Raw genomic sequence first — 48,056 nt, forward strand, 5'->3', positions numbered from 1 at the left:
GCCGAGGGCAGGCTTGAAGCTGGTCTCGCCGAAGCTCTCGGCATTCGTCGCATGCCTTGCGAAGATCGGCAGGGCGCCGATCACCAGCGGCAATTCCCGGTTGGAGCCGTCGCCTAGCTCGAATTCGACCCGGCGCTGCGAGGGGGCGGAGGCCTTCGTGATCCGCGCCAGGCTGGAACGGTGGAACGGCTTGCCCTTCGTCTTCAGCATCTCGACGGTGAAGAGCACGTCGTCGGCTGTCACCGGGGTGCCGTCGGAGAACGTCGCGCGCGGATCGAGATCGAAGGCGAGTTTCCTGCGGTCTGCGTCGAGCTCCACGCGCAAGGCGAGCAGGCCATAAGCGGTGAAAGGCTCGTCCGCCGAACGGAAGAGCAGGCTCTGCTGAACGTATTTCGGCACGGCGTCGGGCGCGACGCCGAGCACGACCAGCGGATTGAGGCTGTCGAACGTGCCCTGGATGCCGAAGACGATACGCCCGCCACGCGGAGCCTTGGGGTCGGCATAGGGCAGGTGAGCGAAGCCGGGAGGGAGCGCCGGCTGGCCGTGCATCGCGATGGCGTGCTGCACCGGCACCGAATCGGCCAATGCCGATCTGCCGCGCGCCAGCAGGGCGAACGGGCTCAAGGCAAGCATCAAGTTGACCCTGCGGCGGCTCGCCACCGAGGGCAATCGCATAAAATCCATCGTCCGACCTGATTCCCTACGTCAGAATAGCATGGGCTGCAGGTCGTCACGCAGCTATTCGGGCTGGAATCTGGCGCGCGAACTCGCTAAAGGCGGGACAGGGTGTCATTCAAACGCCTCAATCGCCCTTGATGTGCACGGCTTGAAAAGGCTGGCGCCGCCATGCGATTGAGCCGTCGGCGGTGACACGCGCGGCTTGCGAAGTCGTGATCCCCGAATTCGCCTGATAAGGAAAGCCAAGGAATGTCCGCTTCGTTTCGCCTGTCATCGTCTGCCCTAGGGCTCGCCCTCAGCGCGGCGGTCGCCTTCTCGCCCGTCGCCGCTTTCGCGCAGGCCCCGCGGCCGGCGACCCCGGCGCGGCCGGCAGCCCCGGCTCAGCAGCCCGCCGCCCCGGCCCAGCAGCCGGGCGCCGCGGCGACCGGCCCGACCGTCGTCCAGGTCAAGCCGGAGCCTTCGCAGACCAGCTGGACCAAGGTCTGCGGCAAGGACCAGGGCGCCAACAAGGAAATCTGCTACACGACCCGCGACTTCGTTTCGGATCAGGGCCAGCCGGTGCTCGCGGCCGCGATCTATGACGTCAAGGGCGACCCGAACAAGATCGTCCGCTTCCTGATGCCGCTCGGCCTGCTGCTGCAGCCCGGCATCCGCTTCGGCGTCGACAACGCCCAGCCGGTCGGCGGCCGCTACGCGATCTGCTTCCCGAACGGCTGCTTCGCCGAGGCGCAGGTCAAGGACGACTTCATCAATGCGATGAAGAAGGGCACCACGCTGAACATCAGCGTCCAGAACCAGGGCGCCCGTGAGGTGACCTTCGCGATTCCGCTGGCCGATTTCGCCAAGGGCTTCGACGGCGCGCCGATCGATCCCAAGGTCCTCGAGGACCAGCAGAAGCAGCTTCAGGACGAGCTGGCGAAGCGCCAGGAAGAGCTGCGCCAGCGTCTCGGCGCCGGCGGCGCCAACGCGGCCCCGGGTGCCGCTCCCACGCCGGGCGCTCTTCCGGTTCCGGGCGCTGCCCCGGCGATCCCGCCCAAGCCCTGATCGGCCGGCTGAAGCCAAGAATAGAAAAGGCCGGCTCCAAGAGCCGGCCTTTTTGTTTTCCGTATACCGAAATGCTCAACTTGCTTGGCTGAAGACGCTTTCTTCAGTTCAGTTCGGTCCGGTCGATCCGATACCGGCCCTTGCGGTCTCGCCGGAAGAATTCCTTGGCGCGCGGATGGCGGACCGGTTCTCCGGAATCGTCGCTGACGAGATTCTGCTCCGAGACATAGGCGACGTATTCCGTCTCCTCGTTCTCCGCGAAGAGGTGGTAAAAGGGCTGGTCCTTCGACGGGCGCATGTTCTCCGGAATCGCCATCCACCATTCCTCGGTGTTGGAGAAAACCGGGTCGACGTCGAAGATCACGCCACGGAACGGGTAGACGCGGTGCTTGACCACCTGCCCGATCCGGAATTTGGCCGAACGCGCTTCCATAGTTGATCCATACTGAACCGGCCGATCCGCCGCCGGCTTACGTCCTCGCCGCCCTTGCGAGAGCAATGCGTCCTAAATGCGTCGAGATCAATGGATTAGGCCGTTTGTCCCATCACATTCCGTAGCGTTCCGCGAGATCGGGGTCGCGTGCCGCGACCTGGCGAGCAAGGTCGACGATCACCTTCGCCTGCTTCCAGGTGGCGTCGTCCTGCATCTTGCCGTCGATCATCACGGCGCCGGAGCCGTCCGGCATCGCCTCGATGATGCGCTTGGCGAAGGCGACCTCGGCCGGGTCGGGGCTGAAGACCCGCTTGGCGATCGCGATCTGCGAGGGATGCAGCGTCCAGGCGCCGGCGCAGCCGAGCAGGAAGGCGTTGCGGAACTGCGCCTCGCAGGCGTCCGTATCGGCGAAATCGCCGAAGGGGCCGTAGAACGGCTTGATCCCGGCGGCCGCACAGGCATCGACCATCTTGGCCAGCGTATAGTGCCAGAGATCCTGCTGGGCGATGGCGCGTGGCCCGCCATCGGGGGAGGGGTCCGCGATCACCTTGTACTCGGGATGGCCGCCGCCGACGCGCGTGGTCTTCATCGCACGCGAGGCGGCGAGGTCGGCGGGCCCGAGGCTCATGCCGTGCATGCGCGGGGAAGCCGTGGCGATCGCATCGACGTTCTTCACACCCTCGGCCGTCTCGAGGATGGCGTGGATCAGGATCGGCTTCGGCAGGGCATGGCGCGCCTCGAACTGCGCGAGCAGCTGGTCGACGTAATGGATGTCCCAGGGACCTTCGACCTTGGGGACCATCACCACGTCGAGCTTGCCGCCGATCTCCGCGGTGATCGCGGTTATATCGTCGAGGAACCAGGGCGAGTTCAGCGCATTGACGCGGGTCCACAGCCCGGTCTTGCCGAAATCCACGGCCTTGCCCATGGCGATGAAGCCGTCGCGAGCGGCCTGCTTGGCTTCGACCGGGATCGCGTCCTCGAGGTTGCCGAGCACGATGTCGACCTGGGGCGCTAGCTCTCCGACCTTTGCGCGCACCTTCTCCAGATGGGGCGGCACGAAATGGATCATGCGCTCGAGCCGCAGCGGCAGCTCGCGGTAAGGCTCCGGCGCGCCGATCGTGAGCGGACGAAAGAACTGGCGCGGCGTCTTGGTCGTCATCGGGCGCTCCGTGCTGCAACGCAGCGAATGTGGATGAGCCGATGGCACGCGTCCATCGGCCTTTCGATAAAGCAGTAGGTCTATATGCCTGGGTTTATTTTCCTTCCATGCCGCGTGGGTATTTAAGCCTAGGTTTAAAGTCCATCCGTTGCGTTGATGGCAGGGCGCCACGGTCCGAATGGCCTTGCCGGGCCTGCGTCATGCGCTAGATGCAGATGGCCGCGATGGGGTTCGGGCTCGGAGCGGGCGCCTTGACCGCAGGACTGACGCACCGATGGCCGACCTTCTCAGCATCTTCAATCTGGTGGCGCCGTTCTTCGGGCTGATCCTGCTCGGCTTCGCCATCGGCCGTTACAAGCAGCTGCCGGAGGCCGGGCTCGCCTGGCTGCAGTTCTTCCTGATCTACGTGGCGCTGCCGCCTCTGTTCTACAGGCTGATCGCCGACAAGCCGCTGAGCGAGCTCGCAAACTGGAAGTTCATCGCCGGCACGACCACGGCGACGTTCTGCGCCTTCTGCCTGTCTTTCGCGATCGGGCTGAGACACGCCAAGGGCGACATGCCGCAGGCGGTGATGCAGGGCGTCGCCGGGGCCTATTCCAACATCGGCTATATGGGGCCGCCGTTGATCCTGGCCGCGCTGGGGCCGGAGGCCAGTGCGCCGGTCGTGCTCATCTTCGTCTTCGACAGCGTCCTGCTGTTCTCGCTCGTTCCCCTGCTCATGGCCGTGGCGGGCGTCGAGAAGAAAGGCGTGCTCGCCACGGCGCGCGAGGTGGTCTGGCGGGTTCTGACGCATCCGTTCAACGTCGCGACGCTTGCCGGCGTGCTGGCGAGCTATCTGAAGTTCGAACTGCCGGTGGCGCTCGACCGGATGGTGCTCTGGCTGTCGCAGGCCGCCGCGCCCTGCGCGCTCTTCCTGCTCGGCGTCACCGTTGCGCTCAGGCCGATGAAGACGATGCCCGGCGAGGTTCCGGCGCTGGTCGTGATCAAGCTCCTGCTGCATCCGCTGCTGGTCTGGGTTCTGCTCTCGGCGCTCGGCGGTATCCCGACCCACTGGATCTATGCCGCGATCATCATGGCGGCCCTGCCGCCGGCCCTGAACATCTTCGTGATCTCGACCCAGTATCGTGTCGGCGTCGAGCGCGCCTCCGCCTGCATCCTCGTCGGCACGATCGTGTCGATGGTCACGCTGCCGGGCTTCCTGTGGCTGGTGAAGACGGGCAGGATAACGGCCGATCTCTTTCACTAGAGCATTTCCGAGCGAAGTGGACGCCGGTTCGCGTGAAGAAAATGCGATGAAGCAAAGAATCTAAGGACGCCGATGCTGCCGCTGGACGACCTGCTGGTCCTCGATTTCTCGACGCTCCTGCCCGGGCCGCTGGCGAGCCTCTTCCTGAGCGAGGCCGGCGCGCGCGTCGTCAAGATCGAGCGGCCGGGTGGCGAGGACATGCGCGGCTTTCCGCCCCGTTTCGGCGAGACGTCAGCGCCTTTCGCCGTGCTCAACCGCGGCAAGGAGAGCGTCGAGGTCGACCTCAAGGCGCCGGATGCGCTGGCGCGGCTCAGCCCCCTGATCGCGAAGGCCGATATCCTGATCGAGCAGTTCCGGCCGGGCGTGATGGGGCGGCTCGGCTTCGGCTACGAGGCGCTGAAGGCGCTCAATCCACGGCTGATCTACTGCTCGATCAGCGGCTACGGCCAGCATGGGCCGCGCGCGCAGGAGGCCGGACACGACATCAACTATCAGGCGCGGGGCGGGCTGCTCGGGCAGTCGCTCAAGCGCGGCGACGCGCCGCCCCTGCCACCGCCGCTCGTCGCAGACATCGCCGGCGGCACGATGCCGGCCGTCCTCAACATCCTGCTGGCGCTGCGCCAGCGCGACCGCAGCGGGCAGGGTTGCCATCTCGATATCGCCATGGCCGATGCGATGCCGACCTTCGCCTGGTACGGGCTGGCGCAGGGCCAGGTGACGGGCTCCTTTCCCGATGGCGGCGAAGGCATGCTGACCGGGGCGAGCCCGCGCTATGGCCTCTATGCCACCGCCGATGGCTGGTTCCTCGCGGTCGGAGCGCTAGAGCCCAAGTTCTGGCAGAGCTTCTGCGAGGGGATCAGCCTCGATGAGAGGCTGCGCGACGACCGCCGCGATCCCGAGGCGACCCGCATCGAGATCGCGCGCATCATTGCAGGCGAAAGCGCCAGCCACTGGCGCGCCGTGGTCGAGCCGCTGGATTGCTGCTGCACTGTGGTGCGGACGCTGGAAGAGGCGGTCTCCGATCCGCAGATGACCGCGCGCGGCCTGCTCGATACGCAGGTCGAGGAACCCGGCGGCCGGCGGCTTGTCTCGACGCCGCTGCCATTGGCACCCGTATTCCGAGAGCAGGCGGAGGGGCTCCGGCGCGTCGCGGCGAGCGGCGCCGATACGCGGAAGACATTGGGCGAAGCCTGACCTGACTCCGCCGTCGTTCTCGGGCGGAGCCTTCTCGGCTCAAGGATAAACTCCGCGCAGACCCGAGAACTCTTGCCGGAAGAAACACATGAGCCCGCTTCGGCATGAGATGCTCGGGTCAGGCCCGAGCATGACGACCGTCCGTCAGGAAGCCGCCCCGCCCGCGAGCCCCTGCCGCATCACGAAGCGGCGCAGCGGGCCGATCCGCGACAGGGCGAGCAGGCCCGCGCCTCGCAGGAGATCGGCCGGCAGCAGGTCGGTCAGCAGCGTGCGGTTGAGCGCATCGACCGCGCCGGTACGCAGCCTGACATCTGTCCGGCGCGCGGCGTCGTATTCCGCAATCACGGTCTCGCTGCCTGTGTCCGAAGCGCCTGCGAGCGCATCGCATAGCGCCGCGACATCGCGCAGGCCGAGATTGAGCCCCTGCGCGCCGATCGGCGGGAAGACATGCGCGGCCTCGCCGATCAGCGCCATACGGCCGGCGCCAAAGCGCTCGACCGAAAGCCCGCTCATCGGCACCCTCCCGCGCGGGCCTACCACAGTCATTGCGCCGACCAGCGACTGCACCTGCCTCTCGGCGCGAAGTGCGAAGGCGGCATCGTCGAGCGCCGCGACGGCTGCCGCTTCCTGCGGATCGAGCAGCCAGACCAGCGAGGAGCGTCGTCCGGGCAAAGGCACGAGCGTGCAGGGTCCCTGTCGCGTATGGAACTCGGTCGAGACCTCGCGATGATCGCGGCGGTGCTCGAAGATCGCGGTCAGCGCCACCTGCGGATAACGCCAGTCCCGGCTCTCGATTCCCGCGGCGCTGCGAACCTGCGAGTTGCGGCCGTCGGCACCGACCACCAGCCGGGCGCTCATCGGCGCGAAGCCCTCGCCGGACAGCCGGATGCTATCGGCTTGCGGCTCGATGGCACGGACCAGGCCCGGTATCATCCGCAGGCCGGGTACTGCACCGGCCTTCTCCGCCAGGATCGCCGTCAGATCGGCATTCTCGATGTTCCAGCCGAAGGCCTCGAGCCCGATCTCGGATGCGCGGAACTCGACGGGCGGCTGGCGAAACAGGCTGCCGCTGTCGTCGACGAGGCGCATGACGGTGAGCGGCGCGGCCTTGTCGAGCAGGGCGCCCTGCACGCCGAGATCGGCCAGAAGTCGCCAGGAGCCGTCGAGCAGCGCGACGGTGCGTCCGTCGCGCGGTGTCGCGACCGGGCCGAGCAGGGCGACACTGCGGCCTTCGCGGCTGAGCGCCAGCGCGGCCGCGAGGCCGACGGCGCCGGCACCCACGATGGCGATATCGACCGGATCGGCGGTGTGCGTGTTCATGACACTTGGCTATCCGATGAGCCGCGTTTTGGCCACGGGCCGCAAAGTCGCAAGGTGCGTTCTGCGTTCTGCAAGCTGCTGCTTTCGCGCATGATCCACTAAGGTCGAGCATCAAACCCAAGGGAGACGCCTTTCATGGTCAAAGCCATCCGCGCGCATAAAACCGGTGGGCCAGAAGTCCTCCAGCTCGAAGACATCACGTTGCCGCAGCCTGGCCCCGGCGAGGTTCTGATGCGGAACCGGGCGATCGGCCTCAACTTCATCGATACCTATTTCCGCTCGGGCCTCTATCCCGCGCCGCAGCTGCCCTTCGTCCTCGGCAACGAGAGCGCCGGCGATGTCCTCGCCGTCGGGCCGAACGTCACGGAATTCAAGGTCGGCGATCGCGTCTCGGTGGTTTCGACCCTCGGCGCCTATGCCGAGGAGCGCATCGTGCCCGCAGCCTCCGTCGTCCCGCTGCCGGACGGCATTTCCTATGAGGCGGCCGCCAGCATGATGCTGAAGGGGCTGACGGCCGAATACCTGCTGCACCGGACCTACAAGGTGAAGCCGGGCGACACCATCCTCGTCCATGCGGCGGCCGGGGCCACCGGCCTCATCCTCTGCCAATGGGGCAAGGCACTGGGCGCGACCGTGATCGGCACCGTCGGCTCGAAGGAGAAGGCCGAGCTTGCCAAGGCGCATGGCGCCGACCACGTCATTAACTACCGCGAGGAGGATTTCGCCGCGCGCGTGAAGGAGATCACCGGTGGGAAGCTCTGCGATGTGGTCTATGACGGCGTCGGCAAGGACACCTTCATGAAGTCGCTCGACACGCTCAGGCCCTTCGGCCTGATGGCGTCCTTCGGCAACGCGTCTGGCGCCGTCGAGGCTTTCAACCTCGGCATCCTCTCCGCGAAAGGCTCGCTCTATGTCACGCGCCCGACGCTGAACACCCACACCGCCAAGCGCGAGACCATGATCGCGATGGCGAAGAACCTGTTCGAGGCGGTGACGAGCGGCAAGGTCAAGGTGCCGGTCAACGCGACCTTCCCGCTGAAGGATGCGGCCGACGCCCACCGCCTGCTGGAGTCGCGGGGCACCACGGGCTCGACGGTCCTGATCCCCTGATCCTATGTGACCAACGCCGTCATGCTCGGGCTTGACCCGGGCATCTCATGACGAGAGGGCACTAGTTTTCAAGATGCTCGGGTCAAGCCCGAGCATGACGGAAGACGACAGCAACATTATGCGCCCGCCAGCCGGGCGCATTTTTTGTTTTGGCATCCATGAACCCGAAGGGCCGGCGCCGCGACAAATCGGCATCAGCGGGACACGCTGACAGCCATTCGGGAACAGGACGATGCCCAGCAAGCTTCAGATCACCGGCTTCCTTTTCGCGACCTTGACCCTTTCCGGCGTGGTGATGGCCCAGCAGGGCGGCGGCGGAGGAGCGGGTGGCGGCGCTGGTGGTGATGCCGGCGGCGGCGATACCTCGGTCATTGCGGTCCGGCTGAAGGATCAGGAGCGCTTGCGGGTCCCCCGCCCGGTCCGTACGAGCACCGAGGTTGCCGGTGCGAACTGCATCACCCATGCCTGCAACGAGCCGCCGAAGCGGGGCGAGCCGGTCGTCCATCTCGTCGACAATTGCGGCGGCGATCTCAGGATCGCGCGGGACCGCAGCGGACGCACTGTCCGCCGGGTCTGCGAGTTCAACAACTGATCTTGGTTGCGCTCAAACGGCGACGCCGTGCAGATCGTAGGCGTCGGCACGCTCGATCTTGACGGTGACGATGTCGCCGGGACGCAAGGGACGCCGGCTCGCCACATAGACATTGCCGTCGATCTCCGGCGCGTCCCATTTCGAGCGGCCCTTGGCGACGGTCGGGCCGGCTTCGTCGATGATCACCGGGATGCGCTTGCCGACTCGGGCCTTGACGATGCGGGTGGAGATCTCGGCCTGCGCCTTCATGAAGCGATGCCAGCGCGCCTCCTTCTCCTCCTCGGGAACGAGGGTAAGTCCGAGGTCGTTGGCGGGGGCGCCCTTAACCGGCTCGTATTTGAAGCAGCCGACGCGCTCCAGTTTCGCTTCCTTCAGCCAATCGAGCAGGAACTGCACGTCCTCCTCCGTCTCGCCGGGGAAGCCGACGATGAAGGTCGAGCGGATGGCGAGGTCTGGGCAGATGTCGCGCCATTTCCGGATGCGGTCGAGCGTGCGGTCCTGATGGGCCGGGCGCTTCATCGCCTTCAGGACGGAGGGCGAGGCGTGCTGGAAGGGGATGTCGAGATAGGGCAGCACCAGCCCTTCCTGCATCAGCGGGATGACCTCGTCGACATGCGGGTAGGGGTAGACGTAGTGCAGGCGCACCCACATCCCCATCTGCCCGAGTTCGCGGGCAAGCTCGAAGAAACGCGTGCGAACCTCGCGGTCCTTCCACATCGACGGCGCGTATTTGATGTCGAGGCCGTAGGCGCTGGTATCCTGCGAGATCACCAGCAGTTCCTTGACGCCCGCCTTGGCCAGCTTCTCGGCCTCGCGCAGCACGTCGCCGATCGGGCGTGAGACGAGGTCGCCGCGCAGCTTCGGGATAATGCAGAAGGTGCAGCGGTTGTTGCAACCCTCTGAAATCTTGAGATAGGCGTAGTGCCGCGGCGTCAGCTTGATGCCCTGATCGGGCACGAGGTCGACGAAGGGGTCATGCCGGGGCGGCACCGCCTGATGCACGGCCGAGACCACGCTCTCATAGGCCTGCGGCCCGGTGATCGCGAGCACGTTCGGGAAGACGTCGCGGATCTGCTCGGGCTCGGCGCCCATGCAGCCGGTGACGATGACCTTGCCGTTCTCGGCCATGGCCGAGCCGATCGCCTCCAGCGACTCCGCCTTGGCCGAATCGAGGAAGCCGCAGGTGTTGACGATGACGAGGTCGGCGCCCGCATGGCTCTTCGAGAGCTCATAGCCCTCCGAGCGCAAGGAGGTGATGATCCGCTCGGAATCGACGAGCGCCTTGGGGCAGCCCAGCGAAACGAAGGAGATTTTCGGCGCGACGGCGTTCATCGGCTGGTGGCTCGGTCAAAATGTCAGGAAGCGCCGCGCGTCACGGCACGCGATTGGCGCTTCCTTTGAACCTTTTCAACCTGTTTTGCAATCGAAAGCGCGTCAGGCCGCCTTGCCGGTCGCGACCGGCCGCTCCGGATCCTGCGTCCAGTCGGTCATCGAGCCGTCGTAGAGCGCGATCTCGTCGCGGCCGAGCACTTCGGAAAGCACGAACCAGTTCGCGGCGGCCGAATGACCGGTGTTGCAATAGGACACGACCGGGCCGTTCGGCACCGTTGCGTAGAGCTTTTCCAGCTCTCCGGGCGCCTTGAGCTTGCCGCTACCGGGCTCGAAGGCCTCGGCGTAGTCGCGAGGGATGGCGCCAGGGATATGGCCAGCGCGCGTTGCCTCCGCCGCCTTCTCGCGCCCGTCGAAATAGCTCGGCCCGCGCGCGTCGACGAGGCTCGCCTGCTTGCTGCGCGAGGCGACGAGTGTGGCGTCCGTCGTGCTGCGCAGGCGTTGCTGGGCAATGATGGGATAGGGATCCGCCCCCTTCGGTGCCGATGCGCCGGTCTCGACGGGTCGCTTCGGATCGGCAGCCCAAGCCTTGAAGCCGCCGTCGAGCACTGCCTGCTGGCCGTGACCGATGAATTTCAACGTCCAGTAGACCCGCGCCGCCGCAGCGAAATCAGTCGCGGCCGTGCCTGCCGGGACGATGACGACATCGTCATGCGGCTTGATGCCGAGCCGTCCGACCAGCGCGGCGACATGGTCGAGCGGGGGCAGCAGGCCCGGCGCATTGCCGATCTTGGCGCGCCAGCCATCGGCCGCATAGTCGGAATGAACAGCGCCGGGAATATGCCCGGACCCGAAGGCGTCCTTGCCACCATCGGCGGCGGTGCGAATGTCGATGACGACGAGTTTCTCGTCGCCAAGCCGGGCGGCGAGCGCCTCCGGCGAGATCAGTCCTGCGAACTCAACCTGGCTCATGCAGCGGCCTCCTTGTGCAGTTCGTCGATCACTTCGAGGCTGTAGGTCATCTCGGCCGTCGCCCCGAGCATGATCGAAGCCGAACAGTATTTTTCCTTCGACAATGTGACGGCGCGTTCCGCCTTGGCCTGCGAAAGGCCCTTGCCGGTGATGCGGTAGACGAGGTGGATCTTGGTGAAGACCTTGGGATCGGTGGTGGCGCGTTCGGCCTCGACCTCGACATCGCAGCCGGTGACCGATTCACGGCCCTTCTTGAGCATGCCGACGACATCGAAAGCCGTGCAGCCGGCGAGCCCGATCAGCAGCATCTCCATCGGCCGGATGCCCAGATTGCGCCCGCCATATTCAGGCGCGCCGTCCATGATCATGGCGTGTCCGCTGCCGGACTCGCCCATGAAGGCCATGCCTTCCACCCATTTCGCGCGTGCTTTCATCGCGATCTCCTATCCGGATCGTGGCCCGGCCGGCGCGGTGGCCGGCTGGATTCGCAGCGGAGGCTAGGGCATCGAGCCGAAAAGGGGAATCCGCTTTTCCTGATCGCCGATGCCGAACAATCGGGTTGATCAAGCGGCGGCGAACAGGTTGCCGTGGGTGATGCGCAGCCGGATGCGCTCGCCGATCGCCGGAGCGACCTGGCTGGCAAGATCGACCTCAAGCCGCTTCTTGAGCCCGTCGACCGCAACCTCCGCCCGGCGCAGCGGGCCGTTGCGACGCAGATGCTCGACCACGCCGGGCAGCGCCAGCGGCGTCTCGTCGACGATGCGCAGATGCTGCGGGCGGACATAGAGCGAGGCCGAGCCGCCCTGGTTCTGCGTGATGCCGCCCAGCACCGGCCGGTCGCCGAAGAAGGCCTGGCTGCCGACGACCTTCACGGGAAGCTTGTTCACCTCGCCGAGGAACTCGCAGATGAAGGGCGTCGCCGGATGGTCGTAGACGTCGTCGGCCGAGCCGACCTGCTCGATGCGCCCCTCGTTCAGGATCGCGACGCGGTCGGCGAGTTCCAGCGCCTCTTCCTGGTCATGGGTGACGAAGACGGTGGTGTGGCCGGTCCGTCCGTGCAACTCGCGCAGCCAGGCCCGCAGATCCTTACGCACCTTGGCGTCGAGCGCGCCGAAAGGCTCGTCGAGCAGCAGCACGCGCGGCTCGATCGCAAGCGCGCGGGCGAGCGCGACGCGCTGGCGCTGGCCGCCCGAGAGCTGGCTCGGATAGCGCTTTTCGAGACCGGGCAACTGAACGAGTTCAAGCAGGTCGCCGACGCGCTTGCGGATTTCCGCGGAGTCGGGGCGCTCGTGGCGGGGCCGGGACTTCAGCCCGAAGGCGATGTTCTCGGCGACGTTCATCGTCTTGAACAGCGCATATTGCTGGAAGACGAAGCCGATGCGGCGATCGCGCAGCGAGAGATCGCGCGTATCGGTCTCCCCGAACAGCACGCGGCCGCGATCGGCCTCCTCCAGCCCGGCTATCAGGCGCAGCAGCGTGGTCTTGCCCGACCCCGATGGGCCGAGCAGCGCAACGAGCTCTCCCGGCTGGATATCGAGCGAGACCCCCCGCAGCGCCGGGAAGGTATCGAAGCGTTTCTCGATGGTTTCGATGGTGACGGCGACCGACATGGCGAGAAATCCTTCGTCTGTGGGTCAGTGACGGCGGCTGGCGGCGATCACGTCGCCGTAGTGCCATTCCAGCAGGGTCTTGAGCACGAGGGTGACGAGGGCGAGCCCCGCCAGCAGCGAGGCAACCGCGAAGGCCGCCGCGCCCATGTACTCGTTGTAGAGGATCTCGATGTGCAGCGGCATGGTGTTGGTCAGGCCGCGGATCTTGCCGGAGACGACGGCGACGGCGCCGAATTCGCCCATCGCGCGGGCGTTGCAGAGCAGAACGCCGTAGAACAGGCTCCACTTCACGTTCGGCAGCGTCACCGAGAAGAAGACGCGCCAGGGCGAGGCGCCAAGCGTCAGCGCCGCCTCCTCGTCGGACGAGCCGAGCGACTGCATATGCGGGATCAGTTCGCGAGCCACGAAGGGGAAGGTGACGAAGACCGTCGCCAGGATCAGCCCCGGCAACGCGAAGACGATCTTGAGGTTGTTGGCTTGCAGCCACGGTCCGAAATAACCTTGCGCCCCGAAGAGCAGCACGAAGACGAGGCCGGAGATCACCGGCGAGACCGAGAAGGGCAGGTCGATCAGGCTGATCAGCAGATTCTTGCCGCGGAACTCGAACTTGGCGACCGCCCAGGCTGCCGCGATGCCGACGACGATATTGAACGGGACCGCGATCGCCGCGACGAGCAGCGTCAGCCGGATCGCCGCAAATGCGTCGGGCTCGATGATCGCGGCGCGATAAGCCGCCCAGCCCTTGGCACCGGCCTCGACGAAGACGGTGACGAGCGGCAGCAGCAGGAACAGCAGCAGGAAGGCGAGCGAGATCGCGATCAGGGCGATCTGCACACCCAAGCTTTCGCCGTGCGCCCTGCGGGTGGCTGGCCTGGCGGCCGAGGGCAGCGTCGCGTCAGACATCGCCGAACCTCCGGCGGGCGCGGGCCTGGATCAGGTTGCCCGCAAGGATCAGCGCAAACGAGATCAGCAGCATCATCGTCGCCACCACGGCCGCGCCGGCATAGTCGAACTGCTCAAGCCGGATCACGATCAGCAGCGGAGCGATTTCCGAGACCATCGGGACGTTGCCGGCTATGAAGATCACCGAGCCATATTCGCCGACGGCCCGCGCGAAGGCGAGCACGAAACCGGTCATAAGTGCCGGCAGGACCGGCGGCAGGATCACCCGAAAGATCGTCCGGAAACGGCTGGCGCCGAGCAGTGCCGCGGCTTCCTCGACATCGCTTTGCAGCCCTTCCAGCACAGGCTGCACGGTGCGTACCACGAAGGGCAGGCCGATGAAGATCAGCGCCACCATCACGCCGAGGGGCGTATAGGCGACCTTGCCGTCGAAGCCGAAGGAAAGATCGGTGAAGGGGATGGTGAGGCGGAAGGCGAGCGGCGCCAGCAGCGAGCCGACCCAACCGTTCGGCGCGTAGATCGCCGCGAGCGAGATACCGGCCACCGCCGTCGGCAGTGCGAAGGGCAGGTCCACCGCCGCATCGATCAAGCGCCGGCCGGGAAATTCGTAACGCACCAGCACCCAGGCCAGGATCAGCCCGAACACGGCGTTGACCAGCGCGGCGAACAGCGCTCCTGTGAAGGAGAGCCGGAGCGCGGCCAGCGTGCGCGGCGAGGTGGCCACCGCCCAGATGTCGGCGGGGCCGGCGCTGGCCGCCTTCAGGAACAGAGCCGCCAGCGGTATCAGAACGATCAGCGACAGCGCCGTCACGGTGATGCCGAGCGCCAGCCCGAAGCCGGGCAGGATGCTGGGCTCGCGCCAGCGGAAGGTCGTCGTCGCCGCCGTCATGGGGTCAACGAGCCGGCTTGTAGAGTTGGTCGAAGGTGCCGCCATCGCCGAAATGGGTCGGCTGCGCCTTTGCCCATCCGCCGAAGGCCCCGTCAATCGTCACGAGTTCGACCTTCGGGAAATTGGCGACGTCCTTCGCATCGGCCGCTTCGGGGTTGCGCGGGCGATAGAAGTTCCGGGCGATGATCGCCTGCGCCTTCGGCGTGTAGAGGAAATCGAGATAGGCCTGCGCCGGCTCGCGGGTCTTCTTGGCGTCGACATTGGCGTCGACGAGCGAAACCGGCGGCTCCGCGAGGATCGACAGGCTGGGGACGACGATGTCGAACTTGTCGGCGCCGAATTCCTTCAGCGCCAGGAAGGCCTCGTTTTCCCAGGACAGGAAGACGTCTCCGATGCCGCGCTGGGTGAAGGTGGTGGTGGCGCCGCGCGCGCCGGTGTCGAGCACGGGGACATTGGCGAGGAGCTTGCCGATGTAATCGCGCACCTTCGCGTCGTCCTTGTTGAACGCCTTCTCGGCATAGGCCCAGGCGGCAAGGTAGTTCCAGCGCGCCCCGCCCGAGGTCTTCGGGTTCGGCGTGATGATCTGGACGCCCGGCTTCACCAGGTCGCCCCAGTCCTTGATAGCCTTCGGATTACCCTTGCGGACGAGGAAGACGATCGTCGAGGTGTAGGGCGAGGAGTTGTGCGGCAGGCGCTTTTGCCAGTCGAGCGGCAGCTTCTTCGAGCGCTCGGCGATGGCGTCGATGTCGCCGGCCAGCGCCAGCGTCACCACGTCGGCGTTGAGGCCATCGATGACGGTGCGGGCCTGGGCGCCCGAGCCGCCATGCGACTGGCGGATCGTGCTGATCTTTTTATCGGGATTCTTGGCGTTCCATTCTTCGAGGAATGCCGCGTTGAGGTCGCGATAGAGCTCGCGGGTCGGATCGTAGGACACGTTCAGGAGTTCGGTCTGGGCGCGCGCGCCGGCGACGACGCCGAAGCAGAGCGTGAACGCTCCCAGAACCAGCCCGGCCCTAAGAAGGCGGCGAAATACGGGTCGCGTCATGTCAGGGCTCCGTTGTGTGCACGACGAAGTCGCAAGGGCGATCTTCTATCCGTTCTGAATAACAAACGAAACGTACTGAATTTACGGCCTATTCTCAATGATTTAGGGCAGTATGGCCCTTCCAAATTGCAGCGCTGGAAGAGAAAACGCATCTACCGCGATGGCGTTCCCGCCGTCGCCCAAACCATCGGCGGCTCTCAGGCCCGGCGGCGATCCTCGGCTGGATTCGCCACGGCCAGAAGCGAACCGAAGGCATGGCCGAGCAGGACAAGCACCGGCCCGCTGGCCGGCAGTTCCGAGAGCTTTTCCGGCAGGGTCGCGATGGTCGCGGCGATACGCGCCTCGTCGGGCCGCGTCGCCGACAGCACGGCGACGGCCGGCGTCTGCGGATCGAGCCCAGCAGCAATCGCGCGCTCACGGAAGCCGGGCAGGGTGGCGCGGGCCATGTAGATCACCGTGGAGGCGGCCGGGTCGGCCATCGAGCGCCAGTCCAGATCCTCAGGCAGCTCGCCCTTGCGCGAATGGCCGGTGACGAATTGCAGGCGCCTTGCATGGTCGCGATGGGTCAGCGACAGCCCGAGCGAGGCGGCCGCGCCCTGCGCAGCCGAGATGCCGGGCACGATCGCGACCGGGATGCCGGCGGCATGGCACGCGTCGATCTCCTCGCCGGCGCGGCCGAAGATACCGGGGTCGCCCCCCTTGAGCCGCACCACATGCTTGCCTGAGGCGGCGAGCGAGACGATCAACGCGTTGATGTCGCCCTGCTTCACCGAGGGGCCGTAGCCGGTCTTGCCGACGAGCATGCGCTTGGCCTCGCGCCGCGCCAGTTCGAGCACGCCGGGCGAGACGAGGTCGTCATAGAGGATGATGTCGGCGCTCTGGAGCGCGCGGATCGCCTTCAGCGTCAGCAGTTCCGGATCGCCGGGGCCGGCGCCGACCAGCGTGACGCGGCCCTTGCCGTCATGCACCGCCTCGATCTGCGCGAGCCGTGCGAAAAGCTCCGCTTCGTCCTGCGGGCCGGGCTTGCGCTCGGGCTCGGCCATCGCCCTGGCAGCGAAGAGCTCCCAGAAGGCGCGGCGGAGCGTGAAGGGTAGTTCGCGGGCCTGGACCGCCGGGCGCCAATCGGCCGCAGCCTGTGCCCAGTTCTTGAGGCCGGCCGGGAGCAGTGCCTCGATCTTGGTGCGGATCGCCTGGCCGAAGACCGGGGCGGCACCGTCCGTCGAGACGGCGACGATCAGCGGCGAGCGGTTGACCAGCGCACCGAAGGCGAAATCGCAGTAGTCCGGCTTGTCGACGATGTTGACCGGCACGCCGGCCTGCCGCGCGGCGGCGACGAAGGCGCGGATCGCGTCGGAATCATCGAGATCGGCAACGGCGAGCGCCGCTCCATCGAGATCGCTGGCCCGCCAGCCCCGGCCGTGGACATGCACGCGGTTATTGATTTCGCTATTCGACAGATCGGCGAACAGCGCCGTCTCGCTTTCGGCGAAGACATGCAGCTCGGCGCCCGCGGCAGCGAGCAGCTCGGCCTTCCACACCGCGCCTTCGGTCGCGCCGGCCAGAACGACCTTGCGCCCGTCCAGCTTGTGGAAGAGCGGCAGCGTGGCCAGCGGCTCGATTCGCCCCGGGGTCGTCGTCGGCTGTCTTTCGGTCATCGCGTCGTCGCCACGGCCTTCTCGTTCGTCGCGCCGGGCTCGCCCCCCGCCGGTGGCGTCAATAGCCACAGCGCGGCCAGTGCCAGGATGATAAGGCGAAAGCAAAGATCGAACCAGCGCCCGCGCGCCTCGGTCGCCGGCCGTGCCGGAAGCAGTGCCTCGATCTCCGCGTGCATGCTGTCCTCCGCGATATTGATGGGGCTCGCCCGGCCTGTGTCGCCGCGCCTGCTTGTGGTCGATGCCGTGCTCATTCGGCCGCGATCCCGGATGCGGCCCGCGCCGCCTTGCGACGGTCGAGAATATTGCGCTCGGCGCCGTCATAGCCGCGCTGATAAGTGGCGCTGAAGGATTCGCGCGCGTGCAGCCATTGCGGAACCGGCTGGCGCGCCGCGCTCGCCTCCGGCAGCTCGATCGTGTCGAAACCGCTGGACAGGGCATAGGCGAACTGATCGGCGATCAGCGGGCCATTGGCGCGGATTTCGCCCTCGAAGCCGGCACGGCGGACCTGCCGGGCGAGGCTGAAACCGCGCCCGTCCGAATAGGCCGGGAAGGCGATGGCAACGAGTGCGAGCCGCGCCAGGAAGGGCGCGAGTTCGGCGAACGGGACGGAGTTCGGCAGGATCACACCGATCTCCTGATCAGGAGTTTGCGCTGCAAGCGCTTCCGTCAGAGCCTCCCAAGGCACGAGCGCCGCCGGGATGTTGCCGATCGCGGCACCATCGCTGCGGGTCCAGCGATCGTCCCGGCTTCCATTGCGATCAAGCAGCGGCACGGGCGGTCTCCTGGAATGCTGTCTTGAATGGCCCGAGGCCGATGCGGCGGACGTTGTCGATGAAGCTCTCGCCGTCGGTGCGCTCCGCCAGATAGACGGAGACGATCCTCTCGATCGCGTCCGGCACGTCTTCAGCCGCGAGGCCCGGCCCCAGGATTTCGCCGATCGCGGCGTTCTCGGTGGCGTCGCCCCCGAGCGTGATCTGGTAGGATTCGATGCCGCGCTTTTCCAGGCCGAGAATGCCGATATGGCCGACATGGTGGTGGCCGCAGGCGTTGATGCAGCCGGAGATCTTGATGCCGAGTGGCCCGATCTCGCGTTGGCGGGCATCGTCGGCGAAACGCTGCTGGATCGCCTGAGCGATCGGGATCGAGCGGGCCGTCGCCAGCGCGCAGTAATCCAGGCCGGGGCAGGCGATGATGTCGGTGACGAGGCCGATATTGGCGGCTGCCAACCCGGCCTCGCCGAGCTTCTGCCAAATTGTCAGGAGATCGCGCTGGCGCACATGCGGCAGCACGAGGTTCTGCGCATGGGTGACGCGCAACTCGTCGAAGGAATAGCGCTCGGCCAGATCGGCGACGAGGCGCATCTGCTCGCTGGTCGCGTCGCCCGGCGCCTGGCCGAGCGGCTTCAGCGAGATCGTCAGCGCGGTGTAGCCCGCCAATTTGTGCGGCGTCGTATTGACCTCGACCCAGCGGGCGAAGGCCGGATTGGTCGCCTTGGCCGCTTCCAGCGTGTTGCTCACGGCCGGCAGCGTCTCGTAGGACGGCGGTGCGAAATAGGCGGCGATGCGCGCCAGCTCTTCGGGATCGGCATTGATCGACGGGCCGTCGAGCTGCGCGAACTCGGCCTCGACGCGGCGGGTGAATTCCTCTGCGCCGGTCTCGTGGACCAGGATCTTGACGCGCGCCTTGTACTTGTTGTCGCGCCGGCCTTCGAGATTGTAGACGCGCATGATCGCCTCGAGATAGGCCAGCAGGTCATTCTTCGGCAGGTAGTCGCGCACGACCTTGCCGATCATCGGCGTGCGGCCAAGCCCGCCGCCGACGCTGACCTCGTAGCAGACCTCATGCGTGTCCGGATGGCGCCGCAGGCGCAGCCCGATGTCGTGCGCCCTGGTCACGGCGCGGTCGTGCTCGGCACCGGTCACCGCGATCTTGAACTTGCGCGGCAGGTAGCTGAACTCGGGATGGGCCGAGGACCATTGCCGGATCAATTCTGCGGTCGGGCGCGGATCCTCGATCTCGTCCTGCGCGACACCGGCGAAATGATCGGCCGTGACGTTGCGGATGCAATTCCCCGAGGTCTGGATGCAATGCATCTCGACATCGGCGAGCAGCCCGAGGATTTCCGGGATGTCGCGCAGCTTCGGCCAGTTGAACTGCAGGTTCTGGCGGGTGGTGAAATGGCCGTAGCCCCGGTCGAACCGTTCGCCGATCAGCGCGAGCTGGCGCAGTTGCCGGGAGTTCAGCGTGCCGTAGGGGACGGCGATCCGTAGCATATAGGCGTGAAGCTGGAGATAGAGGCCATTCTTCAGCCGGAGCGGCTTGAACTCGTCCTCGGTCAGCGAGCCGTCGAGCCGGCGCGAGACCTGATCGGTGAACTGTGCCACCCGCTCCCGCACGAAACGCTCGTCGAACTCGTCATAACGATACATGGATCAGCCCTTCGGCCCGGAGGCGATGCCTTCACCGGCCTGCTTGCCGAGATCGGGTCGGTTGCTGGGGCCGAGCGTCTTGAAGCGCTCGCGAAAATGGCGTGGAATCGGGCGGCCGGTTTCGACCGCCACATCGACGAGATAGGCGTCGACGACCCTGTTTCCGCGAAGCTCGGCGGCGGCGAAGGCTTCGAGCCGGTCGGCTGCCGCGTCATCGGTGGCGACGAGCGCCAGCGCCGGATCGCGCGTCCAGGCCAGGGCGTCGGCGCCCTCATTGCTCGCGAACACCACGTCGCCGTCGAGCAGGTCGTTGGCGAGCAGGATCGCGGGCAGCGGCACGCGTTTCGTCGCGGCGGCCATTAGGCGGCCTCCGGCAGAGTCAGCGTCAACCCGCCGAGCGCCATGACCTGCCAGCCTTCGACGGCTTCCAGTTCAGGATTCCGGCCCTGTTGATCGACGACGTTCAGAACTGCCACGATAACGCCCATCCCCGTTCGGTCTTCCGAACAGGATTTTACGCTACAGGCGGGGTACGGCTCAATTCACATCAGGTAGTCGGTTTTTTCGTATTATCGACGCTGTAGAGTAGAATTATCCTGAAGAAGGAGTTTTGGGCCGATCGGTCGCAAAATTTTGCCATCTCGGCAGCGTGCGGCACGAAGGGAGGACGCCGCCGGTCGACCCGTTCTCAGGCGCTCTTCAGGATCGCCTCGACGATCTCCTGGACGTCCAGCGCCTCGCTCAACGTCGCGAGATGATGTGGCTCGCCACGCGTCAGCTTGGCGACACCTTCGAGCTGGCGGCGCAGGGCCAGGGGGCGCGCTTCGTTCTGCGAGAGAGCCTCCGGATCGCGCTCCCAGGAGCCGTCGGCCAGACGCCGCTCGGCCTGCGACCAGTCGCAGAGGCGCACCGCGCCCTTGTCGCCTTCGAGCGTCCAGACGTTGTGGTCGTCCTTCGCGGTGGTGCCGACGCTGCCGGTGAGGGTGGCAGGCAGGGCGCCTGCCGTCAGCGTCGCCTCGATGCGGCGCTCGCTCTTGCCGGGCTCGGGATAGACAGCCTTGCCAGCGAGGCCGGCGAAAGGCCCCGCGATACGACGTGTCAGGAACAGGAAATGCGAGACGACCTCGCGGGTGAAACCGCCCTGCACCGGCCCGTCGAGCCAGCCGGCCGCATCGGCCTGCCAGGAGCGCGGCCAGGTCGCGAAGGCGACCTCGATCGAGATGCGCCGGGGCGTGCCGACGACGCCCGAGGCGATCCATTCCTGCAGCCGTACGACGGCCGGGGAGGAGGCGAAGGGGAAGTTCACGGCGCCGCGCTCCTTCGCTTCGGAGACGAAGGCGCGTGCATCGGCGAGATCGACCGCCAGCGGCTTCTCGCAGAACACGGCCTTGCCGGCGGCAAGCGCCGCCCGGGCATGGGCGAGATGGGAGGTGGGCGGGGAGGCGATGTAGACGCAGTCGCTGGCGGCGATCAGGGCAGCGGCGTCGGGCTGGTGCGGGACCGCGGGCAGGGCGGTCGCGATCCGTTCCATGGCCGTGGAGGAGGGGTCCCAGATGCCGGAGACCTGCAGGGCCAAGGCCGGCTGGTCGAGCGCCGCGCGCAGCATGCGCTCGCCCATGATGCCGGCGCCGATCAGGCCGAAGGAGATGGAGGTCTGGGGCATGGGAGTTCTCGAGCAGGCGGTTGATGGAATTGCCGCGCCCTGCATGGCATGCCGCGATGGTCGGACGGAAGCCGCTTTAGCTGCCGGATCAAGTCGGTGTCGCGACAGTGCGCATCCGCGCCGTCAGCGAAAGCCCCATCACCGCCAGCGCGAACAGGACCCAGAGCGGGTCGGCGCGATTGAGCAGGAACGCTTCCAGCATGCCGACATAGGTCATGAAGATCACGATCATGACGAAGAGATCCGCCAGCCTGCGATTGGCCGGCGCACGCCAACTCGCGAGATAGTTCAGCAGCGGCTTGCCCATCAGCAGATAGATCATCACCGCCGCACCCGGGACGCCGAAGGCCAGCGCCGCGTCGAGATAGCTGTTGTGGCCGGAGCCGATGCCGCGCACATCCCAGCTTGCCTCGAAGTTCTCCTCGAGGCCGGTGACGATCGGCGTTTGCCAGAAGCTGGCGTAGCCGTAGCCGAGCCAGGGCCGCTCGGCGATGTGCCGGAGCGCGAATTTCCAGATCTCGTCGCGGCCAGTGAAGGTCGGATCGGAGATCAGCGCCGCGCTGAGCGCGTGGAACTGCGGCGAGATGACGGAGCCGACGGTCAGGGCGGCGATGGTCGCGACCAGGACGAGGTGCAGCAGGATCGTCAGGCCGGGCCGTCCGGTGATGCGGCTCAGGAATACGAGGCCGATCGTCAGCGGCAGGAAGCCCAGTGTCGTCTTGGAGCCGCTGTTGAGCACGAAGAGCACGCCGAGCGCCGCGATCAGGCCGCCGCGCCAGCGCAACCCGCTGCGCCAGGCGTAGATGCCGAACATCGCCATGATCGAGAAAACCGGTGCCGCGAAGTTCTTGTGGCTGAGGTGGCCGCGCCAGTCGCCGGCATGGACGCCTTCGGCGCCTTCCGAGCTGTGGACGGCGAGATGCGGCGCGAGCAGTAGCGCCCCGTAGACCAGTGCCAGCAGCACGAGGCAGGCATTGGCTGCGGCCGTCGCGAAGCTTCGTTCGTCGCGCGGCAGGACAAGCACGCCGGCAATGATGGTCATCACGATCGCCGCGAGCAGAAGTCCGCGCAAAGACGCGGTCGGATCGAGCGACTGGGCGGCTGAAAGCGCTGCGATGCCGAAGATGATCGCCCAGCTGCCGCTGCCGAGCCGAGCCAGAACCGCTCGCTGCGTCAAGCTCAGCATCGCGACCAAAAATGCGAGGCCAAGGACGAAATAGCCGATCTGGTTGACGATATTACCAGTGGATTCGCCTGGCGCAGTCGCCTCGGGCGGCCCGGCGAAGGGCTGGAGCGACATCATCAGCACGAACAGGCCGAAGCCGGCGAGGGCGTTGCCGAGCGCGCCCGTGCCGGCAATATGCGCGGTTGAGCCGGATCGTGCCGGCTGGTTGGTGATCGAGCCCTGGACGCTCTCGCTCATGGCCGCTTCGCGTTGGACTGGACGACCTTGCTCCGGGGAGCCGGGCTGGCTGTCGACATCGTAGGCTCTGACATATTAAGGGCCTCTAACTCCGGCGGCCTGACGGCAAAAGCATCTGACGACGCTGCCGTTTACGTCTCTTTTACGCCGACGCGTTGAGCTTCGCGCCATAAGCATAAGATCGAATCGGGAGCAACCATGTCCGTCCCCGCCGCCGCGAGCGAGCAGGCCCGCCTGGACGAGCTGGCGCAGTACGACATCCTCGATACGCCGGGCGAGGAATCCTTCGACCGGATCACGCGCCTCGTTCGCCGCACATTGAAGGTGCCGATGGCGACCGTGACTTTCCTCGATGGCCACCGGCAGTGGTTCAAGTCGCGCGAGGGCTTGTCCGACTGCGAAGGAGATCGGCGTAGCGCGCTCTGCGACGTCACGATCCGCCGCGGCGAGCCGTTGATCGTGCCCGATACCCGTGCGGATCCGCGTTTCACCGACAATCCACTCGTCACCGGCGCGCCGCATCTGCGCTTCTATGCCGGCATACCGCTGCGAGGCGAGGGCGGTCACAATATCGGCACGCTCTGCGCCATGGACACCGCGCCCCGCGCCTTCGATGGAGAGGACGTTGCGATCCTCGCCGATCTCGCCGCGATCGTGATGGACGAGCTCAGGTTGCGTCTGCTCGTGTCCACCGATGTCCTGACCGGGGCACTCTCGCGCCGCGCCTTCCGCAATGAAGCCGGCAAGGCGATCGCACTCGCGTTGCGCCATCGCCATGAGACGAGCTGTATCGCCTTCGACCTCGACCACTTCAAGACCGTCAACGACACGCAGGGCCATGCCGGCGGGGACACCGTGCTGACCGGCACCGTGGCCGCCTGCCGCGACCTGCTGCGCCAGAGCGACCTGATCGGGCGCCTCGGGGGCGAGGAATTCGCGATTCTGCTGCCGCATACGGGGCTGCAGGCCGCTCTCAGCGTCGCGCAGAAGCTGCGGGAAAGCATCGCCGCCCAGCGTTTCGAAGGCGTCGGCGGACCGTTCACCGTGACCGCGAGCTTCGGCATCGCGGCGCTTTCAACTGCCGCATCGGACCTCGAAGCCGTGCTTCAGCAGGCTGACGAGGCGCTCTATGCCGCCAAGACCGCGGGTCGCAATCGCTGCATTGCGGCCCATGCAGGCGCTGCGAGCAGCTCGCCCTTCGGTCGGCGCGTGCTCAAGGCCGGCAGCATCGTGTTCAACGGTGGCCGCTCGGTGATAGACTGTACCGTCAAACGCCTTTCCGACGAGGGCGCCAGCCTTGCCGTGATCGATTCGGCCGGGGTGCCCAGCCGTTTCAAGCTCGCCATCGAAGCCGATAACTTCTCGCGTTTCGCGCATGTGGTCCGCAAGGCTGGCCCTGAGATCGACGTTCAGTTCGCCTGAGGTGGTTCAGATGGAGCGCCGGTGGCGTTGCGTGTGCGTGCGCGGCACTTCAGGGGTTCGACGGCAGCTGCTGAGCCATTCATCCCCGCTTTCCACAACGGCTTGTATCCAGCGCATACGAGCAATTGACGGATGAATGGAAATGACCGCTAAATGTAGTGGTCACGGTCTCTCGAATCGCAAGATCGAGAGCTAAGAGGGAAGCCGGTGCGAAGCCGGCGCTGCCCCCGCAACTGTCAGCGGTGAGTTCTCGTCCAGCGTTAAGTCACTGAGGTCGCAAGGCCTTGGGAAGACGGACGAGAACGACGACCCGCGAGCCAGGAGACCTGCCGCGACCCTAGTTAACGTCCGCGGGCGGGGTGTCCCGGTGGTGCGCTGGCAGGTCGCGGCCTCTCTTTGTCGCGCGCCCTTTCCACGCGTCCGCCTTGGCCTTTGCCCCCAACATCTTGATCTTGGGGTTTGAAGCCGATGTCTCTTTCCGTTGAAGCCGAACGGCCTGCGCCGGCGCCGTACAGTGCCGAAACCGTATCGCAGCCGCGCGCCGTCGCGAGCGAGCCGGGCTTCCAGGTGATCCGCCGCAACGGCGCGGTCACGCCCTTCGATGCCTCCAAGATCGCAGTGGCCCTGACCAAGGCGTTCCTGGCTGTCGAGGGCTCGAGCGCCGCCGCCTCGCGCCGCATCCACGACATCGTCGCCGACCTCACCACGCAGATCGTCGCCGGCCTGACGCGCCGCGCCGATGCCGGCCGCACCTTCCATATCGAGGACGTGCAGGACCAGGTCGAACTCGCGCTGATGCGCTCCGAGCATCACAAGGTCGCCCGCGCCTATGTGCTTTATCGCGACGAGCGGACGCGGGAGCGGGCGAGGGCGCTGGCCGAGGCGAAGCCCGCCGCAGCCGCAGCCCCGTCGCTGCGGATGAAGCTCGCCGACGGCGTGCTGGTGCCGCTCGATGCCGGGCGATTGGCCAAGGTGGTGCGCGAAGCTTGCGCCGGGCTCGATGGCGTTTTGGCGGAACCGGTCCTCGCCGAGGCGCAGCGCAATCTCTACGACGGCATCTCGCTCGACGAGCTGGCGCTCGCCCCGATCCTGGCCGCGCGCACCCTGATCGAGTCCGAGCCGAACTATGCCAAGGTCTCGGCGCGGCTCCTGCTCGACAAGCTGCGGCGCGAGGCGCTGAGCTTCGTCCATGGCCATGCCGAACAGGCGACGCAGGCCGAAATGTCAGGGCGTTATGCCGACTACTTCCATGCCTATGTGAAGACCGGCATCGAGAACGAGCTGATCGATCCCGAACTCGGCCGTTTCGATCTCGCCCGCATCGCTACCGCTCTCAAGCCCGAGCGCGACCTGCATTTCGACTATCTCGGCTTCCAGACGCTTTACGACCGCTACTTCCTGCATGTCCGCGGGAACCGCTTCGAGCTGCCACAGGCCTTTTTCATGCGCGTCGCGATGGGCCTCGCCATCCGCGAGATCGATCGCGAGGCGCGGGCGATCGAGTTCTACGATCTGCTGTCGTCCTTCGATTTCATGGCCTCGACGCCGACGCTGTTCAATTCGGGCACGCTCCGCCCGCAGCTGTCCTCCTGCTTCCTGACCACCGTTGCCGACGATCTCGACGGCATCTTCAAGGCGGTGAAGGACAATGCGCTTCTGGCCAAGTATTCCGGCGGTCTCGGCAACGACTGGACGCCGGTGCGCGGATTGGGCGCCCATATCAAGGGCACCAATGGCGAGAGCCAGGGCATCGTGCCGTTCCTGAAGGTCGCCAACGACACGGCGATCGCGGTCAACCAGGGCGGCAAGCGAAAGGGCGCGGTCTGCGCCTATCTCGAGACCTGGCATGTCGACATCGAGGAGTTCCTCGATCTCCGCAAGAACACCGGCGATGACCGCCGCCGCACCCATGACATGAACACGGCGAACTGGATTCCCGACCTGTTCATGCAGCGCGTCGCGGCCGGCGGCCAGTGGACGCTGTTCTCGCCCGACGAGACGCCGGACCTGCACGACCTCTACGGCAAGCCGTTCAAGGCGGCCTATGAAGCCTATGAGGCCAAGGCCGACCGCGGCGAGCTCAAGGTGTTCAAGCGCGTGGCCGCGCTCGATCTCTGGCGCAAGATGCTGACCATGCTATTCGAGACCGGGCATCCCTGGATCACCTTCAAGGATGCCTGCAATCTGCGCTCGCCTCAGCAGCATGCCGGCGTCGTGCATTCGTCCAATCTCTGCACCGAGATCACGCTCAACACCTCGGCCGATGAGGTCGCGGTCTGCAATCTCGGCTCGGTCAACCTCTTTGCCCATGTGACGGCGGAGGGGCTCGACCAGGCCCGGTTGGCGAAGACGGTGAAGACCGCCATGCGGATGCTCGACAATGTCGTCGACATCAATTTCTACACGATCCCGGAGGCGCGCCGTTCCAACCTGCGCCATCGCCCGGTGGGCCTCGGCATCATGGGCTTCCAGGACTCGCTGCAGACCCTGCGCCTGCCGGCGGCTTCGGAAGGCGCGGTCGCCTTCGCCGACAGCTCCATGGAGGCTATCAGCTTCCATGCGATCTCGGCCTCGGTCGATCTCGCCGCCGAGCGCGGCCGCTATCCGAGCTTCGAGGGCTCGCTCTGGTCGAAGGGCATCCTGCCGATCGACTCGCTCGACATCCTCTCGGAAGCCCGCGACGGCGATGTCGAGCTCGACCGCTCGGCGACGCTGGACTGGGAGCCGCTGCGCGAGCGGGTGAAGACCATCGGCATGCGCAATTCGAACACGATGGCGATCGCGCCGACCGCGACGATCTCCAACATCGTCGGCGTCTCGCAGTCGATCGAGCCGTCCTACAGCCAGCTCTACGTCAAGGCCAACATGTCCGGCGACTTCACCGTGGTGAATGCCGGGCTCGTGCGCGACCTGAAGGCGAGGGGGCTTTGGGACGAGGTGATGGTCTCTGACCTGAAATACTATGACGGCAAGGTCAGCGGGATCGACCGCGTTCCGGACGACCTCAAGGCGCTCTACGCGACCTCCTTCGAGATCGAGACGAGCTGGCTCATCCGCGCCGCGGCGCGCCGGCAGAAATGGATCGACCAGGGCCAGTCGCTCAACCTCTACATGGCGCAGCCCTCGGGCCGGAAGCTCGACGAGGCTTATCGCTTGGCTTGGCGGCTCGGCCTGAAGACGACCTATTACCTGCGCGCGCTTTCGGCGACCCATGTCGAGAAGTCGACGCTGAAGGGGACGGACGGCAAGCTCAACGCGGTCTCGTCTGGCGTGCCGGTCGCAGCAAAGGCGCCTGTCGTGGCCGCGCCGATCCTGGTCGATATCCCGCTGGAGAACGGCATGGCCGTGCCCAACGCCTGCTCGATCGACGACCCGACCTGCGAAGCCTGCCAGTAACAACCGCCGTCATTCTCGGGCGAAGCGAAGCGCAGACCCGAGAATCTCGACCGGAGGAGGGCGCTGGACCCCTCCTTTGGCCGGAGATGCTCGGTCAGGCCCGAGCATGACGCCCTTCATTTCACGAACGGAATTTTCCCATGCTCGACTGGTCCGACACCAAGCCCGCGACCCCGGCCAACCCCGCCATCCTGACCAACCCGACACCCGCGGCCGACGCCACCGGGCTGGGCGCCATCGACCGCACCGGCGGGCGCGTCAGCGTCGACGAGAAGCGGATGATCAACTGCCGCGCCGACGTGAATCAACTCCTGCCGCTAAAGTACAAATGGGCTTGGGAGAAGTATCTCGCCGGCTGCAACAACCACTGGATGCCGACCGAGGTCTCGATGCAGGCCGATATCGCGCTGTGGAAGTCGAAGGACGGGCTGACCGAGGACGAGCGGCGCATGCTCAAGCGCAATCTCGGCTTCTTCGCGGCGTCCGAGAGCCTCGTCGCCAATAACATTGTGCTCGCGATCTATCGCCACCTGACCAACCCGGAATGCCGGCAATATCTGCTGCGCCAGGCCTTCGAGGAAGCGATCCACACGCACACCTTCCAGTACATCGTCGAGAGTCTCGGCCTCGACGAGGGCGAGCTGTTCAACATGTATCGCGAGGTGCCTTCGATCACCGACAAGGCGGCGTGGGCGCTGAAGCATACGCAGAGCATCGAGGACCCCGATTTCAGCACGGGGACACCCGAGAACGACCAGGCGCTGCTGCGCGACCTGATCACCTTCTACGCGATCTTCGAGGGCATGTGGTTCTACACCGGCTTCGCGCAGATCCTCTCGCTCGGCCGGCGCAACAAGATGGTCGGCATCGCCGAGCAGTATCAGTACATCCTGCGCGACGAGTCGATCCATCTGAACTTCGGCATCGACGTGATCAACCAGATCAAGATCGAGAACCCGCATCTCTGGACCAGGGCCTTCCAGGACGAGGTGCGCGGCATGATCCGCGATGCGGCCGAGCTGGAAGCCTCCTATGGCCGGGACACGATGCCGCGCGGCTTCCTCGGGCTGAATGCGGCGCTCTGCGAGCAGTACATGCACTTCATCGCCAACCGCCGTTGCGCCCAGCTCGGCCTCGCGCCCGTCTTCGGGGAGACCGAGAACCCGTTTCCGTGGATGTCCGAGGCGATGGATCTCAAGAAGGAGAAGAACTTCTTCGAGACCCGCGTCATCGAATATCAGAACGGCGGCGCGCTCAGCTGGGAGTGAGGGCAGGAGCTGGAGTTCTCCAGCTTGAAGACAATCTCCGTCAGCGGCCCGAAAGGCGGCTGACGGGGCTTGCCGGTAGTTATGACCCGGTACCGGACTGGTCAGCGCAGGGGGTAGCCTGGATTCGCATAAGACATATTATGGAACTATCCTGTTGCCCGGAGAGGCGGCTGGTTCCCTTGGCCTATGCCGCGGCCGTCACCGTCATTCCATCAAACGCCATATCGATATTGTCCGCCAAGCGACTGGACAGGCTCGCATAATCCAGATCGATGTGGAGGTTGGTCAGGATCGCGCGTCGCGGTTTCAGTGTTGCGATCGCCTCGAGTGACTGCTCCAGGTGGAAATGACTCGGATGCGGCGTCTCGCGCAGGCAGTCGAGAATGAGGACGTTGAGGCCAGCCATGGCTCCCATCGCGGCCGGCGGGATCAGGCTGACATCCGGCAGATAAGCCAGGTCGCCGAAGCGGAAGCCGAGCGCCTCGTAATTGGGCCCGTGCTCGACCCGGAACGGCAATGCCGTGATCGGGCCGCCGGCACCTTCGATGGTCTGGCTTCGTCCGGCCGTGATCTGGTCGAGATCGAGGATCGGCGGATAATAGCTGCCGGCCGGCGTCTCGAAGAGATAGCCGAAGCGCGAACGCAGCGAGGCTTCCGTCGTCGTGTCCGCGTAGATCCGGATGCGCTGACGCGTATGCAGGACAAGGCCGCGCAGGTCGTCGATGCCGTGGGTGTGGTCGGCATGGTCATGCGTCATCAGCACGCCGTCGAGCGCCGGGACATCGGCCGAGAGAAGCTGCTCGCGCAGATCCGGCGATGTGTCGACGAGGACCCGCGTCGTGCCGTCCGGTCCTGAGCGCGTGACCAGGATCGAACAGCGGCGCCGGCGGTTCTTCGGATCGGCCGGGTCGCAGGCGCCCCAGCCGGAACCCGGCCGCGGCACGCCACCCGAAGAACCGCAACCGAGGATCGTCACCGTCAGCGTCATGGCGTGCGATCAGGCGACCTGCGCGACGGGCGCGGCATGATCCATCTTCCAGTAGCAGCGGCGGGCATTTTCGCTTGTGATCCGGGCGATCTCGTCGAAGGAAACCCCGATGGTTTCCGCGAGAACCTTCGCTGTTTCAACCACATAGGACGGCTGGTTGCGTTTGCCTCTGAACGGGACAGGGGCCAGATAGGGCGCATCCGTTTCGACCAGCAGGCGCTCGCGCGGCACCATCCGGGCGATACGGCGCAGATTTTCCGAGGTCTTGAAGGTGAGTATTCCCGAGAAGGAGACGTAGAGCCCGAGCTCGACACCTGCCATGGCGAGGGCCTCGCCGGCCGTGAAGCAATGCAGAATCGCAGGGAAGGCGCCCTTCCCCGTCTCCTCCCGCAGGATCGCGATCATGTCGTCATCGGCCTCGCGCGAATGGATGACGAGCGGCAACTGCGTCATCCGTGCAGCCGCGATGTGAGTGCGAAGGCCTTGCGCCTGCGCCTCGCGCGGGCTCGAATCGTAGTGGTAGTCGAGCCCGGCTTCACCTATGGCGACACAGCGCGGATGGCGCGACAGCTCCGCGAGGCGCTCGGCCGTGACGTCGAGCTCCTCATGGGCGTTGTGGGGATGCGTGCCGACCGAGAACCAGACCGACGCGAACCGTTCGGCGATGGCGGCATAGTCGGCGAAGCGCGCCACGCGTGTCGAGATCGTCACCATCCGCCCGACGCCCGCGGCTTCCGCCCGGCCGACATAGGCCGGCAGTTCCTCCGCGAAGTCCGGGAAGTCCAAATGGCAATGCGTGTCGATCAGCATCACGCTGCCTGCCCATCCTCGGGCTCGACATAGCGCGGGAAGATCGCGCTCGGCGCCGGCAGCGGCGTGCCGCTGGCAAGGCGGTGTCCGGCTCCGATCGACGCGAAGCTGCGTGCATCGGCCGCGACGCCGAGCAGGTCGAGCAGCTTGCCCGCCGCCTCCGGCATAACCGGCTGCACCAGGATCGCGACCTCGCGCAGCACCTCGATCGTGACGTAGAGCACGGTGTCGCGCCGCGCCGGATCGGTCTTGGTCAGGCGCCAGGGTTCGTTGGCGGCGAAATAGCGGTTCGCTTCCGCCACCACGGCCCAGAGATCGGCCAGCAGGCTATGAAGAGCGAAGTCCGTCATGGCCTCGCGCGCCTTCGCGAGCGCGCCATCGGCCATGGCGAGCATGGCTTCGTCGGCCTCCGTCAGCGTTCCGCATGGCGGCACCCTGCCCTCGCAGTTCTTCGCGATCATCGAAAGCGAGCGCTGCGCGAGGTTGCCGAGGTCGTTGGCGAGATCGGCATTGATCCGGCCGATGATCGCGTCGTGGCTATAGTTGCCGTCCTGGCCGAAGGAGACCTCGCGCAGGAAGAAATAGCGCAATTGGTCGACGCCATAGGTCGCGGCGAGGTCGAAGGGATCGACGACGTTGCCGAGCGACTTCGACATCTTCGTGCCCTTGTTGAGCAGGAAGCCGTGGCCGAAGACGCGCTTCGGCAGCGGCAGCCCCGCCGACATCAGGAAAGCCGGCCAGTACACCGTGTGGAAGCGCACGATGTCCTTGCCGATGATGTGCACGTCGGCCGGCCAGTAATGCGCGCGCGGGCTTTCCGGATCGGGGAAGCCCGTCCCGGTCAGGTAGTTGTTGAGCGCATCGACCCAGACATACATCACGTGCTTGGGATTGCCCGGCACGGCCAGACCCCAGTCGAAGGTCGTGCGGCTGATCGAGAGATCCTCGAGCCCGCCCTTCACGAAGGAGACGATCTCGTTCTTGCGCGTCTCCGGCGAGATGAAGTCCGGGACGTCCTCGTAGAGCTTCAGCAGCCGGTCCTGATAGGAGGCGAGGCGGAAGAAATAGCTTTCCTCCTCGACCCACTCGACCGGAGTGCCCTGCCCGCCCAGCCGCGTGCCGTCGGGCTGGAGCGTCGTCTCCTCCTCGCCGTAGAAGGCCTCGTCGCGCACGGAGTACCAGCCGGAATACTTGGCGAGATAGATGTCGCCATTGGCCTCCATCCGCCGCCAGAGCTCGTCGGTCGAGACCTTGTGGTCGGGGTCCGTGGTCCGGATGAAGCGGTCGAAGGAGCAGCCGAGGGCCTGCTCCATCTCCTGGAAGCGCGCGGCGATCTTGTCGACGAATTCCTTCGGCGAGAGGCCGTTCTGTGCCGCCGTGCGCTGCACCTTCTGGCCGTGCTCGTCGGTGCCGGTCATGGCGAAGACGTCGTAGCCATCGAGCCGCTTGAAACGCGCGATCGCATCCGACGCCACCATCTCATAGGCGTGGCCGATATGCGGCGGCCCGTTGGTGTAGTGGATCGCGGTCGTCAGGTAGAATTTCGGGGCCGTGGCCATCATCTGTCCGAGAGCTTCGCTTCACGCTGCGCGCGAACGGGAAACCGCAGCCGACAGATCATGAAACAGGGTCATCACCAGCGGCCGGCGGTCGAGATTATAGGTCTCGACCTCGCGCGCCGCCTGACCCAACTTGTCCCATACCTCCGCCAGCGGTGCAAGGCGCGCCGGTTGCGCTGCAGCATGCGCGTGGAGGTGGTCCGAGATCCAGCCCTGCACCGTCTCGATCATCACGGCGAAGTCGCGTTCGCCGGCCTTGCCGGCGACATCCTCCGCGAGGGCGAGCAGGGCCGGAATGTCGACCTGCGGCAGCGCGTCGAGCCTCGCCCTCACCGCCTCGACCAGCGCCAGCGTCTCGGGATCGACATAGGTCAGCGCCCGCCTGATCGAGCCTTCGGCGAGCTTCGCCGCGCGCAGCAGCGCCGAATCGTCGAAGGGCGCTTCCATCCGCTCGAGCGCAAGGCGGCCGGCCTCGATCACGCCCGCCTCTCCCAGCGGGGCGAAGGTCAGCAGCCGGCAGCGCGAGCGGATCGTCGGCAGCATCCGCCCCGGCGCGTGCGCGACGATCAGGAAGAGCGCCCGCGGCGGCGGCTCCTCCAGCAGCTTCAGCAGCGCATTGGCGGCCGAGCGGTCCATGTCCTCGGCAGAATCGACGATGCAGACGCGCCAGCCGCCTTCGGCGGCACTGGCGCCGAAGCGGTCGATCACCCGCCGCACCGCATCGACGGGGATGTTGCTCGTATAGCTCTTGCCGTCGGGCTTCGGGATGCGCCGCAGCACATGCAGATCGGGATGCGATCGCGCCATGATGCGCCGCGTCGCCGGATCGGTTTCCGGCATGGCGAGATCGGTCTTGCCCGCGGCGCGCGCGGGAGGATCGCCGGCCGCGAGCATGAAGCGGGCGGCGCGATAGGCGAAGCTCGCCTTGCCGATGCCCTCCGGCCCGCCCAGCAGCCAGGCATGATGCATGCGGCCCGATGTGACGGCATCGAGGAAAGCCCGTTCCTGAGCCTCGTGGCCGATCAGGCCCAGCGTCTCGCGCGGATGCGGCGCAATCGGCAGCCGGTCGGGTTCGTCGCTGGTCTCTCGCATCACGTTTCCGCTTCGATGGGCAGGTGCCGACCTACGGCTTCCCAGGCGGTTTCGGCAAGCTCTTCGGCCGGGAGCGTCGCATCCAGCACGACGCAGCGCTGCGGCTCCCTGTCTGCAATGTCGAGATAGGCTTGCCGGAGATTGCGATGGAAGGCGAGCGCCTCGCCTTCGAAGCGATCGACCGCCTCTCCCGGCCGGCGACGCCTGGCGGCTCGCGCAAGGCCGATTTCGGGGTCGAGGTCCAGGATCAGGGTGAGATCGGGCATCAACCCGGCGATGGTCACCGCTTCCAGCTCGGCCAGCAGCGTCGGATCGATCTTGCCGAGCGCGCCCTGATAGACGCGGGTCGAATCGATGAATCGGTCGCAGATCACCCATTCGCCGCGATCCAGCGTCGGGCGGATCAGGCTGTCGATATGGTCGATCCGGGCTGCCGAGAACATCAGCGCCTCGGCGAAGGTGCCGTAGTCCTTTACCTGCCCGGCGAGGATCATCTCGCGAATGGCTTCCGCCTTCGGCGAGCCGCCGGGTTCGCGCGTCGTCCTGGCGGTGAAGCCGGCCTCGCCCAGGCGCGTGGCAAGCGCGCGCGCCAGCGTCGATTTGCCGGCACCCTCCCCGCCTTCGAGCGTGATGAAATATCCTCTGCTCATGTGATCCGCTCAGCTCCGGCCGAACGCTTTGCGGACCCAGCCCGTCGTCGCCTCGAACAGAGCGTCGAGCGCGCGGCTCTGCAGCGATCCGGCCTTCACCGTCTCGGCCGCGTACAGCGGAACATCCAATGTCTTGGTGTCCCCGCGCGTGACCAGGAGACGCGCCACCTCTGCGCCTTCCTGAACCGGGACCGTCAAGGGGCCGCGATAGACGATGCGCGCCGCCAGGCGTTCCGTGCTGCCCCGCGGCATCAGCAGGCTGACGGCTCCCTTGCTTCGCAGGGCGACGCGGCCTTTCTCGCCACCGTAGACGCTGGCCTCGCCGACGGTCTCGCCATCCGCAAAGAGTTGACGGCGCTCGAAGGCGCGAAAGCCCCATTCGAGCAGCTTGCGAGCTTCGCTCGCACGGTCCCGCCCCGTCTTCAGGCCATTCACCACGACGATCAGGCGCTGCCCGTTCTGCACGGCCGAGCCGACGAGACCGAAACCAGACTCATCGATATTCCCGGTCTTCAGCCCGTCGGCGCCGATATCCATCGCCAGCAGCGGGTTGCGATTCTGCTGCCGGATCTTGTTCCAGGTGAATTCGCGCTGGCCGAAGATCTTATAGAACTCGGGATAGGTCTTGATGATGTGCTCCGCGAGGAGCGCGAGCTCGCGCGCCGTGACCCGCTGCTGCGGGTCGGCCATGCCGGTCGCGTTGCGGAACACCGACTTCGTCAGGCCGAGCGCCCTCACCCGTTCAGTCATGATGCGCCCGAAGGTCGGCTCGTCGCCGGCGATGGCCTCGGCCAGGGCGATCGAGGCATCGTTGCCCGACTGCACGATGATGCCCTGCAGAATGTCGGAAAGCTTGATCCGGCTGTTGACGATGGCGAACATCGCCGAGCCGCCCGAGGGAGCACCGCCCTTGCGCCAGGCGTTTTCGGAAATGCCGATCTCGCCATCCAGCGACAGGCGCCCGGCGCCGATATCCTGGAAGGCGACGAGCACCGTCGCCAGCTTGGCCATGCTGGCCGGGACCATCAGCTCGTCGGCCGCCTTTTCGTAAAGGACGGCGCCGGTATCCGAATCGAGCAGGACAGCGAACGAAGCCTGCGACTGGAAGCTCTGTGCGTGTGCGGTGACTGAGAGACCCAGCCAGACGAGCAGGACGAGCAAGCCGTTGCCCAGCCGTCGAACCGGCGGCAGAGCCGCAGCAGACAGCTTCGCATAACACAAGGCGCTCATGCCTCGATGTGAAGCAGAGCGCCCGGTATCAGGTCAAGGGAATTGGCGTCAGTTCCGCGTCGGCGGCAGGACGGCCTGGAAAGCAAGCCTGTTGACCGGCTGGCCCTTGGCGATGGCGTTCCCGGGCGCGTTCAGCAGGCTCGCGGAAGTCCCGCGCTGCGGCGGCAAGGTCGATCGAAGCGTCGCAGGAACCGCGACCGGCTTCCCGGCGTTAGCGATGGTGTCCAGATCGAAAGGCCGGCTCGGCGGGAGCGGCGCGGCACGGACAGGCGTGGCCTCCACGGGCGTGGAGCTTGTCGAAGCGAGTGTGGCGACGATCGGAGCGGTCGGCGTAATCGTGCGGATCGTCTGCGGCGCATAGGCCTGAGTGACAGGCTGGCTCGCGACGGGAAGTGGCTCGGGCTCGGCCGGGGCCTGGGTATCGAGATCGGCGCTGCGCGAGCGTGCGGTGGCGACGGGTTCCGCGCTGGCGACCATGGTCCGCGCGCTTGTGCCCGGGATCGGGGCCGGGCTGCCATCGGTCCGCAACGTTGCGATCAGGAGGTTGTCGTCGGAGCCGGCGAGCGAGGCCTGGCCGAGATATTCCATCTTGATGCGCGCCGTGCCCAGATGGCGGAAGGCTAGCGCATCGGCGGTCTTCTGGGAGACGTCCATCAGACGGCCGCCGTGATAGGGGCCGCGATCGTTGACCCTCACGATGATCGAGCGGTTGTTCATCAGGTTCGTGACGCGCGCATAGGCCGGCAGCGGCATGGTCGGGTGCGCTGCAGAGATGCTGTTGCGGTCGTAGACCTCGCCATTGGCGGTGCGCCGGCCATGGAAGGCCTCGCCGTACCAGGACGCGGTGCCGACGGCCGTAAAGCCCGTCGGCTTCTCATAGGGCACGTAGCGCTTTCCGGCGACGGAATAGGCCTTGCCGACGAGTTGGCGGCCGCCGCCCTTCGGCACGTCTTCGCCCTCAGCGATGACGCGCGGGCTGGCGGGACCATATTTCGATTGCGGGAAAGCGCCGATCTCCTTCGACCGGCGACCGGCGACCTGATTGCCGGCGCAGTTCGCGACGAACAGCCCGGCCAGGACGACGCAGCCCAAACGCGCAATGGAAGGGACAGGAGGAGACACTGCATTCGGCCCGGCTGAGCTGGAAATCGCCTTGGACGAAGAGCTGGCGTCTCGCATCATTCTGCTCGTTCCGCTTTCTGCGCCAAAAACCACGGCTTCGCCCAAACCGCATGCACGGCTTGACCGAGTTTTCGGCCAATTCCTTTAAGGGACCGTTAAATAGCGAATGACCTGCATTCGAGGCCTCGCCGAACAGGACGTCCCTGCCTTGAGCGGGCACAAAGGTGTTCGAAAAGCGGCCCCTGTCAACCCGACGAACAGAACTTCGCCATTTTTCCACCGCGAGTGGCTTGGAGGCCACGGTCCGCCAACATGTGTTTCCAGCCGCTTGACGGCGTCCTTGGCGCCCTTTCGCCCGCAAAATGCAGCGGGAAACGCAAGCCCTCTTGCAAATCGAATGTCCGGGCGGCATTGAACGCTCACCGGAAGGGTGGCCGAGTGGTTTAAGGCAGCGGTCTTGAAAACCGCCGTGGGTGCAAGCCCGCCGTGGGTTCGAATCCCACCCCTTCCGCCATCACATCTCTAAGGCGTGGTTTTTCTGTAAGCGCATGGTATCTCAGGGAAAAGCCCCGAATCTACTGCACCGGAGTGCTGCACCCGGGCGGAGATGAGATGCTGAGCGCCTCCTGAGGGCGGCGAGGAACCTACTATTTCCGCGCCAATTATCCGGCTGCCCTGCAGGCCCCGTTCGGCGAGACCGCCTGGCGCAACGGCGCGGACATTCTCGAATGGCCAAGCGAGGAAGCCGAGCACATCCGACGCCATCTTTGGGGCTGACCGCGAAAGCGGAGGCTGGGATCGGTCCCCGCGGGGCAGCCAAGTTCACTGCGTCTGCAAAAGCCGGCGGTCGCGCCGAATCGATCGACCCCTCGCCTGATCGTGGTCCACGGGCCGCATGTCACGTCGCTACGCCTTTCGACAGCGGCGTCTGATACCGGCTGAGTGGGTTAGCGCAGGATGCGAGGCTTGAGGACGATCGCCCTGAGGCGCTTCGCGCCCCCTTTGCGGATCGCCCTCGCGACCGGATAGGAATGGATGATCCGACCGGCCATCTGCCAGATACCATTAACCCAGGATTCGCGCCGGTCGATTTAATGGCCGCCAAACACCAGCGACTGGATCGGCAGTATGAGCGCTTGAATGCGCAGTAGAAGCGCGTGAACAAGGCCCACTGCATCGACGGCGTGGAGCACGATCTTTCTCGTCGTCGAGAGCTTTCCGGAAACGATCAGTTCGTGGTTGCTGGAATAGGCATTGGCGATGCAGGTGCTGCCCGGCGTGACGCCATCCAGCCCATCGGCATAAAGTGGCTCGAGGAAGGCCAGCAGGGTGCCTGGCTTCGAGATCTGCTGCGCGTCGACCAGTTGCTCGCCAGCGCGCAACTGGCCCGCGGCAATGAAATCCTGCACATGCGTCACCACCATCGGGATGACGACCCAGGGCTTTGACATACAGGTCACCTCGGCGACCATGCCGACCTTCATGACCTGTGCCTCGATCTGCGAGAAGCCGGCCTGCAAGGCGACGCGTCCGGCCTCCTCGGGGATCAGCACGCCAGCTGGCCGCAACAGGGGATTGACGACGTCGCCGACGCGCAGCGTGAACTGCTCGATGCGTCCGTTCACCCCGGCCCTGACGATCGTCCTGTCGAGATCCGTCTGCGCCTGTGCGAGAGCGGCTTCGGCGCTCGCCTTCTCGGCCGGCAGCAGGGTCGTGATCCGGGCTTGCGCCGTCTCCTTTGCCGCGACGACGGCCGCGAGGGCGGCCTCGCGGCCGGCCGTCAGATTCTCGAGCCGTTCGATCTCGCGCCTGGCGACGATGTCATCGTTGCGGCGCCGGAGTTCCTGCTTGGTCTCAAGTTCATCGAGCGCCTGCTTGTAGGCGCTCCTGGCCTCGAGGATCTTGCTCTCGTCAGCCAGAATCTCGGCCTTGGCGACAGTGATCGCTGCCTCGGTCTCCACAATCTTGCGCCGCGCCACCTCGAGGGCCGCCTGCTGCCTGCTGCTGTCCAGCCGGAAGATCGGATCTCCCTTTGCGACGGTGCCGCTGATGCCGACATTGATCTCCGCGACGCGTCCGTTCGTCTCAGGAACGATGGGGACGGTCCGGAAGAACAGGGTAGCGTTGGTCGTGGACGGGTGGTTGTAGAAGATCACCGTGATCAGGCCGATCGTGAGCATCAGGCAGGCTGTGATGCCCCATCTCAGCTCGAACCAGACCGAATAGAAGGTGATTTCCTTGCCGAGGCGCTTACCTTGCCCATACCGCCGGTAGAGGTAATCGGGGACGATCGTCAACAGCGAGCAGACCAGAAGTTCAAGCATGCCCCTGCCCTCCTTCATGGGCGGTGGAGCCCACCTTCTCGATGGGTCTGGGGTCAGGCTGCGCTTGGGCGGCAGCATCGTCCCCTCCCGTCGAACGCGGCGCCACCCCGGCGATACGTTCGAGCGCGTGCGCCATTCTGCCGAACAGCCCCGAAAAATCCGGGATTTCGATCAAGGCGAGCAACAAGCCCGCCACCCAGAACAGATGCACGTGGGTGAAGAGGGCGAGCAGGCCTAGCACGGCCACGATCTCGAACTGCAGCTTCTGGGATTTATGCGCCATCCGCTCGGGAAGGGTGTGCAAGCGCAGGAAAAGCAGGCCCACGCCTAGCACCGCCAAGAGCAGAAACACTCCTGTGACGATCATCAGCGTGTCGGTCTCGCCCGGCGCGGTGATGAAAGCCGGCAGATGGTGCGGCGCCAAAGGGTGGAGGCCAGCTGCCATGCGAAATCCCCAATGCAGGCAAAACGTCGTACGACGGCGATCTTCGCAAAAGGTTTCGCCGAAACCATTCTGCAATTCTACGCGATCGCAAAACAACAGAATTCTAACTCTAACCGATCCAGTTCCGTGCGAAATCGAGCTCCTCGGGGCCGTTCGATTTCTGCCGTTTCGGGAGTTTTACCTTGTGTCGGCGCGGCGCCTCATACGGAATGGAGCCGAGAATATGAGAGATGACATTGAGCCGCGCCTGGCGCTTGTCGTCGGAGTGGACGGCGTACCACGGCGCCCACGACGTATCGCTGGCGCGGAACATCTCGTCGCGCGCGCGTGAGTAATCAGACCAGCGCGAGTATGACTTCAGGTCCATCGGAGAAAGCTTCCATATCTTCCTGGGGTCATTGATGCGCTCCTGCATGCGGCGCGTCTGCTCATCCTGACCGACTTCGAGCCAGTACTTCAGAAGAATCGTGCCGGAATCGACGATGGCCTTCTCGACGCCGGATACGCTCTGAAGAAACCCCTTGGCCTGGTCTTCCGTACAGAAGCCCATAACCCGCTCGACGCCCGCACGGTTGTACCAGCTGCGATCGAAGATCACGATTTCGCCCGCTGCCGGCAGATAGGGCAGGTATCGCTGGACATACATTTGCGAGCGCTCACGCTCGGTCGGGGGCGGCAGGGCGACGACCCGGAAGACCCGTGGGCTGACCCGCTCCGTGATGGCCTTGATCACACCACCCTTGCCGGCACCATCGCGCCCCTCGAAGACGATGCAGACCTTGCCGCCGGCATGCTGCGCCCATTCCTGGAGCTTGACCAACTCCTCGTGCAGGTCACGCAGCCTGCGTTCATAAGGCTTTCTTTTCAGGGGCTCGCCAGCATCGGCTTTCATGGCCGGCCTCCGTCTGCGCTAGGACCAACTGAGATAGAAAGCGACATCGCCGGGCAAGCCGCCCGGCCAGTCGATGATGATCGCGCGAAGCTTGTAATTGGCAGGCTGCAAGTGTTCCTTCCAGAACTCATAGGCTTGCCGCGGCCTTCCCGTCAGCGTCGTCGGCCAATCGGGTTCGGCATTGTTGATCGACCGGCCCTTATCCGTGCAGAGCGCGCTCGGAAAGCGCATGACGAGAACCTCCGTCTCCCCTCGCCCGGCTGCCATGCGGGTCTTGTTCGCCAGGCTCTGCTTGACCTCGGCGATCTTCTCGGGCGTTACGGCGATCTCCTTCTGCAAGGTGGCGACCAGCTTCCGGCGCGCCTCCTCGGCCTTGTCCATGGCGCCGACCATCTTGGAGGCCTTGGCCATTTCGAGGTCGGTCATGTAGGCCCGCAGATCATCGGCGGACATGAAGCTCTCGTCGGCCAGCGTGTCGGCCTTCAGGTTTTCGTGTGCGATCGACATCGCTGAGAACTCCTCTCCTGATCGCTGCTCTTGCCTGAGGTCGACCGCCTCGTGCCTGGCGCGCGGCAGAGCCGACGGGCTCAGTTTTTCTGGAAATGGAAGCCTTCGGCGAAGGTCAGCTCGACCATGTCGCCGCGCTTCAGGCGCCTGAGATCCATTTTGATATCGGGATCGACGACCTGATGGGTCCGCGGCCCCGCCGGGCCGACATAGTTCACGATCCCGGTCGCCGGATCGAAACTCTCGAAGCGCGCAGTGAGCGTCAGCGAGCGGACGACATATTTGTCCGGCAGGTTCTGGAAGGGCGGGCCGCTGACCGCTTCGGTATAGACGATGCCTGGCTTGGCCCCCTTCCTGGCGCGCCTCGCGCTAAGGACCACGCCTTCGACGCGTCGGATTTCGACCCGGTCACCGGCACGGATGTTCTGCAGGTCGCCGAAGAGTTCCGGCACCAGCACAGCCCAGCTGCGGCTGCCCTGCCGGACAACCACCATGCGTTCGGCCGGCATGACGTCGACGACCTCCACATTGAGCTGTTCGACCTCGACCGGCCCGACGCCGGCAACGATCACGGTTTGGCTGGTCACCGTGGGATAGGTGGCGCACCCCGCGACCACTGCCGCCAGCGAGACGGCGAAGATCCAGTTCATGTGCTTGGACATTGGAATTCTCCACGTTTCAAAAGCCAGGCGCGTTCAGTTTTGGCGGGGTTCTCTCGACGGAGCCTGGCGCTCGTGAAGCACTTGCCGAAGTTCGGCTTCCAGCCCGTCGATGATATGCGTGTATTCGAGACAGCGAGCGGCGGCCCCGGACTCTCCTGACTCTTGCCAAAGCCGTAGAGTGGCCTCCGCCTCGGCGAGATCTCCGCACAAGCCGCGGAAGCTTTCGCTGAACAGCACCAGTTCCTCGATGGCCTTCTTGTGCCTCGGCAGCCGTCGGATAGCTGCCTGAACGCCTGGGTCCATTGGGGCGAGCTCCCCTGCGAATGCCCACAATTAGCTGGTCGCCACCGCGGAATGGGAGTAACTAACGGGAGATTACACAGATATGGCTGCTGTTTGCGACTTGGTTCGAGCGTGGATTCTTGGTCAGGGGGGCCAATTCCATGGAACTGCCACGGTCCATCTGCCCGGATATTGATGGCTCGCGCGTTCAAAACGCGCTGGAGCCAAGCGAAATCGACGTCCGCGCAGAATTGGAGCGAATTTTAGCCAGCGCTCAGTTCAGCGTACCGGAGCGGGTACGGCAATTCCTGATCTATGTGACCAACGAGACGCTCCAAGGACGTGGGGATCGCATCAAAGCGTATTCGATCGCCGTGGAAGTCTTCGGCCGCAGCGAAAACTTCGATATTCGGAACGATCCGGTCGTTCGCATTGAGGCCGGCCGGTTACGACGGGCCCTGGAGCGTCATTACCTCCTCAGCGGAAGCGCCGACCCGGTCGTGATCGAAATTCCGAAGGGTGGCTATGTGCCCCACTTCCATTGGCGACCGAAGCCGCTGGAAAACCAGGAACATGAGCCGCAACGCCCACCTCCCGGACAGGGCGAATCCAGCCCGTCCATGGTCACGTGGCTGAACCGTTCGTGGTTCGCAGGTTGCGTGGCTGCAATGGCAGCGATCGTCGCCGTCTTGCTGATCCGCATGCCGACATCCTCGACGCCCGAGCTTTCCGGGACACGGGCTGCCCAGCCCGAGGGACCGTCCCTGGTCGTCAGGCCCTTCGCCAACCTGTCGAGAAATCCCGAACTCGATTTTTACGTGGCTGGGCTTGGTGAGGAGCTGTTGTCGCAGCTTGCGCGCTTCAAGGAGCTGACGGTGTTCGGGCGAGAGACCGCGGACACGATCTCGCCGACGGCCTCGGCGGCAGAGATCTGGCAACGGTTCGGCAGCCGCTTTGTCCTGGAAGGCGGCGTCCGCTTGTTCGAGGGCAAGCTCAGGGTGACCAGCCGCGTTCTCGACGGCGAGACGTCCGCCATCGTCTGGTCCGGTTCTTACGATGCCGATCCACAGGCCAATAATCTCGTCGACATCGAAGCGATGATAGCCTCGAAAGTCGCTACGGCGGTCGCACAACCCTACGGCATCATCTTCAGCACACCGCCACGACCGACGCAGCTACGAGGTGTGCAAAGCCTTGAAACATATCAGTGTTTATACCGCTTCTATCTTTATCGCACCGTGCTCGATCCGAGCGCGCATGCTCAGACGCGCGACTGCCTCGAGCAGATCACGGCGCGTTATCCGGAGCACGCAACCAGCTGGGCCATGTTGTCCTATATCTATCTCGACGAGGATCGCTTCCAGCTGAACCGGCGGCAGGGCCCGCCAAGCCCCACCGAACGGGCGCGAGAGGCCGCGGAGCGCGCCGTGCGCATCGATCCGGAGAATGTCCGGGCGCTACAGGCCTTGATGGCCGTCCTCTATTTCAGCAAGCAGCCGGCCGAGGCTCTCCGGATCGGCACCCGGGCGCTGCAGCTCAATCCCAACGACACGGAACTGCTCGCGGAGTTCGGCAGCCGGGTGGCACAGGCCGGGGACTGGCCGCGTGGCGCGGCTCTCATCGAGGAGGCATTGTCAAAGAACCCCGGTCATTCCGGCTATTATACCGGGCTCCTGGCTCTGGCCGCCTATATGGAAGGAGACGATATACGGGCCGCCGATCTGATCCGGCGCGCCAACCTCCGCCAGTTCTCGATCTATCATTTCGTCGCTGCCCTCATCTTCTCGCGCCTGGGACTACAGGCGGAGACCGCCCAATCGCGGGCCGAATTCCTGAAGCTGCGGCCGGATTTCTTCAAAGATTTCGACGCGGAACTCGATGCGCGCAACTTCAATGCGCGCGATCGCGCCATCCTGCGGCGCGGCGCAATTCAGGCCGGCTTTCCGGTGCGATCGAGCCTCGTCGCAGAAACCAAGTAGCGGTCGAAATCTGCCGCTACCGGCAGTAGCAGCCAGCGCGCTGCGCACGTAGCCAACTGTAACTTACTACCCGCGAGGCCGTTTGCGGCATTGATTGATCCCCCAAGGGAACTGCGCGGGTAGCCAGACATGCCCCCCTCATCAACGAGAACGCCTGAGCCAGCGCGGCTCACGGCCTACCGGTTCTGGTCGTCTCGACAAGGGCGTTCGGAACGGAACGCACCGACTGCCAAGCCGAGCTTACGCAAGATGCGGAGGCCTTTATGATCGTAGTGAACCGTCGCCTTTGCCTGTTCGCCCTGATCATGGCGGCAGCTCCGTTGCAGGTTGCGCGGTCGCAAACGAGCGGCATCCAGGGAGCCTGGATCGAGGAAGGGACGCCTTGTGCCAGCGTTTTCGTGCCTACCAAGAATGCGGTTGACTTCAAGCGGCCTGCAAGCGCCTTCGCGCCGGCTTTCATCATCGCGCCTCGGCGTCTCTCGACTCCCCTGGCGAACTGCCGGGTCGTCGGGGTCATCCCGAGCGGAGAGCGAAAGATCGTTCGGCTCAGCTGCACGACTTCGATCGCAACAGACTCTGCCCGCGTCATACTCGCTCCCTCTAACGATGGCGGCCTTTATCGCTTCAACGCCGTGGATGGCGGCATCACGTCGAGATACCGCCTTTGCAATCGGGACGCTTTGAAATCGCCCTAGAATCGCAAGCACTCTCCGGCGGCCCCGCCGAGTGCGGGCGCCGGCATGGAATTCGAGGGAATAGCCATGTCAGATCTCATCTATGTCGTGGACGGTGACACGGAATCTCACAGCGGGGTCGACGGCCTGCTCCGGGCCTGCGGCTATCGGACAAAGGCCTATGGCAGCACGGACGAGATTCTCGAGCAGATGCCGGGGCAAGACAGTGCAGGCTGCATCGTCATCGACGTGCAGCGTCGCGACAACGCGGCGCCCGATCTCTTCGATCGCCTGAGCAAGGCCGGATCGAACCTGCCCGTCATTTTCCTCGCCGAGCATAGTGACGTTCGGGCCGGCGTGCGGGCGATCAAAGCCGGCGCCGAGGATTTTTTCACGAAGCCGGTGCCGTGCGAGGAATTCATCGGAGCCATCGCTCGCGCGATCGCGCGGCATCGCCTGACCAACGAGCAGGACAGCTGGCTTCAGGACGCGATGGCGCGGCTCAAGATGTTGACCCGGCGCGAGCGCCAGGTCTTCGACCTTGTCGTGCGCGCCAAGATGAACAAGCAGGTCGCCTTCGAGCTCGGCACGACTGAGCGAACGGTGAAAGCCCACCGTCACAACCTCATGGAGAAGATGCAGCTCCGCTCGGTGGTCGAACTCGTATCCTGTGCCGAACGGCTCGGCCTCCTCAAGCCCAGTAGTATCTAGACCGGGGCGTCTCCGGCCGGCTCCGCCCACAAGGGCGAGCGGGTGAAACATTGGGCTAGAGTATTTGCTCCGGCTTGGGACGGCCGGATCTTTCCCCTGCGAGCGCGCGGACCGCATCCTCGAGATCCTCGAACACTGGCGTCCCCTCCGGCCCTTCAAAGAAACCTGCGCGCCTCAGGATCTCCCGGGGCTCGTTGTGCAGTTCCGCCAAAGCGAGCTTCAGGCCCTTCGCGGCCAGACTCGGCCGCAGGCCTCCGAGCATGGCGGCAGCCGTCGAGTCGATCTGCGCGATTGCGCTCGCATCGAGCACCAGCCACCTCGTGTCCGGGGGAGCATTCTCCGCGATGCTCTCGAAACGGGAGCGGACATGATCCGCGTTGAAGAACAGAACGCTGCCCTGGACCATGAACAGCACGAGCCCGGGTAGAGGCACGGCATTCGCCGTCCGGTGAAGTTTGTAGAACCCCGGCCGGCCAGGGATGCGGCCGAGCAATGCATCACGCGGACGCATCTCCTTGAGAAGGACATGGAGCAACGTGCCCGCAATGGCGATGACGACACCGTTGAGCACGCCCAGGCTGATGGCGCCCCACATGCTGATGAGGGCGAAGGCGAACTCCATGCGGCTGACCCGCCAGATTTCCCGAAGACCCGAGACATCGATCAGGTTCAGGGCGGCGAAGGCCAGGATCGCGCCCAGCGCGGGATTGGGCAGAAGGCGCAGCGCATCGTTGAAGTAGAGCAGCAGTACCGTCAAAGCTAAGGCCGCCACCAGCCCGGAAAGCTGCGACCGGCCGCCGGCGGAGATATTAATCGCCGTGCGCGAATCCGACACCGTGATCGGAAAGCCGCTGAACAGGCCGGAGAAGATGTTGGCGGCACCCAGCCCCGCCAGCTCCCGGTCGGCATCGACCTCGAACTTGTCCTTCGCCCCGAAACTGCGCGCTGCGACAAGACCCGAGCTGACCCCGACCAGCCAGATCGCCCCGGCTCCAAGCAGGAGATCCTTGACGGGCAGCCCGGTCACATCGGGAAGGGATAGCGCGGGCATCGTGCTCGGCAGCGCTCCGATCACCTTCATGCCGCGGCCCGCGAGATCGAACAACGCCGACATCAGCCCCGCAACGACGACCACGAGCAGAGGCCCAGGAACTGGCGACCGAAAGCGCGCCGACAGCACGAGCAACAGGAACATCGCACCGGCGAACAGAACCGACGGCCAATGGATCAGGCCCGCTTTCTTGACGATCTCGAGCAGCGGGAGCACGAGCCCGTCGGCTTCGATGCGTACGCCGGTCAATCGCCCGATCTGGCCGATGAGGATGGAGACCGAGATGCCGCAGATGAAGCCGATCAGGATCGGGCGCGAGAGGAACGAGGCCACGACGCCGAGGCTGAGCTTGCTGCCGAGGATGCACAGTACGCCGACCATCAGTGCGAGCGCGGCCGCGGCGGCGACGCGATCAGTCGGGCTGTCCAGCGGGAGGTTCGCAAGTGTGGCGGCCAACACCGTCATGGTCGGCGCGTCTGGCCCTACGACTATCTTCCGAGACGGCCCGAACAGCGCATAGCCCACCAGCGGCAGGATGCTCGCATAGACGCCGGTCTCCGCGGGGAGGCCGGCAATCGCGGGGTAAGCGACAGCACTGGGAATGGCCACAGCCGCCACGGCGAGGCCCGCCGTGATGTCGAAGCGCAGCCATTGCAGGCTGTATCCCCGCAGGCCGCTCGGAACCGGGAGCCTGTCAATCATCGGCATCTCTCCGGGCCGGTGTCCGCAAACGGCGCGGGAAAGCTCGACAAGGACCCGTGGCATGCCGCAGTTGGCTTCTCGCGCTTGTCGCGCGGGCCTGCCATGGGTTCCTACGGCTTTTCGGGCGTCACCTTCTCCCAGCCCTTGCCTGGGTCGAAGCTCCGCATGCGGGCCGCAATGCTCCGCGTGTCGGGGCCGAGATCCTTCTGATACAGCGTTCCGGCGTGGCTGATCATGAAGCTCGTCAACCCTGAGCGCGCATACTCGGCCGGGTAGGCCAGCAGGCCGAACCCGCCGATCATCTTGCCTCCCGCAATGTAGTCGACCGCTCCTCCGGGAGCGGCGGGGCCCTGGCTCTTCAAGATCTTGAAATAGTAGCCATGGAAGGGTTGCCGCGTCTGCGCGGCTACATAGCCTTCGGCTGCCGCCCGGCCGGCGAGTTCGCCCAGCGGGCTCGGCGCCTCTCCCGATGCAGTGGGCCAGTAAAGGCCGTCATGGGTTTCCGGTTGGCTGACGATCCGTTGCGCATAGGTGCCGACGGGTTGGCCGTCATGGCTTTGGGATGCGTATTCATATTGGGCGTCGAGAACCGCAAGGGAGGTCTGCATGGCGGCAAGCTCGTTCTGACCGATGCGCCGCGCAACCATTTCACGGCGCCCTGCTTCGACCAGGAACGTCCAGCCGCCGCGTGTCTCGACCATCGGGATCGGGAAGGGAAACGAGTCCGGCCCGACCAGAAGCGTTGCCGTCCGGCCGGTCTCAACGATCGAATGCCGGGCATCGTAGGCTGCGACGAAACGTTCACGACCATTCGAATCGCGCACCGGGTCACCGGAGGTGACGATATCCCGACCATACAGGCCAAGAATTGAATACAGGCGCGTCGCTTTGCTCTCACGCAACGCTGTCACCAGCGCCGCGGCGGCTTCGGTTGGCGACACGAAAACTTCCTGCGCCCTTGCAGGCGAAGTGATTGCAACGAGTCCTGCCGCGCCCCCGCAAAGCAGCCGCGAGAGGAGATGCAAGGCTATCAGCCCTCTGATCATGGCACTGCATCCTGTTGTATGCGCCTGGAGAAAGCCGCGGAGGGCTTCACTCCCCGCTCTTCCCGGCGGGAATCCGCGAACCCGAAGCTTTCCACTGGTCGAGGGTTTGGAACGGGATGCCGATCTGCCGGTAATCCACCCGCAGATAGCCATCGGCGGCGCGCCATACGGCTGACGGTGCCACACGCTGAACTTCCTGCGCGATCACGCCGACATAGGTCATCCTGGAGCCGCCATACTCGAAACGATAGAAGCCGAGCCCGCTGTCCGTGTGCCCGAGCAGCACCACATGGTTCTTGAGCTGGATGTCGGATCGGCGCCCACCGCCACCGCCACCACCGCCGCCCCCTCGACCTCCGCCTCCGCCGCGCGACATCTGGGCACCGCCGCCGCGCATGGCGCCACCGCCGGCATGCATCGCACGGCCGCCTCCGCCCGGCGCGCGTGCCATGCTCGCATGCCCGCGCTGTGACTGGAGGTTCGCGGCCCGGCCCGGCTGCATGTCGCCGAACGCGCTGTCGCGTGTCGGCCCGGGACGCCCTGCTCC

The 48,056-nt window shown here is 65.6% G+C and carries 44 protein-coding genes, 1 tRNA gene and 1 riboswitch (1 of these 46 running past the window's edge); of the genes, 12 read left to right on the forward strand and 33 right to left on the reverse strand.

What is annotated here, in order from left to right; all coding sequences use genetic code 11:
* Nucleotides 1-633 carry the start of an extracellular solute-binding protein gene (locus AC2FAN_RS17300; RefSeq protein WP_485175623.1) on the reverse strand. Its footprint begins 1,170 nt before the window's first position, so the window shows 633 of its 1,803 coding nt (coding positions 1-633); it begins with the start codon at nucleotides 631-633; its stop codon lies off the left edge, out of view.
* 294 nt (nucleotides 634-927) lie between these two features.
* Here AC2FAN_RS17300 and AC2FAN_RS17305 point away from each other — a divergent pair, with 294 nt between their 5' ends.
* Nucleotides 928-1,722 (forward strand): invasion associated locus B family protein, encoded by a 795-nt coding sequence (locus AC2FAN_RS17305; RefSeq protein ID WP_476804998.1) that lies wholly within the window; start codon nucleotides 928-930, stop codon nucleotides 1,720-1,722.
* Nucleotides 1,723-1,825: 103 nt separating this feature from the next.
* On the opposite strand, the gene hspQ is transcribed toward AC2FAN_RS17305, so the two are convergent.
* Nucleotides 1,826-2,155, reverse strand: coding sequence for a heat shock protein HspQ (hspQ, locus tag AC2FAN_RS17310; protein WP_265053527.1), 330 nt, complete (start codon nucleotides 2,153-2,155; stop codon nucleotides 1,826-1,828).
* A 112-nt stretch (nucleotides 2,156-2,267) separates the two neighbouring features.
* A complete protein-coding gene (locus AC2FAN_RS17315) occupies nucleotides 2,268-3,317 on the reverse strand; it encodes an HpcH/HpaI aldolase/citrate lyase family protein (protein WP_476804997.1) in 1,050 nt (349 codons plus the stop codon).
* Nucleotides 3,318-3,591: 274 nt separating this feature from the next.
* Here AC2FAN_RS17315 and AC2FAN_RS17320 point away from each other — a divergent pair, with 274 nt between their 5' ends.
* Nucleotides 3,592-4,563 carry an AEC family transporter gene (locus tag AC2FAN_RS17320; protein WP_485175626.1) on the forward strand — a complete coding sequence of 324 codons (972 nt, stop codon included), beginning with the start codon at nucleotides 3,592-3,594 and terminating at the stop codon, nucleotides 4,561-4,563.
* 72 nt (nucleotides 4,564-4,635) lie between these two features.
* The gene (locus AC2FAN_RS17325; RefSeq protein ID WP_485175628.1) at nucleotides 4,636-5,757 is read left to right on the forward strand and encodes a CaiB/BaiF CoA transferase family protein; all 1,122 of its coding nucleotides are present in this window, start codon (nucleotides 4,636-4,638) and stop codon (nucleotides 5,755-5,757) included.
* A 144-nt stretch (nucleotides 5,758-5,901) separates the two neighbouring features.
* On the opposite strand, the gene AC2FAN_RS17330 is transcribed toward AC2FAN_RS17325, so the two are convergent.
* Nucleotides 5,902-7,077 (reverse strand): UbiH/UbiF family hydroxylase, encoded by a 1,176-nt coding sequence (locus AC2FAN_RS17330; protein WP_485175630.1) that lies wholly within the window; start codon nucleotides 7,075-7,077, stop codon nucleotides 5,902-5,904.
* 135 nt (nucleotides 7,078-7,212) lie between these two features.
* Here AC2FAN_RS17330 and AC2FAN_RS17335 point away from each other — a divergent pair, with 135 nt between their 5' ends.
* The gene (locus tag AC2FAN_RS17335) at nucleotides 7,213-8,187 is read left to right on the forward strand and encodes a quinone oxidoreductase family protein (RefSeq protein ID WP_485175632.1); all 975 of its coding nucleotides are present in this window, start codon (nucleotides 7,213-7,215) and stop codon (nucleotides 8,185-8,187) included.
* A 232-nt stretch (nucleotides 8,188-8,419) separates the two neighbouring features.
* The gene (locus AC2FAN_RS17340; RefSeq protein WP_485175634.1) at nucleotides 8,420-8,779 is read left to right on the forward strand and encodes a hypothetical protein; all 360 of its coding nucleotides are present in this window, start codon (nucleotides 8,420-8,422) and stop codon (nucleotides 8,777-8,779) included.
* A 12-nt stretch (nucleotides 8,780-8,791) separates the two neighbouring features.
* Here the strand turns inward: AC2FAN_RS17340 and rimO are convergent, their stop codons facing one another.
* The 14 genes from rimO to AC2FAN_RS17410 all read right to left on the reverse strand — a co-directional run bounded on the left by rimO (nucleotide 8,792) and on the right by AC2FAN_RS17410 (nucleotide 22,697).
* A complete protein-coding gene (rimO, locus tag AC2FAN_RS17345; protein WP_485175636.1) occupies nucleotides 8,792-10,111 on the reverse strand; it encodes a 30S ribosomal protein S12 methylthiotransferase RimO in 1,320 nt (439 codons plus the stop codon).
* Nucleotides 10,112-10,213: 102 nt separating this feature from the next.
* The gene (locus AC2FAN_RS17350; RefSeq protein ID WP_265053519.1) at nucleotides 10,214-11,080 is read right to left on the reverse strand and encodes a sulfurtransferase; all 867 of its coding nucleotides are present in this window, start codon (nucleotides 11,078-11,080) and stop codon (nucleotides 10,214-10,216) included.
* Nucleotides 11,077-11,514 (reverse strand): OsmC family protein, encoded by a 438-nt coding sequence (locus tag AC2FAN_RS17355; RefSeq protein ID WP_265053518.1) that lies wholly within the window; start codon nucleotides 11,512-11,514, stop codon nucleotides 11,077-11,079. The genes AC2FAN_RS17350 and AC2FAN_RS17355 overlap by 4 nt, the downstream gene beginning before the upstream one ends.
* A gap of 129 nt (nucleotides 11,515-11,643) precedes the next feature.
* On the reverse strand, nucleotides 11,644-12,690 hold the full coding sequence (locus tag AC2FAN_RS17360; RefSeq protein WP_485175638.1) for a sulfate/molybdate ABC transporter ATP-binding protein: 1,047 nt from the start codon (nucleotides 12,688-12,690) through the stop codon (nucleotides 11,644-11,646).
* Nucleotides 12,691-12,714: 24 nt separating this feature from the next.
* Complete coding sequence (cysW, locus tag AC2FAN_RS17365; protein WP_485175640.1) at nucleotides 12,715-13,593, reverse strand: sulfate ABC transporter permease subunit CysW; 879 nt, start codon at nucleotides 13,591-13,593, stop codon at nucleotides 12,715-12,717.
* On the reverse strand, nucleotides 13,586-14,482 hold the full coding sequence (cysT, locus tag AC2FAN_RS17370; RefSeq protein WP_485175642.1) for a sulfate ABC transporter permease subunit CysT: 897 nt from the start codon (nucleotides 14,480-14,482) through the stop codon (nucleotides 13,586-13,588). The genes cysW and cysT overlap by 8 nt, the downstream gene beginning before the upstream one ends.
* A 4-nt stretch (nucleotides 14,483-14,486) precedes the next feature.
* Nucleotides 14,487-15,527, reverse strand: a complete 1,041-nt coding sequence (locus tag AC2FAN_RS17375) for a sulfate ABC transporter substrate-binding protein (protein WP_265053514.1) — start codon at nucleotides 15,525-15,527, stop codon at nucleotides 14,487-14,489.
* A gap of 197 nt (nucleotides 15,528-15,724) precedes the next feature.
* Nucleotides 15,725-17,182, reverse strand: a complete 1,458-nt coding sequence (gene cysG / locus AC2FAN_RS17380) for a siroheme synthase CysG (RefSeq protein WP_476804987.1) — start codon at nucleotides 17,180-17,182, stop codon at nucleotides 15,725-15,727.
* Nucleotides 17,179-17,358, reverse strand: a complete 180-nt coding sequence (locus tag AC2FAN_RS17385; RefSeq protein WP_265053512.1) for a hypothetical protein — start codon at nucleotides 17,356-17,358, stop codon at nucleotides 17,179-17,181. Before AC2FAN_RS17385 ends, cysG begins: the two co-directional genes overlap by 4 nt.
* Nucleotides 17,359-17,429: 71 nt before the next feature.
* On the reverse strand, nucleotides 17,430-17,954 hold the full coding sequence (locus AC2FAN_RS17390; RefSeq protein ID WP_476804986.1) for a DUF934 domain-containing protein: 525 nt from the start codon (nucleotides 17,952-17,954) through the stop codon (nucleotides 17,430-17,432).
* The gene (locus tag AC2FAN_RS17395) at nucleotides 17,941-19,611 is read right to left on the reverse strand and encodes a nitrite/sulfite reductase (protein WP_485175645.1); all 1,671 of its coding nucleotides are present in this window, start codon (nucleotides 19,609-19,611) and stop codon (nucleotides 17,941-17,943) included. Before AC2FAN_RS17395 ends, AC2FAN_RS17390 begins: the two co-directional genes overlap by 14 nt.
* 3 nt (nucleotides 19,612-19,614) lie before the next feature.
* Nucleotides 19,615-19,971: a DUF2849 domain-containing protein gene (locus AC2FAN_RS17400; protein ID WP_485175647.1), complete on the reverse strand. Its 357-nt coding sequence runs from the start codon at nucleotides 19,969-19,971 to the stop codon at nucleotides 19,615-19,617.
* 328 nt (nucleotides 19,972-20,299) lie between these two features.
* Complete coding sequence (locus AC2FAN_RS17405) at nucleotides 20,300-21,274, reverse strand: Gfo/Idh/MocA family protein (RefSeq protein ID WP_485175649.1); 975 nt, start codon at nucleotides 21,272-21,274, stop codon at nucleotides 20,300-20,302.
* An 88-nt stretch (nucleotides 21,275-21,362) separates the two neighbouring features.
* Nucleotides 21,363-22,697, reverse strand: a complete 1,335-nt coding sequence (locus AC2FAN_RS17410; RefSeq protein WP_485175651.1) for an O-antigen ligase family protein — start codon at nucleotides 22,695-22,697, stop codon at nucleotides 21,363-21,365.
* Between the two features lie 198 nt (nucleotides 22,698-22,895).
* Here AC2FAN_RS17410 and AC2FAN_RS17415 point away from each other — a divergent pair, with 198 nt between their 5' ends.
* The 3 genes from AC2FAN_RS17415 to AC2FAN_RS17425 all read left to right on the forward strand — a co-directional run bounded on the left by AC2FAN_RS17415 (nucleotide 22,896) and on the right by AC2FAN_RS17425 (nucleotide 28,783).
* A complete protein-coding gene (locus AC2FAN_RS17415) occupies nucleotides 22,896-24,119 on the forward strand; it encodes a sensor domain-containing diguanylate cyclase (protein WP_485175653.1) in 1,224 nt (407 codons plus the stop codon).
* 148 nt (nucleotides 24,120-24,267) lie between these two features.
* Nucleotides 24,268-24,467, forward strand: a riboswitch (cobalamin riboswitch).
* A 120-nt stretch (nucleotides 24,468-24,587) separates the two neighbouring features.
* Nucleotides 24,588-27,515 carry a ribonucleoside-diphosphate reductase subunit alpha gene (locus AC2FAN_RS17420; protein ID WP_485175655.1) on the forward strand — a complete coding sequence of 976 codons (2,928 nt, stop codon included), beginning with the start codon at nucleotides 24,588-24,590 and terminating at the stop codon, nucleotides 27,513-27,515.
* 140 nt (nucleotides 27,516-27,655) lie between these two features.
* Nucleotides 27,656-28,783, forward strand: coding sequence for a ribonucleotide-diphosphate reductase subunit beta (locus tag AC2FAN_RS17425; protein ID WP_476804979.1), 1,128 nt, complete (start codon nucleotides 27,656-27,658; stop codon nucleotides 28,781-28,783).
* Nucleotides 28,784-28,967: 184 nt separating this feature from the next.
* Here the strand turns inward: AC2FAN_RS17425 and AC2FAN_RS17430 are convergent, their stop codons facing one another.
* The 7 genes from AC2FAN_RS17430 to AC2FAN_RS17460 are packed head-to-tail and all read right to left on the reverse strand — an operon-like array spanning nucleotide 28,968 to nucleotide 36,234.
* Entirely contained in the window at nucleotides 28,968-29,771 is an 804-nt protein-coding gene (locus tag AC2FAN_RS17430) for an MBL fold metallo-hydrolase (RefSeq protein WP_485175657.1), read from the reverse strand.
* 9 nt (nucleotides 29,772-29,780) lie between these two features.
* A complete protein-coding gene (locus tag AC2FAN_RS17435) occupies nucleotides 29,781-30,581 on the reverse strand; it encodes a TatD family hydrolase (protein WP_485175695.1) in 801 nt (266 codons plus the stop codon).
* Nucleotides 30,581-32,140 (reverse strand): methionine--tRNA ligase, encoded by a 1,560-nt coding sequence (metG, locus tag AC2FAN_RS17440; RefSeq protein ID WP_485175660.1) that lies wholly within the window; start codon nucleotides 32,138-32,140, stop codon nucleotides 30,581-30,583. The genes AC2FAN_RS17435 and metG overlap by 1 nt, the downstream gene beginning before the upstream one ends.
* Before the next feature lie 21 nt (nucleotides 32,141-32,161).
* Nucleotides 32,162-33,232 carry a DNA polymerase III subunit delta' gene (locus tag AC2FAN_RS17445; RefSeq protein ID WP_485175662.1) on the reverse strand — a complete coding sequence of 357 codons (1,071 nt, stop codon included), beginning with the start codon at nucleotides 33,230-33,232 and terminating at the stop codon, nucleotides 32,162-32,164.
* The gene (gene tmk, locus AC2FAN_RS17450) at nucleotides 33,232-33,882 is read right to left on the reverse strand and encodes a dTMP kinase (protein ID WP_485175664.1); all 651 of its coding nucleotides are present in this window, start codon (nucleotides 33,880-33,882) and stop codon (nucleotides 33,232-33,234) included. Before tmk ends, AC2FAN_RS17445 begins: the two co-directional genes overlap by 1 nt.
* 9 nt (nucleotides 33,883-33,891) lie before the next feature.
* Nucleotides 33,892-35,112: a D-alanyl-D-alanine carboxypeptidase family protein gene (locus AC2FAN_RS17455; protein WP_485175666.1), complete on the reverse strand. Its 1,221-nt coding sequence runs from the start codon at nucleotides 35,110-35,112 to the stop codon at nucleotides 33,892-33,894.
* A gap of 48 nt (nucleotides 35,113-35,160) precedes the next feature.
* On the reverse strand, nucleotides 35,161-36,234 hold the full coding sequence (locus AC2FAN_RS17460) for a septal ring lytic transglycosylase RlpA family protein (protein ID WP_485175668.1): 1,074 nt from the start codon (nucleotides 36,232-36,234) through the stop codon (nucleotides 35,161-35,163).
* 424 nt (nucleotides 36,235-36,658) lie between these two features.
* On the opposite strand from AC2FAN_RS17460, the gene AC2FAN_RS17465 reads away from it, so the two are divergent.
* Nucleotides 36,659-36,748 (forward strand) — tRNA-Ser (locus AC2FAN_RS17465).
* A 577-nt stretch (nucleotides 36,749-37,325) separates the two neighbouring features.
* On the opposite strand, the gene AC2FAN_RS17470 is transcribed toward AC2FAN_RS17465, so the two are convergent.
* The 5 genes from AC2FAN_RS17470 to AC2FAN_RS17490 all read right to left on the reverse strand — a co-directional run bounded on the left by AC2FAN_RS17470 (nucleotide 37,326) and on the right by AC2FAN_RS17490 (nucleotide 41,064).
* Nucleotides 37,326-38,558 carry an HlyD family secretion protein gene (locus tag AC2FAN_RS17470; RefSeq protein ID WP_485175670.1) on the reverse strand — a complete coding sequence of 411 codons (1,233 nt, stop codon included), beginning with the start codon at nucleotides 38,556-38,558 and terminating at the stop codon, nucleotides 37,326-37,328.
* Nucleotides 38,551-39,003: a hypothetical protein gene (locus AC2FAN_RS17475; protein ID WP_265053474.1), complete on the reverse strand. Its 453-nt coding sequence runs from the start codon at nucleotides 39,001-39,003 to the stop codon at nucleotides 38,551-38,553. Before AC2FAN_RS17475 ends, AC2FAN_RS17470 begins: the two co-directional genes overlap by 8 nt.
* 109 nt (nucleotides 39,004-39,112) lie before the next feature.
* Nucleotides 39,113-39,895 (reverse strand): polyphosphate kinase 2, encoded by a 783-nt coding sequence (gene ppk2, locus AC2FAN_RS17480; protein ID WP_265053473.1) that lies wholly within the window; start codon nucleotides 39,893-39,895, stop codon nucleotides 39,113-39,115.
* Nucleotides 39,896-39,913: 18 nt separating this feature from the next.
* On the reverse strand, nucleotides 39,914-40,402 hold the full coding sequence (locus tag AC2FAN_RS17485; protein ID WP_265053472.1) for a hypothetical protein: 489 nt from the start codon (nucleotides 40,400-40,402) through the stop codon (nucleotides 39,914-39,916).
* An 80-nt stretch (nucleotides 40,403-40,482) separates the two neighbouring features.
* Entirely contained in the window at nucleotides 40,483-41,064 is a 582-nt protein-coding gene (locus tag AC2FAN_RS17490) for a hypothetical protein (RefSeq protein ID WP_265053471.1), read from the reverse strand.
* 443 nt (nucleotides 41,065-41,507) lie between these two features.
* On the opposite strand from AC2FAN_RS17490, the gene AC2FAN_RS17495 reads away from it, so the two are divergent.
* The 3 genes from AC2FAN_RS17495 (at nucleotide 41,508) to AC2FAN_RS17505 (ending at nucleotide 44,710) form a co-directional block, all read left to right on the forward strand.
* A complete protein-coding gene (locus tag AC2FAN_RS17495; protein WP_485175673.1) occupies nucleotides 41,508-43,325 on the forward strand; it encodes an adenylate cyclase in 1,818 nt (605 codons plus the stop codon).
* Nucleotides 43,326-43,588: 263 nt separating this feature from the next.
* Complete coding sequence (locus AC2FAN_RS17500) at nucleotides 43,589-44,020, forward strand: hypothetical protein (RefSeq protein WP_485175675.1); 432 nt, start codon at nucleotides 43,589-43,591, stop codon at nucleotides 44,018-44,020.
* Nucleotides 44,021-44,086: 66 nt separating this feature from the next.
* Entirely contained in the window at nucleotides 44,087-44,710 is a 624-nt protein-coding gene (locus tag AC2FAN_RS17505) for a response regulator transcription factor (RefSeq protein WP_485175677.1), read from the forward strand.
* Between the two features lie 55 nt (nucleotides 44,711-44,765).
* Here AC2FAN_RS17505 and AC2FAN_RS17510 read toward each other — a convergent pair whose 3' ends face one another.
* The 3 genes from AC2FAN_RS17510 to AC2FAN_RS17520 all read right to left on the reverse strand — a co-directional run.
* Nucleotides 44,766-46,469 carry a SulP family inorganic anion transporter gene (locus tag AC2FAN_RS17510; RefSeq protein ID WP_485175679.1) on the reverse strand — a complete coding sequence of 568 codons (1,704 nt, stop codon included), beginning with the start codon at nucleotides 46,467-46,469 and terminating at the stop codon, nucleotides 44,766-44,768.
* A gap of 104 nt (nucleotides 46,470-46,573) precedes the next feature.
* Nucleotides 46,574-47,404 (reverse strand): DUF2950 domain-containing protein, encoded by an 831-nt coding sequence (locus tag AC2FAN_RS17515; RefSeq protein ID WP_485175681.1) that lies wholly within the window; start codon nucleotides 47,402-47,404, stop codon nucleotides 46,574-46,576.
* Nucleotides 47,405-47,555: 151 nt separating this feature from the next.
* Nucleotides 47,556-48,056, reverse strand: a 501-nt coding sequence (locus AC2FAN_RS17520; RefSeq protein WP_485175683.1) for a tail fiber domain-containing protein, incomplete at its 5' end; no start/stop codon positions are given.

It is taken from the genome of Allobosea sp. RIT-PG3_2 (genome assembly GCF_057321085.1).

What these genes read in the sequence shown, in the direction of transcription:
- AC2FAN_RS17395 (WP_485175645.1), bottom strand. Translation starts at nt 19,611, where the DNA reads ATGTATCGTTATGACGAGTTCGACGAGCGTTTCGTGCGGGAGCGGGTG.
- AC2FAN_RS17400 (WP_485175647.1), bottom strand. Translation starts at nt 19,971, where the DNA reads ATGGCCGCCGCGACGAAACGCGTGCCGCTGCCCGCGATCCTGCTCGCC.
- rimO (WP_485175636.1), bottom strand. Translation starts at nt 10,111, where the DNA reads ATGAACGCCGTCGCGCCGAAAATCTCCTTCGTTTCGCTGGGCTGCCCC.
- AC2FAN_RS17335 (WP_485175632.1), top strand. Translation starts at nt 7,213, where the DNA reads ATGGTCAAAGCCATCCGCGCGCATAAAACCGGTGGGCCAGAAGTCCTC.
- AC2FAN_RS17470 (WP_485175670.1), bottom strand. Translation starts at nt 38,558, where the DNA reads ATGCTTGAACTTCTGGTCTGCTCGCTGTTGACGATCGTCCCCGATTAC.
- AC2FAN_RS17360 (WP_485175638.1), bottom strand. Translation starts at nt 12,690, where the DNA reads ATGTCGGTCGCCGTCACCATCGAAACCATCGAGAAACGCTTCGATACC.
- AC2FAN_RS17325 (WP_485175628.1), top strand. Translation starts at nt 4,636, where the DNA reads ATGCTGCCGCTGGACGACCTGCTGGTCCTCGATTTCTCGACGCTCCTG.
- cysT (WP_485175642.1), bottom strand. Translation starts at nt 14,482, where the DNA reads ATGACGGCGGCGACGACGACCTTCCGCTGGCGCGAGCCCAGCATCCTG.
- AC2FAN_RS17485 (WP_265053472.1), bottom strand. Translation starts at nt 40,402, where the DNA reads ATGTCGATCGCACACGAAAACCTGAAGGCCGACACGCTGGCCGACGAG.
- AC2FAN_RS17500 (WP_485175675.1), top strand. Translation starts at nt 43,589, where the DNA reads ATGATCGTAGTGAACCGTCGCCTTTGCCTGTTCGCCCTGATCATGGCG.
- hspQ (WP_265053527.1), bottom strand. Translation starts at nt 2,155, where the DNA reads ATGGAAGCGCGTTCGGCCAAATTCCGGATCGGGCAGGTGGTCAAGCAC.
- AC2FAN_RS17475 (WP_265053474.1), bottom strand. Translation starts at nt 39,003, where the DNA reads ATGGCAGCTGGCCTCCACCCTTTGGCGCCGCACCATCTGCCGGCTTTC.
- ppk2 (WP_265053473.1), bottom strand. Translation starts at nt 39,895, where the DNA reads ATGAAAGCCGATGCTGGCGAGCCCCTGAAAAGAAAGCCTTATGAACGC.
- AC2FAN_RS17505 (WP_485175677.1), top strand. Translation starts at nt 44,087, where the DNA reads ATGTCAGATCTCATCTATGTCGTGGACGGTGACACGGAATCTCACAGC.
- AC2FAN_RS17305 (WP_476804998.1), top strand. Translation starts at nt 928, where the DNA reads ATGTCCGCTTCGTTTCGCCTGTCATCGTCTGCCCTAGGGCTCGCCCTC.
- AC2FAN_RS17320 (WP_485175626.1), top strand. Translation starts at nt 3,592, where the DNA reads ATGGCCGACCTTCTCAGCATCTTCAATCTGGTGGCGCCGTTCTTCGGG.
- AC2FAN_RS17350 (WP_265053519.1), bottom strand. Translation starts at nt 11,080, where the DNA reads ATGAGCCAGGTTGAGTTCGCAGGACTGATCTCGCCGGAGGCGCTCGCC.
- cysW (WP_485175640.1), bottom strand. Translation starts at nt 13,593, where the DNA reads ATGTCTGACGCGACGCTGCCCTCGGCCGCCAGGCCAGCCACCCGCAGG.
- AC2FAN_RS17435 (WP_485175695.1), bottom strand. Translation starts at nt 30,581, where the DNA reads ATGCTGATCGACACGCATTGCCATTTGGACTTCCCGGACTTCGCGGAG.
- AC2FAN_RS17455 (WP_485175666.1), bottom strand. Translation starts at nt 35,112, where the DNA reads ATGAGCGCCTTGTGTTATGCGAAGCTGTCTGCTGCGGCTCTGCCGCCG.
- AC2FAN_RS17340 (WP_485175634.1), top strand. Translation starts at nt 8,420, where the DNA reads ATGCCCAGCAAGCTTCAGATCACCGGCTTCCTTTTCGCGACCTTGACC.
- AC2FAN_RS17430 (WP_485175657.1), bottom strand. Translation starts at nt 29,771, where the DNA reads ATGACGCTGACGGTGACGATCCTCGGTTGCGGTTCTTCGGGTGGCGTG.
- tmk (WP_485175664.1), bottom strand. Translation starts at nt 33,882, where the DNA reads ATGAGCAGAGGATATTTCATCACGCTCGAAGGCGGGGAGGGTGCCGGC.
- metG (WP_485175660.1), bottom strand. Translation starts at nt 32,140, where the DNA reads ATGGCCACGGCCCCGAAATTCTACCTGACGACCGCGATCCACTACACC.
- AC2FAN_RS17315 (WP_476804997.1), bottom strand. Translation starts at nt 3,317, where the DNA reads ATGACGACCAAGACGCCGCGCCAGTTCTTTCGTCCGCTCACGATCGGC.
- AC2FAN_RS17375 (WP_265053514.1), bottom strand. Translation starts at nt 15,527, where the DNA reads ATGACGCGACCCGTATTTCGCCGCCTTCTTAGGGCCGGGCTGGTTCTG.
- AC2FAN_RS17490 (WP_265053471.1), bottom strand. Translation starts at nt 41,064, where the DNA reads ATGTCCAAGCACATGAACTGGATCTTCGCCGTCTCGCTGGCGGCAGTG.
- AC2FAN_RS17405 (WP_485175649.1), bottom strand. Translation starts at nt 21,274, where the DNA reads ATGCCCCAGACCTCCATCTCCTTCGGCCTGATCGGCGCCGGCATCATG.
- cysG (WP_476804987.1), bottom strand. Translation starts at nt 17,182, where the DNA reads ATGACCGAAAGACAGCCGACGACGACCCCGGGGCGAATCGAGCCGCTG.
- AC2FAN_RS17415 (WP_485175653.1), top strand. Translation starts at nt 22,896, where the DNA reads ATGTCCGTCCCCGCCGCCGCGAGCGAGCAGGCCCGCCTGGACGAGCTG.
- AC2FAN_RS17330 (WP_485175630.1), bottom strand. Translation starts at nt 7,077, where the DNA reads ATGAACACGCACACCGCCGATCCGGTCGATATCGCCATCGTGGGTGCC.
- AC2FAN_RS17355 (WP_265053518.1), bottom strand. Translation starts at nt 11,514, where the DNA reads ATGAAAGCACGCGCGAAATGGGTGGAAGGCATGGCCTTCATGGGCGAG.
- AC2FAN_RS17445 (WP_485175662.1), bottom strand. Translation starts at nt 33,232, where the DNA reads ATGCGAGAGACCAGCGACGAACCCGACCGGCTGCCGATTGCGCCGCAT.
- AC2FAN_RS17410 (WP_485175651.1), bottom strand. Translation starts at nt 22,697, where the DNA reads ATGAGCGAGAGCGTCCAGGGCTCGATCACCAACCAGCCGGCACGATCC.
- AC2FAN_RS17510 (WP_485175679.1), bottom strand. Translation starts at nt 46,469, where the DNA reads ATGCCGATGATTGACAGGCTCCCGGTTCCGAGCGGCCTGCGGGGATAC.
- AC2FAN_RS17385 (WP_265053512.1), bottom strand. Translation starts at nt 17,358, where the DNA reads ATGCACGCGGAGATCGAGGCACTGCTTCCGGCACGGCCGGCGACCGAG.
- AC2FAN_RS17420 (WP_485175655.1), top strand. Translation starts at nt 24,588, where the DNA reads ATGTCTCTTTCCGTTGAAGCCGAACGGCCTGCGCCGGCGCCGTACAGT.
- AC2FAN_RS17495 (WP_485175673.1), top strand. Translation starts at nt 41,508, where the DNA reads ATGGAACTGCCACGGTCCATCTGCCCGGATATTGATGGCTCGCGCGTT.
- AC2FAN_RS17425 (WP_476804979.1), top strand. Translation starts at nt 27,656, where the DNA reads ATGCTCGACTGGTCCGACACCAAGCCCGCGACCCCGGCCAACCCCGCC.